The sequence below is a fragment of the Deinococcus seoulensis genome, assembly GCF_014648115.1.
Classification (GTDB): domain Bacteria; phylum Deinococcota; class Deinococci; order Deinococcales; family Deinococcaceae; genus Deinococcus; species Deinococcus seoulensis.
Genome location: NZ_BMQM01000027.1, coordinates 1 through 49,370 on the forward strand (window position 1 = coordinate 1; position 49,370 = coordinate 49,370).

A 49,370-nucleotide genomic window follows, 5' to 3' on the forward strand; every position below is an offset into this window, starting at 1 on the left:
AAGCGGATTTTAGCCGTCTGGGACAGCACTCGCCAGCATGCTGCTTAAAACTGAAAGATGTCAGTAGACCCAAGCTCATCGCCCCGGATGGTCAACCTAGTAGACCCAACGAGGCCGGGAAGGGTCAACGTAGTAGACCGACCGGGGACGGCGAAGGTCAACGTAGTAGACCGAGTGAGTCAACGTACTTGACCCAAACGGTCAACCTAGTTGACTCAGATGGTCAACCTAGTGGACTTTTGACCCCTGTTTTTCCTGCGCCCAGCGAGGAAGAAACGGCTGTCCAAAGACAGCTTACAGACAGGAAAGACATTGAAAGACAAACAGCAGCGGAGCGCCTTGCCCTGCAGGCGGCCCCGGCGGCGGCGGTCAGCGGCGGTCACCTGCAGGGCAAGGACCTGCCCTCCGGTGCTGACCGCACCGGCACCCCTGGCGGGGTGAAGGCGGCGAACGCCACGACCGGTCACGGGATCACTCCGGCCACCGCGAACGCCGGACAGACAGCCGCCACGACCACTGAACAGGTTCCGGCGGCGCGTGGCGCGACCCTCGCCGCCCTGCACTCCGCCCTGCGCCCCCTGCCCGCCCAGGACCTGATCGACGAACTGCCCAGCCGCCAGCACTGGCTGGACATTCCCGCCGACCGCGTCCGCGAGATGCACGACGAGTACCGCACCAAGTTCGGCAGCAAACGCTTCCGGGGCGACCTGATCGACGCGCTTGACCGCGAGGCCCGCAAACTGGCTGCCCCCACGGCCCCCGCCACGACGAACGTGGGTGACCTCGTGCGCGCCCGCCTGAAAGGAACCCGATGACCCACCACGATGCGCCCGCCCCGGTCACCGCTGCCCCCGTCACCGCTGGCGAGGTCACCCCGGAAGTCCTGAGCCTCGCCCGGTTGATCAGCGCCCACCCGAACGCCGCCCGCGCCCTGCAGGCCAGCATCGCCCGGCAGCAGGCCGCCCGCGCCGCCGCGCAGCGCCCCACCCCGACCCTGAGCTGCCCGCACTGCGGCGCGCCCGGCATCGTGTACCTCACCCTGCCTGGCCCTGACGGCCCGCGCGAGTTCCGCCGCAAGCCCAGCGACTGCTGCCAGGACGCCCTGCGCGACGCCGCCGAACTCGCCCTGCACTACGCGCTGAACCCCAACAACGACCCCACCGAACGCGTGGAGAACGCCGACCTGTACGCCGCGCTGAAAGCCAGCATCACGGACCCCGCGCTGCTGCGCGAACTGGACACGCACGAGGTCCTGCTGGCCGACATCGAGCGGCGCGTCACCGGCCTCACCCGCGCCCAGGGCGGAGTGGACCAGTGATGAAGACCGCGACCGCCGCCGACTGACCGCCCCCCCGGAGGCCGCCCGCACAGGTGGCCTCCCCCTTCCCGCAGGAGCACCGCATGAAGCAAACCCTGAAAGTCCAGCTGGACGCCATCAAGCACGAACGCGACAGGGACGGGGACCTGTTCACCACCCTGCACCTGGAACTGCCCGGCGAGGGCCTGAACCTCCAGCACCTGCGCCGCGCGCACCGCATCAGCACCAGGAAGGAATCCCGCGAGATCGCCACGTTCACCCTTCAGGTCTTCGGTGGTGGTGACCGCCGCACCTGGACCTGCCGGAGCAAGGGCAGCAAGACCACCGACTTCAAAGTCGTCGCCGTCGTGGAACTGCCCTTCAACGCCGCCGCCCGCTTCGAGGGGTACCTGAACGCCGTGCCCGGCACGATCGACATCGAATTCACCGTCGAGATTGAAGGCGGCAGCGCGGCCCCCCTGTTCCCGAAGGACGACGACCGGGACGAAGGAATCAACGCATGACGCACCTCACCCCCACTGCCGCCGACGTGATTGACCGCTTCCTTGACTGGGCGACCGACCCGAGCCTCGTGATTCTCGACACGGAAACCACCGGCCTGGACGGCGAGGTGATTGAACTGGGCCTCGTGGACGGGGGCGGCCGCACGCTGTTCGAGGAGCGCTTCCGGCCTACCTGCCCCATCGACCCGCGCGCGCAGGCCGTGCACGGCATCACGGACGCCGACCTCGCCGCCTGCCCGAGGTTCGGGGAGCGCTGGCCGGACATCCGCGACCTGCTGACCGGCCGCCGGGTCGTCATCTACAACAAGCGTTTCGATCTGCCCCGCATCTGCGCGACGCTGGACGCCACCCGGCCCGGCTGGTTCGAGGCGCCGGGCGGTGCGGCGGGCGGCAGCGCGGACCTCAGGGCCTTCAACGCGATCAGCCGGAGTGCGGAGTGCGTGATGGACGCGTACTCGCCGCTGGCCGGTTCCTGGAACGACGCTTACGGCAGTTACCGCTGGGCGAAGCTGGCCGACGCCTCCGCACAGCGCGGCGTGCACGTCAGCGACCTGACCAAGCACGCGGCCGTCAGTGACTGCGTGCAGGTCCTGCGGCTCATCCAGGCCTGCGCGGAACTGGACCCCGCCGACTTCCCCTGGATCGGGCACGAGGACCGCCTGTGAATGCCCGCACGGCCAGGACGCTCAACGTGCGCCGGTCACACCCAACCGAACTGCCGCAGGGTCACGAACGCCTGCACGGCCACCAGTCCGGCCGTGGCGACCGCCACGCCCCGCTGCTCCCACCGCCAGAACATGACTGCGACCGCGCCCAGCAGCAGGCACGCCAGCGCCGCGATCACCCCGACGCCCAGCAACCGGACGTCCAGCATGAACAGGTGCGCGCCCAGCGCCCCCAGCAACGCGGCGCCTCCCGCCGAAAGTCCCACCCGCGACCAGATCATGACCGCCAGAGTACGCACGCCCGCTGGCACGCAGCGCAGCGCTCCTTGAGCGAACCTCAACGTGACGCGAAGTCAGCCCCTCACCACCAGCGCAGCGTCCGGTCGTACCAACCGGCAATCGGGACGTTCAGCAGCACGGTTCCCGCAAACACTCAGATGACATCCGGGTCACTCCTGCCCAGCCAGAACGCCCCGGCCAGCAGCGCCGTCCAGGCAGCCGCCGCCACCGGATGGAGGTTCATGCGCTCACCGTACCCACCGGAACTGACCCGGCGTTTAAGCGTCTCTTGCGGTTGGACTTACCTCCGCGCGGGCAGGGCCGCGTGAGCGCCCAGGTCACCCTGCCCGTCCTCACGCCCGGCGAACGCCTGCGCCTGCATGAACTCGAGGAGCAGGTGATCGTCGGCACGCACGCCGGCATCCTGGCGGGACGCGCCCTGAAAGCCATTCAGGCAGAACGCCTCTACCGCGCGCAGCACGACACCTTCGAAGCGTACGGGCAGGCCCGCTTCAACCTCAGCCGCGCCCGCCTGTACCAATTGATCGACTTCGCCACCATTCACGACGAAGCGCGCGCGCTCGACATTCACGTCAGCAGCGAACGTATGGCCCGCGCCCTCGGCCTCGTCCCCCCCGACGACTACCAACTGGTGCTGGACGTGACCCGCAGCGTGACCGGCAAGGACCGGCCCAGCAGCGCGGACGTGCAGGCCGTCGCGGACACCGTCCGGGACCTCGCGGCCGGAGCGCACGTCGAGCACCCCGACACGGGCGAGAGCGTTCCCCTGACGCAGGTGCCGCCCGAGCGGCGCGTGGAGGCCGTCGCCCGGGCCGCCCGGCGGGGCGCGCAGGACCGCACCCGTTACCAGGGCGCCACGCCGCAAGGCCAGGCGGACGACGTGCGCCCCCTCGACTGGGCGGACGGCCTGCGCGCCGTCGCGGACGTCGAGTTGCGCGGCACGGGCGGCGGGTGGCAGTTGACCGTCACGGACCGCAGCAGCGGCGAACGCCGCGAAGGCCCCGAGCGGCCCACCGTCTGGGACGCCATCCGCCACGCCAGAAGCGCGTGGGAAGGAGAGCAGCCGTGAACCGCCCGTTACGTCCCCGGTCCACGAACGACGTTCCAGGCGGACAGCGTCAGGACCGTCACGGCCGCCATCGCCACGAACCGCTGCCAGGGCCTCAGTTTCCACCTGTCCAGCAGGACGCTCGCCAGCATGAGAGACCCGAACAGCACCAAGCCACGCAACCAGAACTCCGACACGCCTCAGTCTCCCCGGTCTCCCCGTCCTGCGCCGCTCAACGTGCCCGCAGCGCCCTGCACGCCACCTGCGCGGGCGGCGTGACGGACCTCCAGGCCTTCGAGGACGCTGAGCAGCGCGCCCAGCTGGCCGCCGTCACGCTGCCGTACGACCCGCGGAGCGGGCGGGTCCTGACCGGACAGCACCGGGGGCACCCGGTCTGGGACGCCATTCAGGCCGAAGTCCTGACCCTGCTGAGGTCGTTCCCGCACGTCACGGTCACGCACGTCACCGTCCGCCCATGGCAACGCTGGTGGCAGCGCACGCCCGCCAAGCGCCTCACCCCCAGCCCCGAGGTGACACCCTGAACCGCTTCGATGACACGTTCCTGCAACGCTACCGCCGCCGGCACCCGCACCTGTTCCCCGGCACGCCCACTCATGAGCGCCCGGCCCGCGGGAACGGGTACGTCAGCGAAGCGGCGTTCCAGGCGGACGCGGCCGAGCACCTCACCCTGCTCGGCTGGGAAGTGCAGGAAGGCCCCAAAGGCAGCCTGGGCGGCGGGCCGGTCTGGTACACCGCCGGATGGCCGGACCTGACCGTGTACCGCACGGACGGCGCGCGGCGCCTGTGGTTCGCGGAACTCAAGCAGCCCGGCAACCACCCCAGCGACACGCAACTCGCCTGCCACGCCCGGTTGCGTGCCGCCGGGTTCCGCGTGACCGTCGCGTACACCCTCGCGGACCTGCTGGCCGCCGCCAAGGAGGAACTGTGACACCTGCCCGGCGTGGCCGTTCAGGCGACCGTCGACGCGTACTGAGCCACCTGCACCGGACGGCCGGGCAGCAACGTCCCCGCATCAGGGACCGGCATGACCTGCACCGCCTCAATCAACGCTGCGAGACAGGCCTGCCGCTCGGAGGCGCCCGAACCGCTGATCAGGGGTACGCCGTTGCGGTAGATGGTCGCCACGAACACCACGGCGTCCCACCTGGGATGCAGGTGACGTTCCACCTCCAACCGGCACCCCGCGCACTCCAATGCGTGCCATACCTCCCGCGCCTGACTGCTCAATTCCATCATGCCGACACCGTAGCGAGTGCCGCCCGTCAGGACCAGCAGGCGGCCGTTCAACTGACCTTGCCAGTCTCTTGAGTAAGTCACGCCCCCCCTCACGGCCCTTGCCGCCCTTACCCACCGACTGGAGTGACCTCGCATGACCAACCACGCTTCCCGTACCCCCACCCCCCTGCCGTACCCGTACCGACTGCTCGCCGTGTTCAGCGGCGTGCCCCTGCGCCCCCAGGCCGCCCTGGAAGCCGCCGGGCTGCGCGTGCCCGTCACGGACCCCGGCGACCCGGACGACCCTGGCCGGGCGGAGATCAGCGGTGAGCACCGCGCCCTGCTGAAACTCCTCGCGGATCAGGGCCGCGTGCGGTGGGTGACGTGGGGGCCGGACGGGGCCGGGTACGTCCTGACCGGGTACGGGGAAACGGCACTCGATGCTTACCACCAGCGGTACGGTCCGGCGCACGCGCCCCGGCGCGGCCCGAGCCTCGCGCAAGTCCTGCGGGACCGGCAGGCGGCCGCGCAGGAAGTCGCCGAGGAGAGCGCGTGAAGGCCCCCGCGTCCCTGCTGACCCTCACGGCCGGGCAGAGCGTGTGGTACCTGCCCGCCCGCATGAACCGCCCGCACGCCGGGGAGCGCGCCACCGTCACCCGCGCGCCCCGACCGGACGTGCAGACCCCCACCGTCCGCCTGACCTTCGCCAGCGGGGACGCGCTCACCGTGCCGCTCAGGCACGTCAGCGCCTACCAGCCGAGCGCGGACGCCGCGCCGCTGGTGGACGAGGCCCGCCGCCTGCCCAGCTGGCGCCGACTCGTGACGCAACTGCAGGACCCCGCCTCCCACCCGGCGGCTGAGCAGCGCGCCCGGCAACTGGCGGGCATGGTCACGCCCCGCACGGGCAGCGCCGCGAAGACCGACGTGGCCCGCATGATCCTCGAAGCCGCGCAGGCGGAAGCGGTCTCAGCGCAGGCCCGCACGCCCGGACGCGCCGGACGCGGGCAGCCCGCCCCCACGCACCTGCCCGTCCCGACCGATGACCTCTGCACCTTCCGACTCGACCAGGAAGGCCGGGCCATGGTGAACAACATCGCCCGGTGCATCCACCGCCGGTACTTCCTCTCGGACGCGGAACTCCGCGACCTGAGCGACGCGGAACGCGAGCAGGCGCAGATTCACGGAACGCTGCGGACCTTCATCCGCCGCGCGCAGGGCGAAGCGGGCCTGCTGCCCATCAAGGACACGGGCGGGAAAGGCAGCGCCCTGCACGGCCAGTTGCACGACAGCCTCACGCACGCGTACCCGCTCGCGCTCGAGGCGTGCCAGATGCTGCTGGCCGGGAAGGACGATCACGCGCTCACGCTGGCCCTGCGGGTCCGGGAGCACCTGCTCACGCACGTCGCCGCGAACAGCGAACTCGACCGCGCCCGGCGCAAGCATCACACCGGACGGTACTTCCACGGGGACGTGCTGAGCGTCCGCGAGATTCACGAGGACGGCCGCATGACGCAGTACTACACGCGCCTGACCATCATCTACGCCGAGGACGGCCACAGCCTGGTGGTCGCCAACGCCGCCGAACTCGAAGCGCTGACCGGCACCCGCGCGGGCGTGCAGGCCTGGAACAGCCTGTGCCGCTGGACCGAGGACCTCAGCGAACGTGCCGGTGGCCGCAAGCAGGGACGCCGCCAGGACGACGACAGGCACCTGATCTACCGTGACGATGACGGCCACCTGCGCCTGCGCGCCGCACTGGACCGCTACCCGAACCTGCTACGGGCATTCGAGTGCCTGCGGCGGGCGCTGATATAACTTAATAAAGAATAAACTTTACCATTGATTATTTCAAATCATCAGCAAAAATTCGCACACCAAGATCAACTAAAGCCTATATTTACCATTAACAATTGATTTATTTAAAGATGCAGCAAATGATCTTATAACTAAGACTGATTCATGGTATATTTCATCTGTAATAATTAATTTATTTTCATCAATTTCAAATAATTCTCCCGACAGGCTACCTAAATCTGCGCCGTCAGAATGTACTATCGAATTTCTCATGATCCTCAGGTCATCCAAATATGATCTTTTTACTTCTCTTTTAACTCCTCGACAAATATATTGTGCCCTGTACGGATCATCAGTAAATTTTACAATACTTTTAAGGGTGTCAATGATTGATGCAATGGATCTACTTTGACTTCTAGCATCCGAAAGAATTCTATCCACCAAATACTCTCTCAATTTATCTATAGAGCTTAAACCATTGGTAGCCACTAAGAGAGCCTGAAAATTAATAGTTAAATCCCTGAATCTTCTGTCGCTCATCATCTTTTCAGGGTGTCTTTTAAAAATCTCATCTACGTATCCACCAAGAAATATCTCAAATTGGGTCCAAATCATCACAAAGCAAGACTTATTCAATTCTTCTACCGCCGATCTATAAACGTTCTCGGGCGGTCCAAGCTTCTTTAGGAGCGCTACAAGTGATAATTTTGCTTCAGCGGCTGAATCTTTATCAGAAAAGCTAATCGTTATTGATTTTTGAATTTGTAATTCTTGGCGAACTACGTATACCCCCATACCTAGTGGAGGATGGTCTTCCGGCTCAGGCCTCTTCTCTTCTCTGTGCCATAAAATATATTCGACGCCCGAGTCATCGATCTTTGTCTCTCCTAACTTTCCCGAAGCGGCCATTATTTTTACTTCAGGCAAGCTTAGCGATTTTCTATTAGAGAATTCATCTAAGGTGACCCATCTCATTACCTCTTCGACACTTGGTGTTGTCGCTTCATCTTTTACATAAGATGAAAGAGATCTATCGCTTGCATCAGAAAAACTATAATCCCCTTCCATAAACACTTCAGTGCCAGATATTCCATAGCATGTCATGCTGTAATTTCGAAAAAGATCGATTTCATCCAGCCGAACTCTCATATCCCGATATATAGGAAGCGCATCTGCATCTGATGTCATAATAAGATTATTTATCATATTTAGACCCACACCGGCAACAAGTTCAACGGCGAAAGATTTCAATCACCAGCGGATCAACAAGGTTAGTGTGCTTATCGTTGTCAGCATACCTGCGAGTCAAAGAGGCAGATGGTCATCAACCTGGAGCAGAAAGCCGCCTGGACGGTCCTTCAGGCCCCGACCTTCGACAGTTTCATCAAGGACGCGGCGACAGCCATCAGTGCCCGGTTCTGCCAGAAACGCCCAGGGGCTTGACGGATCGTCGGCACAATTCGCCTAATTAAGGGCAAGCTGCACAACTCGCGCCCTGAACCCAACCGTCTACCGAATCTGGACGGGGTGAGCATGTGGTAAGTGAGGCAACGCAGCGGCCCGCCGCTGGGTAGCGTATCCCCCATGAAACGGATCCTCCCACTGCTCCTTGCCGTCCTTCTCCCGACTGCCGCCGCTGAAATACAGCGGGTTGGCAGCACGAACGTCTACTACTCGTACGAAACCGACGCGATGACCGACGCGAACGATAGCTACATAGCTGTCGGGGAGATTAACGACACCTCTGCCTCAACGGTGTTCCTCATCTACTGCCGTGAAGGGCAGGCCGAGTTCTACCTGAAAACCAAGAACACCCTTCTCAGCGCTGATGACTACGACATGGAGCGCACCCCGAACCTGATGTACCGCGTCGATGCCCAGCAGGCCAAAACGATTCCCACGGATACGGTCAGCAAAGGTGGTGAGCCTGATTACACGGCCCTTGCCTTCGACACGGCGCGCACGCAGATCCTGCTGACGGCTTTCAACAACGCGCAGCAGAAGATCGTGTTCCGCATCCTGCGTAACGACGCCAGCGCCCTGGATTACACCTTCTCCACGAAGGGATTCAAGGAAGCGTGGCGCGCCGTCAAGAACTGCAAGTAACCCGCTGAACTCCTCCACCTGCCCCGCCGCCCGGCGGGGTTTTTTCATGCCGTCAGTCGCGCCGGAACGGGCGTCGGCTGGCGTTCCTCTGGGCCGCCGGAATCACCGGCCCCGTGATCACCTCAAGACGCCGCTGCCCACGGGCAAATCCTTGTGCGTCGCCCCGATGGGAGTCTGCCGTGTCCACCACGGTAGACAGTCGGGTTGGAGTCCCATGTCCAAGAAACCCCAGGCTCCCGCCGCCGCGTCCACCCTGCGGATCGAGTACCTGCCCCTCGCCGACCTCACCCGCTGGCCCGGCAACCCCAAGGAGCACGCCGACGGCGCCATCGCCGCCAGCATCAGCCGCTTCGGGTTCCGCGATCCCCTGGCGATCGACGAAACGACCGGGCGCCTTATCGCCGGTCACGGCCGCCTCAGCGTCCTCGAACGCGCGCACGCCGCCGGGCAGCCCGCCCCGCAGTTCGTTCAGGTGCGTGACGACGGCATGTGGCTCATTCCCGTCACGCGCGGCGGTTCCTTCGCGGACGAGAGCGAGGCCAGCGCGTACCTGATCGCCCACAACCGCACTTCCGAGCTGGGCGGCTGGAACGAGGACCTGCTCGCCGGGATGCTCGGCAGCCTGGACGACAGCCTGCGCGCCGTCGCCGGGTTCGACCTCGACGCCTTCGTGCAGGAAACGACTGCCGCCGCGGCCGCCGTGACGCTGCCCCCGGCCCCGCCCAGCGAGTTCCTGAACGACCTGATCACCCCGCCCATGACGGCCGCGCCTGCTGGACTGCCCCAGGTGCAGACGCCGGGTCCCCAGGCTGCTGACCCCGGCGCGACCGCTGCCACCCCGTCAGCGCCCGTGCCAGCGACCGCCGCGCCCACCATCACGACCCCACCCCCGCCCGGCGGCGAGGAATACGTGCAACTGGTCGTGGTCCTGCCGGTCAGCGAGCGGAACGAGGCGCTGGCCGTCCTGAAAGACGTGCGCGCGAAGACCGGCCTGGAGACCACCCCCGCCGCGTTCATGACCCTGATCCGCCAGTACGCCCAGGCGAACGGGGTGAGCGCATGACGCTGGACCCGATGAAGCAGCACGCGGACGACGAGAACGAAATCCACGACGTCGCCGCGTTCGTCGATCCCGCCCGGAACGTCGTCACGCCCGTACTGCAGCTCAGCGCCGAGCTGGCGGGCCAGGTCGTGTGGGCGTTCGCGCGCGTCGTGCGGGCCGCCCACGCCAGCCGCGAGGCGCGCAGCCCGGACCCCGACGGCATCATCCGCGCGCAGGAGTTCGAGGAAGGCGACGTGTACATGCTGGAGAAACCCTTCGACGGGTACGAGTCCAGCCGGTACCTGATGGACTTCTACGACGTGACGGAGCGCGGGATCTGCTCACGGATGCACCTGCACACCGGCACGCGCTTCGTGCGGATGATGACCGGGCCGGGCACCACCATCCGGGTCGGCAGCCTCTCCCCGTTCGTGGTGACCGACGTGCAGGGCGTGACCCCGTTCGTACCCGAACAGTTCGAGGACGATCTGCCCGACCTGCCTGAGGGCACGCAGCGCACCCGCTACAACCTCGTGGTCCCGGAGAACAGCTTCGTGGACATGCAGATCCCGCGCGGCGTCAGCCACCAGTTCAACGCGATCGGGCCGAACGCCGTGATCGACTCCGTTCACCCGGAGGAGTCCATCGAGGTGTTCCGCGAGCGCATGAGCGGGTTCCGGATGATGGCGCAGACAATCTTCCTCACCGAGGACCGACCCGATGTGAGCAGCTGCACCGGGAGCGACGCGTGACGGCCGCCATTCCCCGCAAGCAGATCAGCGGCCAGGACGCCTGGGTGAGTGCCTGGGTGAACGTGGAGACGCTGTACCCCGCCGCGCAGCTCGACGCCCTGGTGGCCACCACGCTCGCGGAGATGGGACAGCGCCTCGCTGGCAAGCGGGTCGCCTTCGCCTGGAGCGGTGGCAAGGACTCCCTGGTGATCGAGTGGCTGTGCGCGCAGCTGAACGTGCAGGCCTGCGTGTTCGCCATGACCAATCTGGAGTACCCGGAGTTCCTGGCCTGGACCACCGACCACATGCCGCCACTCGTGCAGGTGATCAACACCGGCCAGGACCTCGCGTGGCTCGCCCGACACCCCCGCATGCTGTTCCCGCAGACCCCGCAGGACAACGCCCGCTGGTTCAGGCTCGTGCAGCACGCCGCGCAGAAACGCTACTTCGCGCAGCACAGGCTCGACGTCCTGGTCCTCGGTCGCCGGCACGCCGAAGGGAACCACTGCGGCGAGGACGGCCTGTACACCAACCGCGAGGGGGTGACGCGCTACAGCCCGATCCGCCACTGGCCGCACGAAGCGGTCCTCGCACTCCTGAAGCGCGAGGGCTACAGCCTCCCACCCATCTACGGCTACCCGCGCGGCTGGCAGGTCGGCACGGGTAACTGGGCGCAGCGCCTGTACACCAGCAGCCCCGAGCAGGGCTGGATTGAAACGTGGCAGATTGACCCGGACATCGTCCGCGAGGCCGCCACGGTCCTGCCCCAAGCGCAGGCGTTCATGGCCGCCCGAGGTCTGAGCTGATGTGCGGCCTGTACGGCTTCATGCGCCGCAGCGGCCCGCCACAGGCGGAACTGCTCACCCTTATCGCCGGGCTGGCTGGAACACGCGGCCCGCACGCCCACGGGCACGCTGCGGCAGGCGTGCGGCACGTCGCGCTCGGCCCGGTCAACCCGGCCAGCCTGTCTACCGTGGTGGACAGCGTGATCGGGCACGCCCGTATGACCACCGCCGGGCACTACCAGGACCTCAGCTGCGCGCAGCCCCTCCAGGCAGGCGGGATGTTCATCGCCCACAACGGCACGGTCCCCGCGCACCGCTTCCACGCGACCACGCACGGGCTGACGCTCCAGACGGACAGTGACAGCGAGGTCCTGGGCCAGCTGCTCGCCCGCACCGTCACCCTGGCGGGCGTGGCCAGCCTGCTCGACCTGCTCACGCCCGGCCTGCCCCTGGCGCTGCTGGTGCTGGACGCGGACGGATCCGTGACCGCTGCCCGCCGCGCGCACCCACTGCACGTCCTCCGCGCACCGGAAGGGACGTATCTGTGCAGCCTGCCCTTCCCCGGCAGTGAGCCCCTGCCCGACCAGACCGTGACCCGGTTCAGCGCAACCGGCGAGACATCCCACCCCCTCTCGACGACGGCCAGCCTCCGCGCAGCCCAGGGAGGCCCGGCATGGACCCCGTAACGCAGCAGGACCTGCGCGACCAGCTCGGCATCAGCGCGCCCGCCGAGGGCCTCAAGCCCTTCCGGTACAACCCGGCCAACAGCCGCCTGAAGTCCGCGCCGACCGAGGAGGACGTCCTCATCCTCGCCCGCGCCCGGATCCGGCATGTGTTCGAACTGTTCGACCATGTGTCGGTCAGCTTCAGCGGCGGGAAAGACAGCACCATCGTCCTGAACCTGGCGCTGGAGGCCGCCCGCGAACTCGGCCGCACACCTCTGGAAGTCGTGTTCTGGGACGAGGAGTGCATCTACGCCGAGAACATCGACTACGTGCGCCGCGTCGCGCAGGACCCGGACGTGACGCTCAAGTGGATCTGCGTGCCGGTCAAACACCGCAACGCCTGCAGCAGTGAATCCCCGGTCTGGTACCCCTGGGCACCCGAGGACCGCCACCTGTGGGTGCGGGACCTGCCCCCAGAGGCGATCACGGGCCTGCCCGGCTACGACCCCAGCGACCCCGCCGCGCGCCTCAGCATCCCGGAACTCAGCGGCCTGCTGTTCCCGCCGTCCATGGGGAACTGCGTGCAACTGCTCGGCATCCGCGCCGACGAAAGCCTCATCCGCCGCGCGGCCGTCTCCCGCCGTGTGGAGGACAACTACATCGTCAAGGACGCAGGCGGGTACGGCGGCGCGAACGACCTCCAGCACGCCGGGAACGTCTGGAAGGCCTACCCCATCTACGACTGGACCACCGCCGACGTGTGGCTGGCCCCCAAGCTGCTGGGGTGGGATTACTGCCGGGTGTACGACCTGCTCGACCAGATCGGCTTCACGCCCGGCAAGCAACGCCTCGCCCCACCCTTCGGGGAGGAACCCATGCAGCGCCTCGACCAGTACCACCAGTGCGAACCCGCCCTGTGGGACCGCATGCTCGCCCGCGTGCCCGGCGCGCAGACCGCCAAGCGGTACAGCCGCACCGAGCTGTACGCCTTCGGGGACATCCCCGACAAGCCGCCCGGCATCACGTACGAAGCGTGGCTGATCGACCTCGTTCGCACAAACTTCCCGGAGAAGGAACGCGCTGACGTCAGCAAAGGCATCCGCTCGCACCTGCGCATGCACTACCGCAAGACCGCCGACCCACTCGCGCCGACCGTCGCCCACCCGCTGACCGGGTACGACTGGGCGTTCTTCGTGAAGATGGCCATGCGCGGGAACTTCAAGCAGCGCCGCCAACCGAAGATCGGCCGCAAGACGCCGGACGAGCTGGCCGCCGCCCACGCCAAATACCTCGCGAACCTCCAGCCGTACCTCACCGAGCTGGCAGAGATCCGCGCCCTGACAGGAGCCACCGAATGAAACACGGACGCGACCAGCAACCTCTCGCCCGCATCGAATGGGTGCCCCGCGAAGACCTGCACGCCAACGGGTATAACCCCAACCACGTCGCCAAGCCCGAACTCGAACTGCTGAAGGTCAGCATCCTCGAAGACGGGTGGACGCAACCCATCGTCGCCCGGCCCGACGGCGAGGTGGTAGACGGCTTCCACCGCTGGACCGTCAGCGCCGACCCACGCATCTACGCCATGACCGGCGGCCTCGTGCCCGTCGTTCGGCTCCAGCCCCCCGCGCACGGCGATCAGATGCTCAGCACCATCCGCCACAACCGAGCGCGCGGCGAGCACGGCGTCCTCCCCATGGCCGCCATCGTCCGCCGTCTCCGCGACGAGGAAGGCCTCACCGTCGAGCAGGTAATGCAGCGCTGCGGCATGGAACGCGAGGAGGTGGTGCGCCTCTACGAACGGGGCGGCATGACGGAGCGGGGCACGCAAGGCAAGGAAGGATTCAGCAAGGGGTGGATGCCGACTCGATAGACTCCACTAAACTCACGTAATCATACTCACTCTTCATCATCCATTCGGCATCTTCCTTTAGCAATCCGAAGGCTACACAGAGGTTTGATAGGTGGTTTTTGGTTGGATGAGAATTAACTAAAACTAAACCGAGTTCTTCTGTGCTCTGGCGACTTGAATACATGATCATTCTTATCTCGTATCCCTTTGATTCCAGTCTATCTAAGGCCGAGTTTCCATCGTTTCCAAGGTACATTCTCAGAATGTCTCTCTCAACCAGTTCTTTTTTCATACAAAAAGCTTAGATCAACCACCGCAGTTCACCGATGGGCACAATTAGTGCACTTGGCTAACGATTAAGGATTCATGGAGGTGATTGCCTATGCCCAGCCCCAAAGCAAAGCCCCCCAAGAAAGACAGCCGCAGCCGCGGGGCGAAGCCCCAGGGACGCCCCCCCGCCTACGACTGGACGGCCATCCGCCGCGAGTACATCCGGGGGGACGACCGCGTCACCCTGGAATCCCTCAGCGCGGACGCAGCAACCCCGCACGGTAGCCAAACGCAGCGCCCGAGCCTGAGCCAACTGAAACGCCGCTCCAGCGCAGAAGACTGGCTGGACCTCCGCACCCAGTTCCGCGCCCAGGTGGCGGCCAGGGCGCAGGCCCTCGACCTCGAAACCGTGGAGCAGGTGCGGATGCGGCAGGCGACCCTCGGGAAGGCGCTGCAGACCCTGGCCGTGCGGGGCATGGGGAACGTCGATCCGAAGGATGTCGGGCCGCAGGAAATCGCGCGCCTGGCGCTGGTCGGCACGCAGATCGAACGGCAGGCGCGCGGCATGGAGGAGTACACCGTCCGGATCGAGGACCTGAGCAGCCCGGCGGACCTGAAGAAGCTGACGCGCGAGCAGCTGTCCGAGTTGCTGGAGCGGAGACGGAAAGCGCGTGGCCCGGCGCAGGCGTGAGGCGTGGCCGGGCTGGCTGGACGAAGAGTTGATCATCGCGCAGCTGGCCGAGCTGGAACTGGAGGAACGCGGCGAGTTGCCCGAGCCTGAGCCGGTGCGATCGCTGACGCTGCGGGAGTTCGTGCACGAGTTCTGGGATGTGCTGGAACCCGGCACGCCACTGGCGTGGGGCTGGGCGCTGGACGCCATGTGCCTGCATCTGGAGGCGGCCGCCCGGCGGGAGATCCGAAGGCTGATCATCAACGTCCCCCCAGGCACCATGAAGTCCAGCCTCTGCAACGTGTTCTTCCCCGCGTGGGTGTGGGCGGAACTGGATGCGGGCGAGCGGTTCCTCGCCACGGCCTTCAACGAAAGCCTCTCCATCCGCGACAGCATGAGCTGCCGCCGCCTCGTCGAAAGCCCCGAGTACCAGGAACGGTACGGGGAGCGCGTGCGGCTCATGCGGGACCAGAACAGCAAGGGGCAGTTCGACACCACGGCGCGCGGGCGGCGCCAGGTCAAACCCATCACCAGCGCGACCGGCGCGCGCGGCAACATCCTCCTGATCGACGACCCGAACAACGCCGCCGAGATGGACAGCCGCGCCCACCGCCGATCCATCATCAACGCGTACGACCAGAGCCTCAGCCGACGCGGCGCGGACCCGAAACGGTACGTACAGATCGTGATCATGCAGCGCCTGCACGAGGAGGACCTTACCGGGCACCTGGAACGCAAGGGCGGCTGGGAAGTGCTGCGCCTCCCGGAGCGGTACGAACCGGAGCACCACACGCAGACGAGCATCTGGGACGATCCGCGCACGGAGCCCGGCGAGCTGCTGTTCCCGGAGTTCCGGGACGAGGAGGACTACCGGCAGGCGGAACTGGACCTCGGGTCGTTCGGTACGGCCGGGCAAATGCAGCAGCGGCCCGTGCCGGCCGGCGGGGGCGTCGTGAAGGGCTGGTGGTGGCGATACCACGCCCCCGCCCACCTGATCCCCTCACTGCCGCCGCTGCGCCTGAAAGTGGTCAGCGAGGACGGGGACGTGACCGAGATCGACGCCGTGGTGATCCCCACCCCGGAATCGTTCGACTTCACGCTCACCAGTTGGGACTTCGCCTTCAAGGACAAGAAGGACAGCGACTTCGTGGTCGGGCAGGCCTGGGGCAGCCGCGGCCCGGACGCCTTCCTGCTCGACCAGACGCGCGGCCGCTGGGATTACGTGAAGTCCAAACAGGCCGTCATCGCCTTCGCGGACCGCTGGCCGGACATCCCCGAACACCTGATCGAGGACAAGGCCAACGGCCCGGCCATCATCAGCGACGTCCGCACCGTCCTGCCCGGGCTGATCGCCTACGAACCAGACGGCAGCAAGCAATCCCGCGTGTCCGCCGAGAGCAGCACCATCGAATCCGGACACGTCTACCTGCCGCACCCCAGCCTCGCGCCGTGGGTGGCCAGCGAGTACCTGCCGGAGTGGGCGCAGTTCCCGAACGGCGCGAACGACGACCAGATCGACCCGACCACCCAGGCCCTCCAGCGGTTCAAGCAGAAGCGCCGCGCCTGGGCCAAGCAGCACACGCATGGAGACAAGCTGTCGACCTTGACGCTCCGCGCAATTGGAGGCAGAAGAGTGAGCGCTTGGCGCAAATGATCCAGTTCATCCGCTCAGCGTCAAGCAGAGTTGACGCAGCGCTTTCCTATCAGGCCCCTTACTATGCGAGCATGAGAATGCATGCTTTGCTTGCTTTGGCTTTAAGTACGTGCGCACATGCGGTTGACGCAGTTGATATTCAGCCATTCGGGATAAAGCCAGGGATTTCCATTGATCAGCTAATCAAAATGGGCGCTACCCCTTCTACTAATCCGGGATTTTATCGCCTCAACACTGTTCCCACTCCAAACAGCGCTTTTGAATTTTACACTGTTAAAGCCTCTTCCAAACAGGGAGTATGCATGGTTAGAGGCACCGGCCTTACCATAAAGAATGACCCCTCAGGCTCTTTAACAAAAGCTAATTTTAATTCATTAAAGGCAGCTTTGAGTAGTAAATATGGGACCTCTGAAGATTTCGATTTCATCAAGGGCAGCAGCATCTGGAAAGATTCAAATGACTGGATGATGTCCATTAAACAAGAGGATCGCAATCTAGTCTCTTTTTGGCAACCCACAGCCTCCAATAAGCTGCCTAAAGGTTACGCGATCATGCTAAAAGTTTCCGCATTGAGCAGCACCGACGGCTGGATCAGCGTTGTGTATGAATTCCCGAATACAGAGGCCTGTACAGATGAAATAAATCTCAACAAGGGCGACGGTCTTTAACCACATTCACTCGCGTTAAATCACGAATGCCAAAACATTCTAGGCAGCCTGCACAGGCTGCTTTTTTCATGCCCTGAGGAGGTGAACGCCCATGACGCAACCCGCACCCAAGACCGGCCTGATGGACCTGCGCATTCTCGGCAGCAACGGCCAGCGCAGCTGGTACCGCCAGTTCCTTCCCGACGAAGGCATCTACGCCGCGCAGCTCTACCAAGACATGCGCGACACGGACCCCATCGTCGGCGCGGTGTTCCTCGCGCTCGAAAGCCTGTTCCGGCAGGTGGACTGGCAGGAAGTCCCCGCCGACGACAGTCCCGAAGCGGTCGCTTGGGCGCTGTTCCTGCGGGAGTGCCGGGAGGACATGAGTCACACCTGGCCCGCGTTCCTCGCGGACGTCCTGACCATGCTCACGCACGGCTGGTCGTACTTCGAGGTGGTGTACAAGATCCGGCGCGGCCCTGACCAGACGGACGCCCGGTACCGCAGCGCCCACAGCGACGGCCGCGTCGGCTGGCGGAAGTTCGCCCTCCGGCCCCAGCGCACCCTGAGCCGCTGGGAGTACGACGGTGACGGCGGCATTCAGGGCCTGTGGCAGAGCACGCCCGGCGGCGTCGTGTTCATCCCCGTCCAGCGCGCCCTGCACTTCCGCACCACCGAAGCCAGCGGGAACCCCGAGGGGCGCAGCATGCTCGTGAACGCCCGCCGCGCCTACCGCTTCCAGAGTCGCCTGGAGGAGTTCGAAGCGGTCGGCATTGAACGGGACCTCGCGGGCCTCCCCATCGTGGAAGTCCCCATCGAGTTACTCAGCCCGGACGCGACCGAGCAGCAGCAGGCGGTCCTGCAGGGCATCCTCCGGCAGGCAGAAGGCGTCCGGAACGACGAACGGGCCTACGTGGCCATGCCCGCCAGCGAGTACGTCGTGAGGGAATACGACGAGAAGACCGGCACGGAGAAGCACGTGCGGCTGCCCACGGGGTACAAGTTCAGTCTCCTGCAGGGCGGGAGTGCCCGGGCGCACGACACGGACAAGATCATCAAACGGTACGGCCAGCGGATCGCCGCGAGCCTGCTGAGCACCTTCCTGCTGCTGGGCGGCAGCGAAGGCAAGGGCGCGCAGGCACTCAGCGGGGACCTGACGGACCTGTTCGAAACGGCCGGCACTGGCATCCTCGACGGCATCACCGCCGTCGTGAACCGCTTCGCCGTGCACACCCTCATGCGCGTCAACGGCGTGCCCCCGCAGTACTGGCCGCACCTGGAGCACGGCGGGCTCACGGACGCCGCCCTGCAGAACCTGCTGGCGCAGCTGAACGGCGTCATGAACGCGGGCGGCATCACACACGACGAGAACCTCGAAACCACCCTCCGGCAGAAACTCGGCCTGCCGGAACGGGCCGACTCAGTCACTCAGAACTAAAGCTCGTCATCCAGCCCGTAAGCCTCAAACGAAGGTTCATCCGGGAACGAGAAAGGTTCGGCCTTAATCCCGAGTCGCTCATCCAAGAGGCCAAGTTTGTACAGGTGCTTATCAGTAGGTTTACCGGCAGCAATCCAAGCTTCACTCCTCTTCGCGTGAAGTCGTTCACCGTAGAACACTACTTGTTCCGGCGTCTGCTTCAAGCGGTAAGCGACCTCCTGCCGGAATTCCCGCAAATCCCAATTGGGATTTCCTGGGATGCCCTGTCCTTCCTTCAACAAATTGCACCGCCTGCACGCCCCGACCAAGTTCTCAGAGGCGTTAGTACCACCACGTGCCTGCGGCGTGAGGTGCTCGATATGCTCCGCCGGATGATCGCCGCAGAACCAGCACACCCCCCCACTCTTCCGGTACGCGTCCGTTCGCCTGTTCTCCTTCGAGTTTTTTCCCATTAGTCGGCTGATTATAGGAGGTCCCCAAGTGTCCAAGAACCTCAGTTTCCTCACCCGCGAGATGGCTGGCACGGTCTGGTCGATCACGTCTCAGGCGCTCGATCACGTGCAGCAGCTCGTCGCCAGCGGCCAGATCCCCCCAGTTGCCGAAGCGCAAGCCACGCCCGAGGCGTCCGTGAGGCGCGTGCCGCTCACGCGCGGCAACGGCAAGACAGTCGGCGTGGTGTCCTTCCACGGCGTCGTGATCAACCGCTGTCCCAGTTGGGCGTTCTCGTACGGGTATATGAGCCCGCAGGCCTTCGCTGCCGAGATCCGCGAGCTGGCCGATGATCCGATGGTCGCCAGCATCGTAATCAGCGTGGACAGCCCAGGCGGCACCGTCGCTGGGACAGTCGAAGCCGCTGAAGCGGTCGCGTACGCCAAAAGCAAGAAGCGCGTCACCGCCGTCGTGGCCGACATGGCGTGCAGCGCCGCGTACTGGGTGGCCGCGCAGGCCAGCGAGATCGTCGTGAGCCCCACGGCACTGACAGGCAGCATCGGCTGCATCATCAGCCACGCCGACTACACGAAGGTGATGGACACATGGGGCATCCTCGTCACGTACATCCGCAGCGCCGCGAAGAAAGCCCTCGGGCAGCCTTACGAGCCGCTGAGCGCCGAGGGCCGCGCCGAGATGCAGCGCATGGTGGACGACGTGCACGCCCAGTTCGTGCAGGCTGTGGCGAAAGGTCGACGCAAGGCGCGTGGCGTGGTCGCTGAGCAGTGGGCGACCGGTGAAGTCTGGACCGGCGTGGCCGCTGTCACCGCTGGTCTCGCCGACCGCGTAGGCAGCCTGCACACCGTCATCGGGGAAGGCACGGGCGCCATCGCCCCGCCCGACCCACAGCCGCCCACGCCGAACCCTGGGGATGAGGAAAACCCCGAGGCACGCACCACCCCTTCTCTCACTGCCAACGGCGACCCGGACACCCCGGACGCTGAGCAGCCCACCAGCCCCACAGACGACCCGCCTGCCACCACGGAGGCGGGTTCGCCTATCACCCCCCAGCCCGCGCCGAACGCGCAGGAGGCACCTATGAAGATGACCATCGCCGCCATTTCCGCGAAACTCGCCGCTGGCGAGACCCTCAGCGCCGAGGAGCGCACGTTCCTCGACGATCACCTCGCCGCCCAGTCCGCAGCCGCAGCCGCCCCGGCCACGCCGGGAGCGGGTCAGGCACCCCAGCCAAACGCAAAAGTGGACCTCAGCGCCCTGACGCCTGAAGCCCGAGAGGCCGTCGAGAAAGCCCAGGCGGACGCCGCGGCGGCCAACGCCCGCGCCGAGCGGGCCGAGAACACCGCAAACACCGAACGTGACCAGCGGCTCGACCGTGAGTTCCGCGAGCGGGCCGTGCAGCTGGGCCAGCCCGCCACGTTCGGCGCGACCCTCCGCGCGGCCAGCGAGAAGATGACCAAGGAAGAGTACGCCTCCCTCGAACAGAGCCTGAACGCCACCGGCGCGCAACTGGAGCTGATCGGCGAACGCGGCAGCCACCAGGACCGCAAGGTCAGCAGTGACGCCAAGGCCGAGTACCGCACCCGCGTGGACACCGCTATGAACGCCGACCCGAACCTCACCCGCGCCCAGGCCGGGCAGAAGGTCATGCGGGACGACCCGGCCTTCGCCGCCCGCTACCGCAACAGCTGACGCCCTGCCCTCCCCGCCCTCTCGCCCCCCAAGGAGCACCTGAACCATGGCCACCACCAAACCCATCGAAGGCGGCAAGCACGCCGCGCCCAGCGCCCGCGACCTCACCGCCTACCAGTGGCACGCCGCGAAGATCCTCCCCGGCACGAACGACGGCAAGGCCCGCAACGCCGCGCTGCGAAACAAGATCGACGTCGCCGGTGCCGGTGACGACGTGTTCGGCGTGATCGAGAACCCCGGCGCGGTCGCCGGGAAGACCACCACCCTGCAGACCCTCGGCCGCACCAAGCTCAAGGTCAGCCAGGACGTGCAGCCCACCGACAAGCTCCGCGCCGGTCCGGACGGCGTGGGCGTGAAGGCCGTCGCCGGCGAAGCGTACTTCTTCACCGTGATGGAGAGCGGCAAGGCGGGGAGCATCGTGCCCGTCGAGTTCGACCGTGGCACCCTGCCTGACGCTTAACCCACGCCGCGCTGATTCCCCTGCCCCGCCCTGGCTGACGCTGCGGCGGGGCTTCGCCTTCACTCCCCCCCTGGAGAACCACATGAAGCACAACATCCTGCTCACGGGCGCCCTGATGGCCGCCTACGACGACACCACCGGCCCCCTCCCCGGCATGATCGCCGGAGGTCAAAGCGACGAGTATCTGACCGACGTCGCCGTCGACGCCATGCAGAACGACGACGAGTTCATCACGCCCACCGCGTTCCCGATCGTGCAGGTGGAGAACGAAGCCGGGAAGATCAAGGTATGGGACCGGGGCAGCCTGATCCGCCCCGAGATGCGCCTGCACAGCTACGGCGACCGCCCCGTCGTCGGCGGGTACAAGACCAAGAAGGCCAGTTACGACACCGAGCACTACAGCCTCCAGAAGAACATCGCGCCCAGCGACGTCGCCGCCAGCCGCCGCGACCCCATGCGGCCCATGGCGGACGCAGCGACGTACCTCGCCGGGCAGGCCCGCCTGAACCTCGACCTGCGGTACGCCAGCACCGCGTTCCATGAGGACGCCGGGTGGGCGTGGCGCTACCAGGGCGTCACCGGCAACCCGAACCGGGCGGCGGACACCCCGGAGTTCCTGCAGCTCGACCAGCCCGGCGCGAATCCCGCCGAACTGATCCGGGGCCGCATCGAACGCTTCCGCCGCTTCACCGGCAAGAAACCCAACCTGCTGCAGGTGGGCGTGGACGTGTACGCCAGCCTGGTCTTCAACGAGGACATCACGGACCGCGTGAAGTACGTGCAGCGCGGCGTGGCGGACATCGACCTGCTGGCGTCCTTCTTCGACGTGCCCCGCGTGCAGATCGTCAGCGGGGTCGTGAACGACGCCGAGGAAGGGCAGGACGACAACATCGATTACATCTGCGATCCCAAGGGCATGCTGCTGATGTATGTCGCGCCGAATCCCAGCCGCGAGACGCCCAGCGCCGGGTACACGTTCAACTGGGAGAACCTGTACCGCGCGTTCGAAGGTGACCAGGAGCGAATCCTGAACGAACTGGCGCTGATCCGCCGTGGGTACAACGCCGAGACTGGCAACCGCTGGGTGCAGGTGCACACGGCGGCCAGCTCGAACATCGTCGCGCCGGACCTGGGCATGTGGTTCAGCGACGTCGTCAGCACCAGCCAGAGCGACTGGTAACACCATTGCGAGATTACCCTCCGCTATTGATCATCTTGGCAGCCGAATTGCTTTTATGCGCAAGTTTGTAGAAGCATTCAATGATGTACCTACCTGATTGCACCAGATGGTCAATTTCTTGTGGACTCAGAAATAGGTCTTTCGATTTCTTGGGATGAGTCAGACGGTCTCTAATCTTGATTGCGATTTGGAAGGACTCCCATTCCTTTTTCGACGTGTCAAGAGGATTTTCCACCCCAAACGCCCGCGAAGCGGCACTGAAGGCGAGCAGCATACTCGCCTTCATGGCCACCCTCGCCTCTTTTTCTTCAATAACTCCTCTGCTGTTCACCGAATATGAGCGATCGCGCAAAATCATCCGCTCATGCTCCTGGAAGCACGGCTGATAGCTATCCACCAAGAGAGCAACTTGCTTTAGGAGGTAGATTGTTACCTCAAACGAGGCAAACATGGTTCTAGCAAAGCTCCGCATGTCCGACCAGCTCCGACTAGATATAACCAGATTAGTTGCCAAATCAACGTCGCCTATCATAATTTGCAGTGCTTCGAAGCAGTCGTTGAGCTCTGATTCAAAATCCTGACGCCCTGATTCCTTATCGGTCATAACTCATCATAGTTTTTCTCCAACAAGCAGGTGTGCCAATGCAGAGTCCGAATAGTAGTTTCATCGCGCGTAAGCCGCTGCGCTTCGGCGACCGCATTCTCCAGCCCGGAGAGTCGGTGCCGGTGGAGCTGGGCCGCGACTACCGCCTCATGCTGCGCCTGGGGCAGATCACCGAGATCCCCCAGGGCGCAGCGCTCGCCCAGGCCACGCAGGCCGCCCCGTTCCCCGAAGGCAGCGCCGTGTTCTTCGTCGGGGAGGACGGCGCGTACTCGCTGGCCACCTTCCACCTCCTGCAGGACGCCCCGGAGGACGTGCGCCTGGATCTCGAACTCCCGCCCGGCGCGCAGGTGGCGCTCGTGACCTTCGCGGACGATCCGGAAAGCACGTTCGTGCTGCCTTCCAGCCTGCTGCCCGGGCAGCCCACGCAGCGGCTGATCGACGAGCTCAGCGGCAGGCAGGAGGACGCGCACCTGCAGGCCCGCGTGGCGTTCCTGGAACGGCTGCTTCAGGCCGTCCGGGCGGACGGTGAACTGATACCGGACGACTTCCCGGCCGCCGATCAGCTCGCGCAGAACGGCGTCACGACCCTGGCAGGCCTGCGCCTCCTGGCGGACGGCGAGAACGGCCGGGCGAACCTCATGGCGCTCGACGCCATCGGTGGGGGCCGCGCGGACAAGATTCTTGCGGCGCTGGGCAGTCCGCCCGCTCCGGAAGGCTGACCGTGACGGCGCCCGCACCGGCCACCCTGACCCCGGAGCAGCTAGCCTCCGTCAGGACGTACGCGACCGCCGCCGCGCTGAACTATCACGACACCCAGGTGCCGGAAGGGGACCGCGTGGACCTGCACGCCGCGTGGCTTGTTCACCAGGACCTGCGGCTCGTGGCGGCGGACGTGCTGGAGGCCGCGTGCCTGCGGGCCTCCCAGGCAGCCGCAGGCGTCAGCGCGGGCAACGTGAAGCGCGTGAAAGTGGACGGCGAGGTGGAAACGGAGTTCTTCGCCGCAACGCCAGTGGATGACGTGACGGCCTCCTCGTGGTGCGCGCGCGCCGAACGACTCCGGAAGCAGGCATCCTCCGGCGCGGGCGGCTCCCGCATCGTCCCGTCGCCCCTGGCGGGCATGGTGGTCGGCGGCCGCCTGGAACCGGTGTTCCGGGTGACGCGGCCCTGCCTGGAGGATGCGTGAGCATCCGCGACGCCATCCAGGCAGGTGTAGCCGCCGCGACCACGCCTGAGATGCTGGCGATGCGCTTCCGGCATGAGCTGACCTTCGCACTCGGCCCGCACATCTGGAACGTGCGGTGCAGCGTCCGCGACCCGCAGCGCATCGACCCGAAGTCCCTGGCCCGCATGGGCCAGCTCACCAGCGCGCAGGGCGTCGCCACGTCCGACCTGCGCCTGCTGACCGTCCACCCGGACGACACGGTGCCTGTGCCGGGCGCGACAGTCGCCTGGGACGACGGAACCCTTGAAGTGCTGGAGTGGAGTCAGCCCAGCGATTTCACGTGCCAGCGCCTCGGCACCTGCGCCCTCCGGAGGCCGTGATGCACGTCATCACCCTCGACCTGCACACCAGACTCCAGGCCGCGCTGCCCGGCGTGACCATCCTCCTGCCCGACGAGCAGCAACTCCCCCTGCAAGCCGCGCCGGTCGACGCGCAGGGACGCCCCGCTGTCGGAGCCGGAGAACGCGGCGTCGGCACGTACCTCGCCACCCGACCCGAAGGGTACGTGCAGATCGAAACGCCGGAACCCATCACCACGACCGGCAATCAGGACACGTACTGGACGGCCGTGGCCGCCATCGCAGGCACCGCCGAGCAGGCCGCCGCGCTGGCCACGCAGATCCGCACGGCACTCACCGGCACCCCACCCGCCGACCCCGGCTGGTACAAGTCCGTCATCCCCGCCCGCCACGCGCCCATCGCGCCGGGCGCGCACCTTGCCCGCGCCACGTACGCCCGCACGCTCCTGCTCGGCCAGCTGCCGAACTGACCCCTGGAGGTCCCCCATGTCCTTTGCCATGCCCGTCAACGATCAGAGCGCCTACGCCGCCGCCAACATGGTCCCGGAAGGCCGCATCGTCCTGTTCGACCCCCTCGCGGCGTTTGAGGGCATCACCGGCGCCGTGAACCTCGGCCTGTTCCCCGAGGACGCCGTCGTCGCCCCCAGTTCCGAAGTGACGCGCGAAGTCATCCGCGCCGTCAACCCGGAAGGCGGTCCCAGCATCGTCGTCGATGAGCGCGTCACCGAGACGACCATCACCTACGAGATTCCGGTCCTGACACCCAGCGAGCAGGTCCGCAGCCTGCACAACGGCGCGCCCGCCGTCGCCCTGACCGACCCGACCCTGGCGGGCGTGAGCGTCACCCCGTTCAGCCCCGGCGCGAGCATCCTGGGCCGCATGGTCGTGATCGCCAAACGGCCCGGCACGGACGCCAACCGTCTGTTCCGCGTGTTCTGGCACCCGCGCGTCGCACTCCAGAGCAACGGCCAGGGCGAAAGCCAGGGGGAGCAGACCCTGCTGTTCACCGCCACGGTCCGCGCGCACACCTACGAGCCCGGCCCGGCGTTCGACGACGTGGCCACGCAGATCACCCAGTACGGCGCGATCTTCACCGTGCCGGCCAGCCAGCTGCCCGACCTGCTCGCCGCGCTGGACGCCGAAGCCGCCGCCTGATCCACCCGGCCCCGCCCGCCGCCCCAATTTCGCGTGCGGGGCTGCCATCCAACAGGAGAATCATGTTTCCAGTCCGTCAGACCGTCACCCTCACGGGCGGCAGCGTCACCCTGCACGCCTGGGGGGCCGACGTGGCCGACGCGCACCTGTTCGACCTGCTCACGTTCACATCGACGTTCGCGCTGATCCGCGAGCACTGGGAGGACATCGCCCGCCAGGACGTGCAGCCTGAGATGTGGGCGGCGTTCTGGCGGTTGACCCGTGCCAGCCTGCGCGGCCAGGAACTGCCCCAGCCGCTCACCTGGGCGGACCGCCTGGCCCTGCTCACGGCCATGTGGGACCTGAACGACCCGCCGGAGCTGGAGGGAAAACTGGACGCCCTGAGCCGGCGCGCGGGCAGTCGCCTGGCGCAGTTGACTCGGGGCCACCCGACACCACCCTCGACGAGTACGTGATCCGCGTGTTCGGCGTGCAGGCGTACCCGCACGTCATGACCATGCCGCCGCGCCTGATCGGCCGGGCCGCCGAGATCCACACCGAGCGGGACGCGCAGGCCCGCCTCGATGCGCTGGACGACGCCAGCACCGCCGCCGGACTGAAACTCGGGCAGCGGTACGTGGACCCGAAAAACCCCAGCGGGCAGGCGAAGCGCGGGGAGGCGTACTACAGCCTCGAGCCGTTCAACGCGCACCTCCGCGCCATCGAGAAACGCGCCCGCCCCTGGCTGTACACGCCCGCCGCCATCCGCGCCCGCCGCGAACTGGAGGAGGAACGCCGCTGGCAGCAGGCCGAGAAAACCCTGGGAGGCATGACTGCATGATCAACCTCGATGACCGCGCGCTGAGCGCCGCCCTGGCCCGCATCGAACAGGCCGCCAATGACCTGCCCGCCATCGCCGAGCGGACCCGCGCGGAAACGCTCGGGCACCTGATCATCGGCGCGAACGCCAACATCTACGCCACGCAGCCCGGCGCGTACCGCCGCACGGGCGAGTACCTGCGCAGCCTGCACGCCACGGCGCGCGTCACTCCCCTGACCGCGACCGTGACCGCCAGCAACGATGCCGAGTACGCCCGAGACATCGAGACCGGCGAGACCGGCAACCTCATGCAGCTCCAGGCCCAGGCTGCCGCCAGAGGCAACCCCAGAGCCGCGTTCACGCTCGGGCGCAGCGGCATCAACTGGGCACTGCCCGGTCCCGTCATCACCGGCGCGCAGGCGTTCGCGGCGTACCGACTGCGGGAACTGTTCGTGCTGCGGGTGCGCGCGGTCCGCTGATCTCACCCCGATCCGCCAGGAGGCACCAACATGACCGGACCCACCCTGCCGCCCCTGACCGGGACTGCCAGCCTCGACGTGACCCAGTTCCGCAAGGGGACGCGCGACGCGCTGAACGCGCTGCGCGAAGTCGTGGACTACGCCAAAAAACAGGGCACCCTGACCCTGACCGCGAAACTCAGCGGCGCCAGCACGGCCGCCATCCGGAAAACCATCACGGACGCCATGGGGACCGACACTCTCAGCGTGAAACTCACGTTCAACCCCGCCAGTGTCGCTGCCGCGATCCGCGACCTGCGGACAGCCCTGAGTGCCGTGGCAGGCATCAACGTCAGCGCCCTGACGGCCCTGCAGATCAAAATCAACGACCAGATCAGGCAGCTCACTGCCCTGATTGCGCAGCTGCGCGCACTGGGCGGGGGTGGCGGGAGCGGGAACCGGGGCAGCTCGTTCAGCGCGGGCACGCAGACCCTCCTCGCGGACCTGGAGCGACTCAACAACGAGTACCGGCGCGGCGACGTGAACGCTGCCACCTACGTCGCGCGCCTCACCAGCCTCCAGGCCAGCCTGCGGACCGCCGCCGCCGCCGCGACAGCTGGCACCGCAGAATTCCGCGCGCTGGACACCGCTCTGACCCGCACCGTGCAGGGCATGCGCAACGTCAACAGCGACGGCATCACCAAACTCCGCACCGAACTGGCCGGGGCGCGCGCGCAGTTCGACGCGGCTGCTGCCGCTGCGACCAACCTCGCGGAGCGGCGCGCGGCCATCGCCGCGTACGAGGCGGACCTCAACCGCATCCGCGTCAGCCTTCAGGGCATGGCAGCAGCTGGCAACCTCACGGCGCAGCAACTCGGCACGGTCAACCGCCTGCTCGCCCAGACGGCCCGCGAGCAGCAGACCCTCCGGGGCGGCATCAACATCGCCGGACTCAGCGGCAACATCAGCAACGCCCTGCAGCAGCTCTCCGGGTTCATTCCTGGCCTCTCGCAGGTGAGTGGCCTGTTCGGCACGCTGCCGCTCCCGATCCTGGCCGCCGCGACTGCCCTGGGTGCATTCACGGCCGCGATGGTCGCCTCGTTCAGGACCGCCGCCGATTTTCAGGCCGTCATGGTCGACATCAAGGCACTGACGAGTCCCACGGCTGACGGGCTGCGCGACCTCAACGCGGCCGCCCGTACGCTCGGACTGGACCTGGGCGTCGGCCCGCGCGACGCCGCGAAAGCCATCCTGGAACTCAACCGCGCGGGCCTGACCGCCGAGGAGGCCATCCGGGGCGGACTGGCCGGCGCGCTGACCCTCGCCGGCGCCGCCGGGATCGAGACGGCAACCGCCGCCAAACTCGCCGCCAGCGCCATGACCGCGTTCAAGCTCAGCGCGGCCGACCTGCCGCAGGTCGCGGACAACTTCGCGAACTTCGCCAACAGCACCTTCCTCGGCGCTGAGGACCTCGCGCTGGCCATCGCGGCCGTGGGTCCCGTCGCGGTCAACGCCGGGCTGAGCATCGAGCAGTTCAGCGGCATCATGGCCACCGCCGCGCAGGGCGGCTTCCGGTCCATGCAGGACGCCGGTACGTCCCTGAAAACCATGATCCTCAGCCTCCAGTCACCCAGCGAGACTGGCGCGGCCGCGCTGGAACGCATCGGCGTGAACGCCTACGAGGCGGACGGGTCGTTCCGTCCGTTCCTCTCGACCGTGGATGACCTGCGCGCCGCGCTGAAAGGCATGACCGAACAGGGGCGCAACAACGTCCTGCGCGACATTTTCGGTCAGGACGCCATCCGGATCGCCACGATCCTGTACGCCAGCAACACCGAGGAGATCGAGAAGAACATCGAGACGCAGGGCAAGGTGGGCGAGGCGGCCCGCGTGGCGAAGGAACGCCTGGAGTCCTATCAGGGCGAGGTGAAACTCCTCACGGCCGCATGGGAGGAATTCAAGACCCAGATTGGCGAGGGGGCGCTGCCCGCCATGACCGACCTCATCAAGGAACTGCGCTCGAACCTGACGTGGCTGCGGCAGAACACCGAGGCACTCCAGAAGTTCGGGGAGGCCATGGGCGCCGCGTCGAAACTCGGCCTGAACCCGTTCACGCAGGGCACCAGCGACGCGCGCCGGAACAGTCAGGCGTTCGCTGAGATCGCCCAGGTCTACGCGGACGCCGAGGCTGCCGCTGCCAAGAGCGGGGAGGCGCTGCTCGCCAGAGCCACCGAGCTGGAACGCGCCGGTGACCGGACCAGCATCGCGGCCGCGAAGATGCTGCGCGCGATGCAGGAACTCCGCGAGGCGCAGGAGGGTGAGATCACCGGCCGCAACTTCTTCACCGGCGAACCGACCCGCGCCATCGACCTCCAGTTGGTGGAGCAGAAAACGCAGGCGCTGGCGGAACTGCAGGCCGAGCTGGCGGCCGTGCGCGCCGAGGTGGCCCGCAACCCGCAGGCGAACGGACCGGCAGCGGGACCGGACCTCGAACCGGCCAGAGTGAAGGCCCAGAGCGCTGCTGTGCGAGATCTCCGCAAAGCTCTCGGGGACCGCGCGTTCCAGCTGAAGATCGGCGGACTGGACGGCGTGGAGAGGGAGGTCGCGCAGGTCGGCAAGGCGTTCGACGAGCTGCGCAAGAAACTCAAGACCTCGTTTGGCGGCAACCTCAACAGCAGCGAACTGAAGGGGGCGCTGGCTGAACTGGCCGAGGCTCAGGCGAAAGAGGAGTGGGCCGTCCGGGCGAAGTACGCCGCCGACAAGGCCAGGGAAAGAGCCGATGACCTCGCCGCCGCCCAGCAGAGTGCCCGTGACAGCGCATTCGCCGTGCAGCGGGCCGAGATCCAGGCGATGGAGCAGGGCCGCGCCCGTGTGCAGGCCGAGCGTGCACTGGAGTTGCGCGAGTTGCAGGCCAGCATCGCGGAGCAGGTGGCCGAGTACGAGAAGTTCCCGCAGCTCCGCGCGCAGGTGGAGAGCGACGGGCGCCGTCAGGTCGCCGCCCTGCGCCGCCAGTACCAGCAGGAGGACCTCGCCACGGCACGCAGCAACGCAGAAGCCGTCGCCGCCGCGGAGGGAGAGGCCCGCGCTGCCATCATCGCCGCGCTGCCCGAGGGAGCCGCGAAACGACAGGCCGAGCGGGAGGCTGAGCTGGCCAGCGTCCGCAGGGGCATCAGCGACCGCCTCGCTGCGCTGGCCGGGTACCCGGCCGAGCAGGCCCGCATCGAGCAGGCGGGGCAGCAGCAACTCGCCGCGCTCCGTCAGGGCTGGGCGCGGCAGGACGAGGCAGACGCCCGTGAGCGTGCCCGGCGCATCGTGACCGCATTCCAGGCAGCCCAGGACGCCCAGCTCGCCGCGCAGTCGGCCGCACGGGACGCGCAGGCGGCCCGGCTGGACCTCGACGTGGCCCGCCGGGTCGCGCAGGCCAGAGGAGGCGCGCAGGAGGTCGCCCGCATCGAACTCCAGGCAGCCCGTGACCGCGCCGCGCTGGCCGAGCAGTCCGCACGCGCGGAGGCGATGGCCCAGCGCGAGACCCTGGCCCGGACCACGAACGAGCGACTGACCGCCGAGGGGGTCACGGCCGAGGAGCAGGCCCAGATCCGCCGCGAGTATTACGCCCGGGTGGCCGAACTGGACAGCAAATACACCGCCGATCAGGCCAAACGCGTGCAGGATCGCGAACAGGCTGAGCGTGATGGGCTGGAACGCATCCGGGCCGCCCAGGTCGCTGCCGCGCAGCAACCCGTCACGGCCGCGCAGGCGGACCTGAAAGGCCTGGAGAACCAGAAGGCACTGGCCAGCACCGCAGCCGAGCGGCTCGGCATCGAACAGCGCATCGTCGCCGCGCAGGACCGCCTCCGGGCCGCGTACCAGGGCATCCTCGACCGCGCCGCCCAGCTGCGGCTCACGGACGAGGAACGCCGCACCCTGGCCGATGGAGTCACCGAGGCGACGCAGGGGCAGGCACAGGCGACACGGGAGGTGGTCAACGTGCAGCAGGAACTCGTGGACCAGTCCCGCGCGCTGCTGGACTCCCGCCTCGCGCTGGTCGATGCGGAGGGAGAGCTGGCCCTCCGCATGGCCCGCACGGACGCGCAGGCTGCCGCTGCCCAGCAACGCCTGCTCAGCAACGCCCAGGCCCGCCTGACTGGACTGGACACCCAGATCAGCGGGGAGGCCGACGAGACCAAACGCAACGCACTCCTCCAGCAGCGCCTCGCCCTGACCGGACAGATCGCGGACCTGCAGGACCGCATCACGGCCGCCCCGCTGGACGGGGAGCGCAGACGCCTGACGCTGTACCAGGCTCAGGCGGAACTGCTGCTCCAGGCGACAGGCCTCTCCGATGACCGGGTGGCGGGCGCGCAGCTCGCCGTGCGGGCCGCGCAACAGGAGGTCAACCTCGCCCAGCGGGCACTCGATCTCGCCCGGACCGAGGCGGGACAGGACGAGGCGCGCACCACCCTCACGCAGAAACAGACGGCGCTGCTCGGCGCGCAGGCTCAGGCCGTGCAGGTCCGTAACGAGCGGGACGCGCAGGCGCTGGACGTGGCAGAGGCGAGACTGCGGGCAGAGGCGCGCATCACCGGCATGGCCGAGGATGCCGTCGCGGCGGCGCAGCTGGATCTGGACCTGACCCGCAGGCGCCTCGCCGCCACCTGGCAGGCCCAGGCCGCTCCCGACCAGACCGGCAGCCGCCGCGCCGAACTGGCGAAACAGGAGCTGGACCTGACCGCCCAGCAGGCGGAACAGGAACGCCGACTCACGGCCGCCCAGCGGGACCGCCGCACCCTGCTCGACGGACTCGCTGTCAGTCAGGGAGCCCTGACCCGCGCACTGGCCGGCGGCACGGTGGAGGCACAGAAAACCGCGCAGATCCAGGCGGACCTGCTCACCACCCGCCGCGCACTCATCACCGCCGAGCGGGAGTACAACAGCGCCGTTGCCAGCGGCGACCCGACCCGCCAGAAAACCGCGACCGACGCACTCACGCAGGCGATCACCGCCCAGCGCGGCGCCGTGCGAGCCCTGGCCGACAGTTACAGCGGGATGCTCACCGGCATGGATAGCGTGCGGGACGCGGCGGCCCGCCTGAGCACCGTCGCCTACGGGGAGACCGGACGCGCCCCGAGCGCAGCCACCACCCAGCGCGAACTGGCGAGGCTTCAGGCGATCGAAACCCGCCGCAACGCCGCGCGCGCGCAGCTGACCGAGGCGCTCAGGGGCAGCGATGCCGACCTGATCGCCAAGGCGGCCAGCGAATTCGCCACGCAGGAGGACCGCTACCGCAAACAGGCCGACGCACTCGACAAGGCCGGGACCAAATTCACCCGAACGGGGGAAAAAGAAGCTCAGCGCCTCGCGGATCAGGTGGACGACCTGGGCATCCAGTACGACCGCGAGAGCGTCATCGTGCAGGACCGCATCCGGGCCGCCAACCGGGAGGCAGAGGCCGCCGCGCTGTTCAGTGCAGCCGTGGACCGCTACGTGGCCGCCACCCCGGACGCCGTGCCCGGCCAGCAGGACGACCGGCCCGTGTACGTGGTGGAAGGTCGCCGCTACAACTCCCTGGCGGACGCGCAGGCCAGCCTGAACCGCGCGCAACTCCCCGCCGCGCAGGCGGCCGTGATGCCGGACCTCACCCGCCTGATTGACCTGCTCCAGACCCAGCAGACCAGCAGGACGGCACCCGCCGCGCCTGCCACCGTCCCCGCCCCGAACCACACCACCAACTGGGACGTGGAGGTCACCGTCAACGGCGCCGGGCTGAACCCTGATCAGGTCGCCAATCAGGTCATCACGAAACTGGAGGACCGCGCCCGCCGGTCCGGGAGGAACTGCTGATGGCCCGGTACACCCTGATCATCGCCGGGGTCCAGATGAACCCCAGCGTCCCACCGGACGCCGTGAGCCGCACCGGGGGCGGCCGGACCGTCCGGGACCGCGTGAGCATCACTGGCGTGAACCTGCGCTCCCTGGGGCCAGTCACGCCCACCCGCGTCACCATCGCCAGCCCTGGCCCGGAGTGGGTGCTCAGTGAGGCACAGATCGCGCACCTGAGTGCCCTGGAGCGCTCCGGCGCACCGTTCGCGGTGACCCTGGGCGAGGGCTACGAGGTCACCGGGACGTTCAACAGTTGCCGCCTCGACGGGGACGCCACGTTCCGCCCGGCCCGCGCGCCCGGCTGGACCAACTACTCATTCACCCTGCACCTCGGCTAGGAGCCACGATGAAACAACTCACCCTGCAGGACAGCAGCGGCAACACCATCACCGCCTGGGATTTCGGGGAGGTGCCCACCGGGGAGCAGTCCGCCGCGCTCACCATCACCCTCCGCAACACCGGCGACGAGCCCCTGACCGGCATCACCGCCAGTATCAGCCAGGGCAGCAGCGCGGACGGGGAGCTGCGCGTCACGCTCGCCGGGATCGCCCTGACAGCCGTGCCCGCCTCCCTGCCCGACCTCGCGCCCGGAGCGGGGCACGCCGGGACTGCCACGTTCATCGGCCCCAGCGTGCCCGTCGATTCCGGCACGCTGCGCTGGACCGCCAGTTGAGGCGGTAACGCATGCCCTTCATCATCCAGCGCCGTGGCGGTGGCCACTCCGGCGAGGTGGTGTTCACGGCCCGCACCCCCCCGAGCGTGCGTGGCAGCGTCACCCTCACCGCCCGCCGCCCGGTCCCCATCAGCGGCGAGGCGACGTTCAGCGCGTCCATCCCCACCCCGGACGCTTCGAGCAGCCGCGACATCGAGTACCTCACCGACCTGACCGGGCTGCCTGCCCAGGTGCTGACTGCCGAGTACCGCCACACCGGGCAGCACGAGGAGTTGACCGTGACCGTGGACGGCCTGCACCCGCTCGCCACCCCGACCGCGCAGATCAGGCTCCAGGCGCGGAACGGGACGGGCGTGCGGCTCGGGGAGCTGCCCACCCGCGTATTCCGGGCCGCCACGCAGGAGCCCCAGCTGAACACCGGCGAGGAGCAGACGACGTTCGTGTTCCGCAATTCCTTCGACGGCCTGCTGCGAGGCGTGCGGCTGCCGGAACTCATTCCGTGGAAGCTCAACCCCAGCCCGGACCTCTGCGCGGGGCGGAGGCAGCAGCAGAACGTCAGCGAACTCGTGCGCGGCATCCTCCAGGCGCACGTGGACGGCGCGTTCCGCCTCGACGACGACCCGCTCCGCAGCAGCGTTTGGGTGGAAGGCCGCACTGACTACAGCACCCTGGGCAAAACCCCGCAGCAGGTCTGGGACGACACGTACGGTCTGCTCGGCATGGTCCTGTGGGTCGCGCCGCTCGACACGGGCATCCGGCTCGTCGGGACGTGGCCGCAACCTGTCGCAGACGGCTCCGGACCCGTCATCAGCGCGGACTGGCGCCTGACCGACCTGCCGCAGCGGCAGTGGTACCAGACGCCCAGACGCCTGACCCTACGCGGAGCGGAGCACGCCACCGACCTCACGCCGGACCTGCTGCTCGACCTCATTGGCCCGGACCCGGCGAGGGTGGAACTGGAGCGGGAGCTGTACCCGAACGCTGAGTGGTTTGAGGCACCCGAGAGCAGCGGCACCAGCACCGTGCAGCGTGGGTACCGGAAGCTCGGCGGCCAGCTGGTCGCTCAGGTCGAGGTCACGACGGGCGACGTGAGTGTGCAGGAAACCGTGGACGGGGAGCCGCGAATGCGCCTGCTGTACGGAGTGGCGACCGGCTACAAACGCACTGAGACCACCTACGACCCGAACTGCCAGGGTCGGCCGGTCTCGCAGCGCACCGAGACGCGCGGCTGGGGGTACGACCTCCAGACCGTGCTGGGCAGCTACAGCGTCCCAGGGCCAGGTCTGAACATCACCCTGCGGACCGGCGACCTCGTGGCAGAGGAAACCACGCTGACCACGTACACCTACAGCCCCCAGGGGCACCAGACGGGTGAGACGACCACCACGCGCCGACTGGCCAGCATGGAGCAGGCCGGAGCGGAGGGTGACCTCGCGGACCGGGGGCCACTGACCGGGCGGGAGTACGTCACCCAGACGATCACGCAGACCTGGGCACCGATGGGCGCGGGACGCTGGCGCTACAGCAGCGGCGTGAGCGGGCAGACGCTCGTGCCGGTGTATGACGCGGAGAGCCGGGAAGCGGTGCGGACCGTGGCCCTGGCCCGCAGCACCCCGGACGCGCCGCGCGTGACGGATCAGGCCCCACCCAGCTACGACTGCCGCCCGTACTGCGAGGTGATCCGCGAACTGCTGGACCCGACTGGGATGGTGCTCAACGCCGGGGACGCCGGGCTAGCAGAGGAGCGCGAGGTCAGCGTCCCGATGCTCAGACCGGCCGACCTGACCCAGGTGGCCGGGCGTGTGCTGGCCGCCGACTGGCACCGCGAGATCAGAACGTTTTCCGTCCCGTTCCCGCTCGGGTACCACCCCGGCAGCTGGCTGGCGGACGGGCGCGTGCAGAGCCTGACCATCCGGATCAATGCGCCGGATGACGTGGTGTCGGAGGTTACCTGCGCCCGGCTCGACTCCACCCTGATGGGACCGGGCAGCGCGGCTGTGGAACCGCTCCGGGCCGACCCGAACGCCGGGCGGGCGCTGATGCTCGCCGGGGCGCCCGGCGGGGCGCGCGTCAGGCTCGTGACCGGCTGGGACCCCGGTGTGAGCGAGGCGATCACCGAGGACGCCCTGGTCGTGTTCCGGAGCGGCTACCCACCCAGGTCGGGGGATGAGATCGACTGGCAGCTGATCCGGGGTCAGCGGGAGGCGACGAATGCCCGACGATGACCTCCTCACGCTGCTGCTGGGCTGCGGATGCCGGAAACGCTGCTGCTGCAGCGCACCCGACCCCACGCCCACCCAGCCCACCACGCCGCTGTTCGGGCAGGCGCCCCGAACCGTCCCGCCCCCGCGCCTGCCGGACGAGACGCCGTTCATCCCAACGGCACCCTCCCACGCCACCGGGCAGCGCCCCTCGGACTTCGGAGTGCCGCACGTCCCCAGCACCGACCCCGACGGCCGCCCCACCCCCCGCACCGCCACCCCCAACCGCAGCGCGGCCGTCACCCTCGACACCGGCGAGACCCGCCCGCTCAACGAGGCCTTCCAGGTCGACCATCAGGCCCGCGAGATCCGCCTCGCCCCCATCGCCACCGACCGCACCCTGCGCCGCGTCCGCGCCGACGGCGAACTCCTCACCATCAACGCCCGCTTCTGGGAGTACGCCATCGGCACCCCCTCCTGGGAGTACGACCTCAGCCCCACCGTCGCCGCCAGCCGCGTCGAAGCCGTGCACGCCACCCTCGAACAGCGCGTCCTCACCTACGCCGGCACGGAAAGCCAGCAGTCCGGCCAGCTCGTCACCAGCACCCCCGCCCGCGTCGTCCGCTTCCAGTGGACCCGCCTCGCCACCCCGCAGGAACCCCAGGCGTTCCGCCTGCGCGCCCGCCGCGCCTCCTACCAGGACACGGACGGTAGCCCCCTCGAACGCATCGTGTGGTTCATCGACGCCCGCGTCACCCAGGCCGACGGCACCCCCAGCTGGGAAACCATCGGCGTCCGCCCCACCTGGGCCCCACCCGTCAACGTCGCCGCCGACACCGCCGAGGACGCCTGGCCCTTCCAGCCCGGCCAGATACTCGCCCTTCCCGTGGAGGACCTGTTCGAACCGGACTACACCAGCACCACCAGCGCCGTGTTCGACCGGTTCGTGTTCGCCACCGACCAGCCGCCCCTCCCGGAGTTGGTGGACCTGAGCGGCCCGCGCTGGATCTCCCCGGACGGCCGCGTCCGCATCGACGGTCCCGCCAGCCGCGACCCCGCCCTCCTCACCCACCTCGACACGCTGATCACGCCCGCCGGGACCTTCGCCGGTCCTGGCAGCTGGGCCGCGTACCGGGGCGCGCACGGCGGGCCCGTCCTCCTGATCGACGTGGGCGGAACGGTCACGCGCGTCGACCTGCCGCCCGAAGGTCCAGACAGAGTGCAGGCGGTGCCGCTCCAGACCTTCCTGAACGGCCTGGGGGTGAGTGAGCCCGGCTGGTCCGGCTTCGCCCGCACCGGACCGCTGTACAGCGCGTGGCCGCCGCACGAGGCACTCACGCGCGACGCCGAAGCCATCGAAACCTGAGACCCCTCACCTGAAGGAGATTCCCATGGGACTGGCCCTGCGCGACTGGGACCCGTGGCGGGACGCCCGCGCCGAGGACTGGCGCGCCGCCCGCCTCGCCCGCCCCCGCACCCCACCGACCACCCCCCTCCCCCCGGACCGCGCGCCGCCATCCCCTCCGCTGGGCGTGGCGGTGGTGGACGCCGTTCCCGGCGCGTCACGGGACGAACCCCTCCCCAGGGCGCGTGCGCCCTGGCTGCGCCCCACCCTCGTCGAACGCTGGAACGCCCAGGCGCAGACGTGGGAGGCGTCCCCCGCCGCCCTGGCCATCCTGGCGCGGCGCAGCGCGTTCAGCCCGGCCGGGTGGCCCGACGAGATCGACGACCGCCGGAAGGTGCCGGGCCGGTTGCGCGTGACCTACCCGGCTGGACCGCCGCTGCTCGACCAGCCCATGACTCGCGTGCTGACCGCGCGCGGAACCCTGCCGACCCAGCCTTGGTTGATCGACGACCAACCCGCCGATCTCTGGCCCCTCGGCCCGTACGCCCGGCCGAACACAGTGGGCCGGTACCCGCGCGGCGTGTACCCGCTGGCCGTGATCACCCCGCTGGTCACCGCGCCGAACCAGCCGCTGACCTTCACCCTCGACCTGCGCGGCGGACAGCTCATGCAATTGCTGCTCGCGCTGACTGGAGTGCCTTCATGACCCAACCCGGCTCCCCGCCCGACCCTGCCCAGTGGACCTGGGTGGACCTCTTCGACCGGACCTTCCTCGGCCCGGACTACGCCGTCACCAGCAACGCCAACGCCGGCGCGACCGTCACCGCCGGGGAACTCGTGATCGGCCCCATGTCCCTCCAGAGCAACCCCGGCACCCTGCGCACCAGCGTCACGCTCAGCGCGGACCGCTGGCAGGCCCCGGACCTGCAACTGCAACTCGATCACCGCTGGGCACCCACCGCCGGCAACCCCGCCCAGAGTCCGATCCTCGAACTGACCGTCGTTGGCGAAACAAAGAACCTGACCTGGGACGGAGAGCGCCTCACCTGGGGCACCGTCACCCTCGGAACGGCCAGTGGCGTCCCGACCGCGAACGGCACCACGTACCGCACCCGCCTGACCGCCGACCGCACCCAGGGCCGCCTGCAGGTGTCCCGCAACGGGGACGGTCTGCTGGACGTGCCGCTGCCCGCCGACTGGGACGCCGGGATCGGCGCGGGCGGCACCGTGCAGGTCTCGCAGGCGTCCCGGAACGGGGGTAGTGACTTTACGCCGGTCCGGACGTTCATCGACAGCCTCGCCGTGCGGCGCGGGGACGGCACGGCCGACCTGAGCAGCGGCACCCTGAACTCCAGCGGCGGCATGCGACTCGGCGGGGAGTGGCGCTTCGCGCCCGGCCCTCCCGACGACGGCGTCGGCAGCGACGGGGACGTCTGGGCGGACACGGGCGGCAGCGGCCTGATCTACCAGCGTCAGGCCGGCACGTACCAGCCCGTCACGCACCTCCTCGGTGCGCCCGGCCCTCAGGGAGAACAAGGCCCTCAGGGTCCAGCCGGCCCGCAGGGACCGGCGGGTCGTGACGGGGTGGACGGTCAGCCCGGCGAGCTGGTCGGCGCGGTGGCTGTGCCGCTGCTGCTCGGGGACGCCACGCCCGACGGCGGCCTGCTGATCCCGCTGAACCCAGGAGCCGGGAGCCTGATCGGGTACGAGCTGCTGGGGGTGGATGGCCCTGCCGTGCAGATAGAGCACATCAGCGACGGGAACGAGTACCAGCCCGTGACGTTCCCCTTCACCCTGACCGCTGGAGCGCTGCGCCTCACCCGCACGGACGACAGCGGCGCGGTGACCATGCTGCGCGCCCGGAGCCGGCCCGGTCAGGGCGGCGGGGGCGGGAGTGCCGGTTTCACCTTCCAGGCGGACGGCGACGGCTTCCTGATCATCAACGAAGCGCAGATCTCCACCGAGGGTGACGGCTTCGTGACCGTCACCAACGCCACCGCCACCGCGGACAGCGAGGGCTTCATCACGCTCGAAAGGACCCCCTGACATGACCGAACCCCTGACTCCCAAGGCCAAGCACCAGGCGCTCGAGCAGCGCGTCGCCCTTCTCGAACAGACCGGCGGCGGCGGCGCGCCCGGAGGCGGCCTGGGCGGCAGTGTCCTGCCCGGGTACACGCCGCTGGGCACGCTGAGCGAGAGCCTGATGGCGCGCAGCATGACGATCGGCGCGAGCGAGCCTCTGGCGGTGCGGACGCTGACGTTCACGCCGAACGGGAGGCTGCGCCGCCCTGGCGCGTACCGGCAGCTGTTCCTGCCGGGCGTGACGAACCTCACGCAGGCGGACGTGGAGGAACTGGCGGTGCTGGCCCCCACCGGGAACTTCCCGCTGTTCACACTGACTTTCGAGCCGTACGTGGGCGGCACGCTGATCACGGCCCTGCCGTTCAGTTTCGGGCATACCGGGGACCGGCTGTTCCTGCGGTTCCGGGAGGACCGGAACGTGCCGGTGACGGCCGGGTTCGGGTATGACCACAGCCTGGACGTGGAGGCGCTGGACGGCAGCGGCGCGGTGGTGCCGGGTGTGGTGGGCCTGGAGCTGATTCCGACGCTGGTGATCGCGACGCCGGGCATGATCGCGCCGACGGCGATGCCGCAGGCACTCGCGCCGTCACCCAGTGGTGAACGGAACGGGCACACGGAACTGCTGCTGATGGCGGGGAGTCCGCCGGTGCTGCGGGTGTGGCACGAGGGGCAGTGGTACGCGCTGCCCCTGCCGCCCGAGCCGAGCGGGGACGGTGGTGGCGTCGCGAACTGACCGAATGCCTGTTCCTGGCCTTCACCGTCGACCGGCGCGGTGGGGGCCTTCCCTTTCAGCCGGTCTGGAGCACACATGAATCTGAAACGACAGCTGAGCAGCTTCCTGCGCGTCCCAGAGCGCGTGACGCTGCTGTTCACGGGCCGCGCGGACGGCACGGCCGCGCCCGTCACGCCTGCCGACCCGCTGCCTGTCACGGTGATGGGCGGGAGTGGCGGGGACGCGCCGCTGCAGGTGACGGACGTGTACGCGCCGCAGGTCCTCATGGCTGGCGCGGAGCAGGCCCTGAGCGTCCCGCCCGGCGCGAACCGCGCGCTGCTGCGCGTCGTGACCGGGCGGGCGCAGTTCGGCCTGCTGGGCACCACGGACACACCCCTGGTGGGCGAGGGCAGCGGCCTTGATGACCTGCGGGACCTGCACCTCCACGCGCTGCGCGTGACCGTCGAGGAGGGCGGCGCGGTCCGCGTGGATTACTGGCGGGAAGGGACGCCCGCGCTGGAGGTCATGTGAAAGTGATTCCCGGGTCGGCCCCGGCATCCGGCCTGGTCGGCATGACGGCCGCGCGCGTTCACACGGCGCAGCCGCAGCCGCTGCCCAGTGGCCTGTGGCAGGTCCTCACCTTCGAAGGGCAGGCGTTCGACTCGCGCGCCTTCCACGACCCGCACGAGGCGCCCGGGCAGCTCACCGTCCCGGCCGGCGCGGGCGGCCTGTACCAGATCGGCGGGTTCGCGTCGTTCGTCGGTGATCCAGCCGGGCGGCGCCTGCTGGCCGTGCTGGTGAACGACGGGCCGGTCGTGGTCGCAAGCGCGGCTGGCATGCCGAACGGCGCGACGGCGCACGTGAACGCCTCGACCGTGACCCTGCTGGGTGACGGGGACCGGGTGGCACTGGGGGCGCTGCAGGACAGCGGCTTCCCGCTGACGCTGAACGCGCCGGGCGACAGTCCGGGCGCCGCGTTGTGGCTGGCCCGCCTGCCCGGATGACCGCAGCCCCCTACCGGACAACTCAGGCGAAATCCGCTCTCGCGCGCCCCAGCCCGACCGGCCCTGGGGCGCGCTTCAATCCTGGCCGGCACTGGAGTTTCATGCCTGAGAAACACGTTCCGCCCCTGTGGCTCCTCGCCCTTCTCTCCGCCGTGCTGGGCCTGATCGCTCAGCTTGGTACCAGCCTCGCCATGGACATGGCCAGGGACAAAGGCAAGCTGTACGGCTTCCTGCTGCTGTCCCTGGTGTTCAGCGCCAGCACTACCGTCCTGCTCGTGCGACTCACGGCGCTGGACGATTACGTGTGCGCGACGGTCGGCACGCTCGCCGGGGCCATCCCGCCGCTGTGGACCCTGCGGGCCGCCGTGAAACTCATCGGGCAGAAGTACGGCGTGGAACTCAGCGAACTTACTGCCACCAACGGTCCGAAGAAGGAAGGTGACGCGACGTGATCATCGACGGCTACTGGCTGAAACTCATGTGGGCGGTCCTGGCGGGCGGGTGGTTCATCAGCGCCCTGATCCGGTTGATTCTCACGGCGCTCAGCTGGCCGGACCAGCGGGGGCGGCGGTTGTTCGCGGTGATCGTGCACGCGGTCGCCGGGGTGTTCTTCGTGTGGCGGCACGCGACCGCCAGTGCCATCCCGGCCTTCATTCCCATCGAGGAGACGTACCGCAACCTCGCGGCCCTGCTGCTGGTCACTTGGGCGATCCTGGACGGCATCTGGGCCGTGCTCGGCATGACCGAGCGCCGCGCCCGACTCATTCAGAAAGGAAGGAACGCATGATCACCCCTGACCTCATCCGCGCCCTGAACGCCCGTCACCCGGATCCCGTGACGGCCGCCACGAAACTCGGCTGGGCCTTCGGGCAGCAGGGCCTCACACACCCGCTGGTGGTCGCGCACCTGACCTCGCAACTGGCGCACGAATCGGGCCTGGTGCCGAAAGAGGAGAACCTGCATTACCGCGCGGAGCGGCTGATGCAGGTGTGGCCCGCGCGCTTCCGGACCATGGCGGCCGCGCAGGCGTGCGCGGGAAACCCGGAGCGGCTGGCCAACACCGTATACGGCGGCCGGATGGGCAACACGCAGCCCGGGGACGGCTGGCGCTTCCGGGGACGCGGGCTGATCCAGCTGACAGGCCGCAGCAACTACGAGACGTACGGGCGACTGGTGGGCTTTGACCTGATCGCCAACCCGGACCTGCTGCTGCAGTACGGAGTGGGGGCACTGGTGGCCGGGGCGTACTGGAACGCGCGGGGCCTGAGCCGCCATGCACTGCGGGACGACGTGACCCGCGTGACCGAAGGCATTAACGGGGGGCGCAACGGCCTGGAGGACCGCCGGCGCCTGCTCGCCATTGCCAAGCAGCACATGGGCCTCCGGTAGGTTGTCCTGTCGTCCGCACATTCGGCAGCGCGGGGAAGGCCGGGGTGTCATGCTGCGTCGCATGAACCGGCATGATCTGGCGAACCTGGAACAGCTGGCCCTGCTGCGCGAGGCGCTGGAGGCCGAACCGGCCCAAGCGGAAGAAGTCTCAGAGCTGGTTCAGTCCGTGGCCGAACCAGTCAGGCCGGGCAGCCCGGATGCTGATCCTGAGCCGCTCGCCTGAGGGCAGCGTGGTCTGACGTTCAACTGCCGCTGCGCACGAGCAGCAACTGCATGACGTGCCGGTCCAGTCCAGGCGCGTAATAGTCCGGCTCGACTGCCTGCGTCTCGAACCCCATGTGAGCAAAGAAGGGCGCGCTGTGCTGACTCGTGTCTATCGTGATGGCCTCGACCTCAGGCGCGTGCATTCTCAACCAGTCCAGTCTGATCTGGAGCAGGACCCTGCCATAGCCGCGCCGGTGCTTGGAGCGCTCCACCATGCCCCATGAGAGGCCTGCCGTGCGCCCGTCGCTGCGGAGGAACACGCCTCCGCACGCAACAAGTTGCTCGCCGTCCTCAACGACAAAGTACGGATCATTCATCGTCTTCAGGAATTCGGCGAACTCCAGGCGTTCCTCCGGCGCGAAGAGGTCAGGCATATTGCTCGCAAAGAGGGCGAGGCAGGCCGCCTCGTCTTCAGGAAGGTATGGTCGGTGCATGCTTCACCCTACGCGTCGACCGGACACGCGTCCTTACGTCAAATGGCGCAGGGACGCATCAAGACCGTCCATCCGCACGGACAACTTGCGCCGTTTGCCCCCCTGCCCGCGCTCCTGGCGTGAAGCAGGGGGGCCTTTTCCCGTTACGGCAGGCTTTTATCTTGACTCGGGTCCAACAAAACGGGCTGATTGGGAGTTGTGAGACCACCCATCAGCCCGCTCCCATTTCTAACTCAAATTCCCGACTGGCGTGACCCTACCCGCATCCACTATCCGTGGGATGCCCTCTGGACCGTCATTCTCACTGGCCTCCTCGCCGGACCACCCAACATTCTCGCCCTCACCCAGTGGATCGCCGGACACCGCGAGGTGCTGGTACAGCACCTCGGCCTCGACCGCCTCCCCCAGCAGGCCATGATCTACCGCTTCTTCTGGTCGCTGGACCAGCATCTTCCTGAACTGCAACGCGCCCTGCTGGATTGGGTGAAGGCTCAACACCCCACGGCGCATGACCGCCTGGTCATCCTTGCCGGTGACGGCAAAGTCCTGAAAGGAAGCGCTCGAGAGGGCCGTTCGGCCCTCTCGTTCCTGTCGGTCTTCTTCCATGAGCTGGCCCTGACCGTCGCGCAGGTCGATCAAGCAGGGCGTCATGAAGCCAAAGGGATGCAGGATCTGCTCCCCACCCTCACGACCCTCTTCGGGAACGGGTGGCTCGTGACGTTGGACGCCGCCTACACCGAGCGGGAACTCACCACCCGAATCGACGAGGCAGGCGGAGCCTACCTCGTCCCACTCAAGAACAACACCCGCTCGCTCAAGGAATGGGCGATGTTCGCGTTCACGTACCCGGCGCACGATCACGTCGTGGACGTCGAGCGGCGCAGTGGGGAAGTCTGGGAGCGGCGTACGTCGGTGATCACCGGTGCGCAGGTTCCGGAAGACATCAAGGACGGGTTGTGTGGCGTGCAGACGTTGATCCGTCGAGAACATCAGGTCACGCGCCGCGATGGCACGCAACGGGTTGAGGTGCGGTATGCCGTCAGCAGCAGGCTGCTGACGGCTCAGGAAGCGGAGCGCATCTGGCGTGGTCACTGGGGTATAGAGAATCGAAGCCATCATTGCCGGGATGTCGTGCTGCACGAGGATGCGTGTCGGTTGCGCCGGGGAGCACAGGGACGGGCGATGCTCAATGGCGTGGTTGTGGCGCTGCTCAGCGGACAGACCCGTCAGATCACGGCGCTGGTGCGCCGCCTGACCATTGATCCGTTGCTCGCTCTTGAACTCCTGATTCCTGAACTCGCGTCAAGATAAAAGCCTGCCGTTACGGGAGTTCGGTTGGGGGATCTGCCGGAACGTGATACGCGAGTGGGAATTTCTCCGCCCGCCACGTTTCGGGGTCGCGGGTCCAGGTGAGCGGTTGGCCTGCTTGCTCACCAGCGGCGGTTCGTGCGGCAGCGGCGGTGTCGTAGGGGCCGAGGTGACGGACGACCTCTCCGGTTTCGACATGCGTGACGGTGACGTACACGCCGGGCGAGGTGGGTTCGTTCATGCGGTCTCCCCTGCTGCGGGCCGGAGCAGGCGCGGGAGGGAGATCAGCATCCCGGTGCCCCAGACCACCCCGAAGGTCAGGAGGATCCACTCCGGGCCGCGCATATCCTGCCGTGTGACCATCTGCTACAGCAGGTAAGCACAGGCAGTCATGGTCGCCAGGCAGATCAGCAGCAGGTACAGGAGTACTCCAACGTACGTGGGCGACCTTCGCATGGCCCGTAGAGTATCTGGTCGCTGTCATCACTCAACGTCACTCCCAATACGTGCGGGACAACTGCTGAGCTATCCCATCTCACTAGAACAGTGGGCCACCCTTATGGAGCGCTTGCAGCTCAGCGAGCGATTCGGGTTGCAAGCTCTTGAATTGCTTCTGTGGGACTTTGAGGTAACGCCAGGGTGTTCCCGTCAGCGCTGTGGCGTGCTCGCACCACTGGGTAGCAGCGCGGTCTTTAAACTGCACTTCCTCGGTTTCCGCTCCCTTGGTTTCGATAATCCAGTGGACGCCCGTGGTGTCGATGGCAACGAAGTCCGGGTGGTAGTAGCGAAGGCTGGTATGGCCATCCACGTACGCGATGCTGAAGGGGAACTGCTCATGCAGCTTGCCGAAAGCGCGCACGTCGTCCGCCATGTCGAGGAACTTCGCGAACTCACGCTCGAACCCGTTTCCGCAGGGGGCAAGGTTCCAGGGCGTCTTGTCCGCTTCATAGACCGGTCGCGTCCATGGGAAGGGATTGATGTCGGACAGGCGCACCGGATCGGCAATGACTTCGGGTTCCTGTCCCTCGATGCTGAAAGCCCGCAGCGCCTTGGTGAACAGGTCACGGCACACGTAGGCAGCCACGTTGGAACTCATGGCCTGGATGACGGCTCCGTCGTCGAGGCTAACGGTTTCGCCGAACGCACGGTGTTCGAACCATTCGCGGATCTTGGGGGCGACAACGTTGAACTGACTGGGAAGTTTGACGTCCTGAGCGATCAGTTTGGCGTAGAAGCTGATGACCTCGCCGGCGGTCTGTGGCGTCTGAATTTCGTAGTCCTTGCTGACCAGTGTCTCGAGCGTGAGAATGTCCTTGCCCTCGTATCGAAAGGTCTGGGCTTCCTTACTGCCTTTTTTAAGGGGCAGGGGCTGGTGCTGGAAAGCCATAACGTCGAGGGCGGCCACTTCATCGGCAATGCTGCGCTTGCGGATCAGGGAGGCGCTCAGCATCGGCAGGGCAATGTCATACTCGGCCTTTTCGGGTACGAAATGAATCTGCGGAATGAGGATGGGCTTGCCGCCATCCAGGTCCTCAGCGTCCAGTTTGATCTGCTCGAGCTTCTCCAGGTCCTCTACGAAGCTCATGAAGTTCTTGTTTCCGATGATGTCCACGCGCTCGGTGTAGCCGTTGCCCTGGCCTCGGAACATCAGGCGCAGACCACGTCCGATGGCCTGTTCAGGCAGGATGTTGGCCTTGGCGGTATAGGGGCGGAGGCCCACCACGACGGTCACGTTCTGCACGTCCCACCCCTCGCGCAGCATCATCACGGATACCACTGCGTTGGTGGGACTGTCGTCCTCATCGATGGTGCTGGCAGCGCGGCGAGCAGTCTCCAGATCTTTCTTGCTGACCTCGCCCGTCTTATCGGTGTGGATGACCAGCGTCCCGTCACCGCCGAAGTCCTCGGGGTACTTGGTGCGCAGCCAGTCGGCCACGTCGTCGGCCTCGGCCGTCGTGTTCATCATGACGAAGAGCGCGGGTTTCTTCCCGAAGGGCTGCAGGGCTTCCCGGTACTCACGCCAGCGGTTCACTCCAGCGGTCAGGAAGGCCTGGTAGCGCACGCTGGCAATGTCGGATTGAATCTCAGCGGCCTTGGTGATGCCCTTGACGGGGCGTTTCACGATGGCGTCCAGGATGGCCTGCTTCAGGGGGTAGTCGTATACCACCCAGGGGAACAGACCGCCCTTCTGGAAGCGGGGCGTGGCCGTCACGTCCAGTTGCAGGCTCAGGGGGACCTTCTGGGCCAGATCGCGGATGACGCCGTTCCATGCGCTGTTCTCGTCGTGGGTGTGGTGAGCTTCGTCGTTCAGGACCATGACCGGCTGGCCGCGCTTGACGATGCGGTCCGTGAACGGCACTGTGGGGGTCAGGGTGGTCGGCGGTCGGCTGCCCAGCATCGCGGCAAGGGGATTGGTCGCCTCCGGCTCTGCGACCGGGTAGAGCTGCTGGATGTTCGTGAGGTACAGGACTCCTTCGGCGCTGCTGACTGTGCTGCCGCCCTCGCCGCGGGCGACGACTTCCACGTCCCAGAAGGCCTTCAGGGCGGGCGGGATGACCGGGTCAGTCTGGAAGATTCGCCCGCCCGTGAAGTCCTGCGCGAGGCGTTCCAGCACGATGATGTTTGGTGCGATGACCAGGAAGGATTTGGCGTAAGCGGACGCCACCGCCGGGTCACGTTCGCGGATGGCGTTGAAATACTGCCATGCGACCGCCAGGCTCATCACCTTGGTCTTGCCGCTGCCAGTCGCCATCTTCAGCGCCAGTCGGGACAGACCGTCATTTCCGGGGAGCTGCTGACCCTGCAGGAGTTCTTTGATGGCGAACGCCTCCAGCAGGTCCAGACGGGTACGGACACCCGCTACTTCCCAGGTGTAGATCAACGTTTCGAGCGCGCCCCGCTGCGCGGCGTGGTAGGTGAACATCCGCCCGTTGGGCAGGCGGTGTTCCGTGTGGAACCAGTGACGTAGCAGCAACTGTGTCGTGCCCGTCACTCCCTTATAGCCGCCCTCTCGCCATGCCTGCACCGCTTCACGCAGCTTGGGTACACAGACGGCGGTCGCCATGTACTCCGAAATGTCGAAGAGGGTTCCGTCAGCAGACTGAGCCTTCTTGCGGGGCGCCATTATTGCTGCCCGTGAAACTGGCGGGAATGGTCGAGATGCATTGATCCAGTGTAGGGATCAACCGTCCAGTTCGTTGCCCAATGTGCCTCAGGCCTGCGGACGCGGGATCAGGTCATGAGAACGGAGATCATGTGCGATCTTGCTGGCCTCAGTCAGAGCGTCACGTACATCAAGGACTTCAATGGATTCTTCTTGGAGTAGCCCGAGCAGATCATCGCGCAACTCGTTGTCACCACGGTTGTTCGTAAACACGGTGAAACGCCCCTGCGCGAGTAACGGATCGTCAGCACGGCGCGCGTCCGTTACGGTCTGCCGGAAAGCATTGACCTGACTGGACGCCTTGCGTCGATCGACGTCGAACGCGACGGCCTGATAGCAGTGCCACACACCGTTCTGGTAGGCCAGATCCACCACCGGCTCGGAGCGAACGGGCAGGATGTAGTCCTCTTTGAGACCCAGTCTGAACAGGCCACTCTGGTTGAAGACGGACCTCACTTCGTCACGGATGACGGTGCGGCCACGCTGAGGCGCTGTCCGTTCAGCCCTGACGTCCTCCACCAACTGCGTGAAGAGCATCTGGAGGAGCCCGGCAGCATCCGACACGGCTGCAGGCCTGGGCGCCGTCAACTGCAGGTTATTGGCGGCGTAGGCAACGGTGAAGTCCCGGAAGCGCTCTTCTGTCCACTCGTACTCGCTGTAGCGCGTGAGCGCTCCGCTCAGTGCCTTCACGGCATGCCGCACGAATGCGCCGTCCCCTCCGGGCAGCAGTTTGACGCGTGAGCCCTCACCAAAGGAGGACAGCGCCCGGAGGCCGTGCCAGTTCTGACCAGGGCTGACCACGAGGACACCCACGTTCACGAACTCTTCACGCAGGATGTTGGGCACATACCGGATGACTGAGTACAGCGTCCGCCCCTGCGTCACTGTCTTGCAATCATTGTCAGTCTGCCTATTCATTCCCACCACTCCTGTCCTGGACGCTGAAACCGTGCCTCAAAGTAATCGGGGAGGGCCTGGGCACGGGTGAGCAAGTAGTTTACCAATGCAGTGTGTTCCGCAACCGTAACCCCCCACTCCCGGGGTAGGCCATCTATTACAGACTGAACGATTGCCTCTGTCATACCACTGACAGCGTCGAGATACGGCGCAAAGTCGGCCGGACGCACCGCCCTGAATAGATCGGCCGGTGACATGCTGTACGGCAGAGGCGCTGCGGCGTCCGGCAACCTGGGATCAAGGAGATCACCCAGGCCCCAGATGGCGCTGCGAAAGGCCATTCCCATGTCCATCAGGTACAAGCTGGACCGCCCACTGCGCCGGACCAGCAGAATATTCGGGTTCAGGGGCTTGCGGTCACGCTGATCCAGCCAGGCATCCAGCACAGCCACTCCGGCCAGCATGCCGATGTCGGCCATCATGCTTCCCAGTGTCAGATCCTCAGGTTTCAGATCGTCGGCGGGCTCTAACCACTGGGAATAGAAGTGCAGGCCGGGCAGCAACCTGACCTCGTCACCGTCATCGTCCGTGATGCGGATGCAGCCATCATGGGGCAGCGCGTCAGCCGGGACATCGACCAGGCCATAAGCAGCATGCCGGATGCCCAACTGCGCGGCCAGCCCATGCCCGATCCACTCGTTGACGAGCATGCGGGGGCCCTGGGGGTTCTGCTGAAACTTCACCGCGCACAGGCCCAGCTGATCGCTCAGCAGGAACTTCTGAGGCTGGGAGTTCCCACGCCCGACCGGCCCGAAATACAGTTCCGCCTGCGGGATACGCTGCCCAGGGCCGGTCAAGCGCTAAATCACCTCCACCGTGAGGGTCTTGGTGGTGTCGTTCCCCAGAATGTCGATCAAGAGTTTCCACTTCACTGCCGATGACGTGTCACGCGGCCTCAAACAGGGGTCCATCCTGCTC

Annotated in this window: 59 protein-coding genes; 47 read left to right on the forward strand and 12 right to left on the reverse strand. The window is 67.2% G+C overall.

Annotation, left to right across the window (positions count from 1 at the left end):
- The first annotated feature begins 239 nt into the window (after window positions 1-239).
- The 4 genes from IEY70_RS16055 to IEY70_RS16070 all read left to right on the forward strand — a co-directional run bounded on the left by IEY70_RS16055 (window position 240) and on the right by IEY70_RS16070 (window position 2,486).
- Complete coding sequence (locus tag IEY70_RS16055; RefSeq protein WP_189066041.1) at window positions 240-815, forward strand: hypothetical protein; 576 nt, start codon at window positions 240-242, stop codon at window positions 813-815.
- Window positions 812-1,318, forward strand: a complete 507-nt coding sequence (locus IEY70_RS16060) for a hypothetical protein (protein ID WP_189066042.1) — start codon at window positions 812-814, stop codon at window positions 1,316-1,318. Before IEY70_RS16055 ends, IEY70_RS16060 begins: the two co-directional genes overlap by 4 nt.
- Window positions 1,319-1,401: 83 nt before the next feature.
- Complete coding sequence (locus IEY70_RS16065) at window positions 1,402-1,821, forward strand: hypothetical protein (protein WP_189066043.1); 420 nt, start codon at window positions 1,402-1,404, stop codon at window positions 1,819-1,821.
- Window positions 1,818-2,486, forward strand: a complete 669-nt coding sequence (locus IEY70_RS16070) for a 3'-5' exonuclease (protein ID WP_189066044.1) — start codon at window positions 1,818-1,820, stop codon at window positions 2,484-2,486. The genes IEY70_RS16065 and IEY70_RS16070 overlap by 4 nt, the downstream gene beginning before the upstream one ends.
- Window positions 2,487-2,521: 35 nt before the next feature.
- Here IEY70_RS16070 and IEY70_RS16075 read toward each other — a convergent pair whose 3' ends face one another.
- Entirely contained in the window at window positions 2,522-2,767 is a 246-nt protein-coding gene (locus tag IEY70_RS16075; RefSeq protein ID WP_189066045.1) for a hypothetical protein, read from the reverse strand.
- Window positions 2,768-3,090: 323 nt separating this feature from the next.
- Here IEY70_RS16075 and IEY70_RS16080 point away from each other — a divergent pair, with 323 nt between their 5' ends.
- Complete coding sequence (locus tag IEY70_RS16080; RefSeq protein ID WP_189066046.1) at window positions 3,091-3,855, forward strand: hypothetical protein; 765 nt, start codon at window positions 3,091-3,093, stop codon at window positions 3,853-3,855.
- A gap of 8 nt (window positions 3,856-3,863) precedes the next feature.
- On the opposite strand, the gene IEY70_RS16085 is transcribed toward IEY70_RS16080, so the two are convergent.
- Window positions 3,864-4,031: a hypothetical protein gene (locus tag IEY70_RS16085; protein ID WP_189066047.1), complete on the reverse strand. Its 168-nt coding sequence runs from the start codon at window positions 4,029-4,031 to the stop codon at window positions 3,864-3,866.
- A gap of 78 nt (window positions 4,032-4,109) precedes the next feature.
- Between IEY70_RS16085 and IEY70_RS16090 the strand changes: the two genes are divergently transcribed.
- Window positions 4,110-4,376 (forward strand): hypothetical protein, encoded by a 267-nt coding sequence (locus IEY70_RS16090; protein WP_189066048.1) that lies wholly within the window; start codon window positions 4,110-4,112, stop codon window positions 4,374-4,376.
- The gene (locus IEY70_RS16095) at window positions 4,310-4,783 is read left to right on the forward strand and encodes a VRR-NUC domain-containing protein (RefSeq protein WP_189066049.1); all 474 of its coding nucleotides are present in this window, start codon (window positions 4,310-4,312) and stop codon (window positions 4,781-4,783) included. Before IEY70_RS16090 ends, IEY70_RS16095 begins: the two co-directional genes overlap by 67 nt.
- 20 nt (window positions 4,784-4,803) lie before the next feature.
- Here IEY70_RS16095 and IEY70_RS16100 read toward each other — a convergent pair whose 3' ends face one another.
- A complete protein-coding gene (locus tag IEY70_RS16100; RefSeq protein WP_189066050.1) occupies window positions 4,804-5,172 on the reverse strand; it encodes a hypothetical protein in 369 nt (122 codons plus the stop codon).
- Window positions 5,173-5,224: 52 nt separating this feature from the next.
- On the opposite strand from IEY70_RS16100, the gene IEY70_RS16105 reads away from it, so the two are divergent.
- Window positions 5,225-5,626 (forward strand): hypothetical protein, encoded by a 402-nt coding sequence (locus IEY70_RS16105; RefSeq protein ID WP_189066051.1) that lies wholly within the window; start codon window positions 5,225-5,227, stop codon window positions 5,624-5,626.
- On the forward strand, window positions 5,623-6,885 hold the full coding sequence (locus IEY70_RS16110) for a hypothetical protein (protein ID WP_189066052.1): 1,263 nt from the start codon (window positions 5,623-5,625) through the stop codon (window positions 6,883-6,885). The genes IEY70_RS16105 and IEY70_RS16110 overlap by 4 nt, the downstream gene beginning before the upstream one ends.
- A 69-nt stretch (window positions 6,886-6,954) precedes the next feature.
- Here IEY70_RS16110 and IEY70_RS16115 read toward each other — a convergent pair whose 3' ends face one another.
- Window positions 6,955-8,115 (reverse strand): hypothetical protein, encoded by a 1,161-nt coding sequence (locus IEY70_RS16115; protein ID WP_189066053.1) that lies wholly within the window; start codon window positions 8,113-8,115, stop codon window positions 6,955-6,957.
- 66 nt (window positions 8,116-8,181) lie between these two features.
- On the opposite strand from IEY70_RS16115, the gene IEY70_RS21330 reads away from it, so the two are divergent.
- From IEY70_RS21330 to IEY70_RS16150, 8 genes are all read left to right on the forward strand, one after another.
- A complete protein-coding gene (locus tag IEY70_RS21330) occupies window positions 8,182-8,307 on the forward strand; it encodes a hypothetical protein (protein ID WP_268243923.1) in 126 nt (41 codons plus the stop codon).
- A gap of 141 nt (window positions 8,308-8,448) precedes the next feature.
- The gene (locus IEY70_RS16120; RefSeq protein WP_189066054.1) at window positions 8,449-8,970 is read left to right on the forward strand and encodes a hypothetical protein; all 522 of its coding nucleotides are present in this window, start codon (window positions 8,449-8,451) and stop codon (window positions 8,968-8,970) included.
- 214 nt (window positions 8,971-9,184) lie between these two features.
- Complete coding sequence (locus tag IEY70_RS16125; RefSeq protein ID WP_189066055.1) at window positions 9,185-10,033, forward strand: ParB N-terminal domain-containing protein; 849 nt, start codon at window positions 9,185-9,187, stop codon at window positions 10,031-10,033.
- The gene (locus tag IEY70_RS16130; protein WP_229777989.1) at window positions 10,030-10,764 is read left to right on the forward strand and encodes a hypothetical protein; all 735 of its coding nucleotides are present in this window, start codon (window positions 10,030-10,032) and stop codon (window positions 10,762-10,764) included. The genes IEY70_RS16125 and IEY70_RS16130 overlap by 4 nt, the downstream gene beginning before the upstream one ends.
- On the forward strand, window positions 10,761-11,549 hold the full coding sequence (locus IEY70_RS16135; protein ID WP_189066056.1) for a phosphoadenosine phosphosulfate reductase domain-containing protein: 789 nt from the start codon (window positions 10,761-10,763) through the stop codon (window positions 11,547-11,549). Before IEY70_RS16130 ends, IEY70_RS16135 begins: the two co-directional genes overlap by 4 nt.
- Complete coding sequence (locus IEY70_RS16140; RefSeq protein WP_189066057.1) at window positions 11,549-12,214, forward strand: class II glutamine amidotransferase; 666 nt, start codon at window positions 11,549-11,551, stop codon at window positions 12,212-12,214. Before IEY70_RS16135 ends, IEY70_RS16140 begins: the two co-directional genes overlap by 1 nt.
- Window positions 12,202-13,551 (forward strand): phosphoadenosine phosphosulfate reductase domain-containing protein, encoded by a 1,350-nt coding sequence (locus IEY70_RS16145; RefSeq protein WP_189066058.1) that lies wholly within the window; start codon window positions 12,202-12,204, stop codon window positions 13,549-13,551. The genes IEY70_RS16140 and IEY70_RS16145 overlap by 13 nt, the downstream gene beginning before the upstream one ends.
- Window positions 13,548-14,066, forward strand: a complete 519-nt coding sequence (locus IEY70_RS16150; protein ID WP_189066059.1) for an IbrB-like domain-containing protein — start codon at window positions 13,548-13,550, stop codon at window positions 14,064-14,066. Before IEY70_RS16145 ends, IEY70_RS16150 begins: the two co-directional genes overlap by 4 nt.
- On the opposite strand, the gene IEY70_RS16155 is transcribed toward IEY70_RS16150, so the two are convergent.
- Complete coding sequence (locus IEY70_RS16155) at window positions 14,038-14,337, reverse strand: hypothetical protein (RefSeq protein WP_189066060.1); 300 nt, start codon at window positions 14,335-14,337, stop codon at window positions 14,038-14,040. The genes IEY70_RS16150 and IEY70_RS16155 overlap by 29 nt on opposite strands.
- Before the next feature lie 90 nt (window positions 14,338-14,427).
- Here IEY70_RS16155 and IEY70_RS16160 point away from each other — a divergent pair, with 90 nt between their 5' ends.
- The 4 genes from IEY70_RS16160 (at window position 14,428) to IEY70_RS16175 (ending at window position 18,724) form a co-directional block, all read left to right on the forward strand.
- Window positions 14,428-15,006 (forward strand): hypothetical protein, encoded by a 579-nt coding sequence (locus IEY70_RS16160; protein ID WP_189066061.1) that lies wholly within the window; start codon window positions 14,428-14,430, stop codon window positions 15,004-15,006.
- On the forward strand, window positions 14,987-16,639 hold the full coding sequence (terL, locus tag IEY70_RS16165; RefSeq protein WP_189066062.1) for a phage terminase large subunit: 1,653 nt from the start codon (window positions 14,987-14,989) through the stop codon (window positions 16,637-16,639). Before IEY70_RS16160 ends, terL begins: the two co-directional genes overlap by 20 nt.
- Window positions 16,636-17,307: a hypothetical protein gene (locus IEY70_RS16170; RefSeq protein ID WP_189066063.1), complete on the forward strand. Its 672-nt coding sequence runs from the start codon at window positions 16,636-16,638 to the stop codon at window positions 17,305-17,307. Before terL ends, IEY70_RS16170 begins: the two co-directional genes overlap by 4 nt.
- A gap of 91 nt (window positions 17,308-17,398) precedes the next feature.
- A complete protein-coding gene (locus IEY70_RS16175) occupies window positions 17,399-18,724 on the forward strand; it encodes a phage portal protein family protein (RefSeq protein ID WP_189066064.1) in 1,326 nt (441 codons plus the stop codon).
- On the opposite strand, the gene IEY70_RS16180 is transcribed toward IEY70_RS16175, so the two are convergent.
- Window positions 18,721-19,176 (reverse strand): HNH endonuclease, encoded by a 456-nt coding sequence (locus IEY70_RS16180; protein ID WP_189066065.1) that lies wholly within the window; start codon window positions 19,174-19,176, stop codon window positions 18,721-18,723. The genes IEY70_RS16175 and IEY70_RS16180 overlap by 4 nt on opposite strands.
- Before the next feature lie 28 nt (window positions 19,177-19,204).
- Between IEY70_RS16180 and IEY70_RS16185 the strand changes: the two genes are divergently transcribed.
- The 3 genes from IEY70_RS16185 to IEY70_RS16195 all read left to right on the forward strand — a co-directional run bounded on the left by IEY70_RS16185 (window position 19,205) and on the right by IEY70_RS16195 (window position 22,503).
- Window positions 19,205-20,863 (forward strand): S49 family peptidase, encoded by a 1,659-nt coding sequence (locus IEY70_RS16185; RefSeq protein ID WP_189066066.1) that lies wholly within the window; start codon window positions 19,205-19,207, stop codon window positions 20,861-20,863.
- Between the two features lie 46 nt (window positions 20,864-20,909).
- Window positions 20,910-21,323 (forward strand): hypothetical protein, encoded by a 414-nt coding sequence (locus IEY70_RS16190; RefSeq protein WP_189066067.1) that lies wholly within the window; start codon window positions 20,910-20,912, stop codon window positions 21,321-21,323.
- An 82-nt stretch (window positions 21,324-21,405) separates the two neighbouring features.
- Complete coding sequence (locus IEY70_RS16195; RefSeq protein WP_189066068.1) at window positions 21,406-22,503, forward strand: hypothetical protein; 1,098 nt, start codon at window positions 21,406-21,408, stop codon at window positions 22,501-22,503.
- A gap of 13 nt (window positions 22,504-22,516) precedes the next feature.
- Here the strand turns inward: IEY70_RS16195 and IEY70_RS16200 are convergent, their stop codons facing one another.
- Window positions 22,517-23,107, reverse strand: a complete 591-nt coding sequence (locus IEY70_RS16200; protein WP_189066069.1) for a hypothetical protein — start codon at window positions 23,105-23,107, stop codon at window positions 22,517-22,519.
- Between the two features lie 38 nt (window positions 23,108-23,145).
- Between IEY70_RS16200 and IEY70_RS16205 the strand changes: the two genes are divergently transcribed.
- The 22 genes from IEY70_RS16205 to IEY70_RS16310 all read left to right on the forward strand — a co-directional run bounded on the left by IEY70_RS16205 (window position 23,146) and on the right by IEY70_RS16310 (window position 42,549).
- Window positions 23,146-23,826 carry a hypothetical protein gene (locus tag IEY70_RS16205; RefSeq protein ID WP_189066070.1) on the forward strand — a complete coding sequence of 227 codons (681 nt, stop codon included), beginning with the start codon at window positions 23,146-23,148 and terminating at the stop codon, window positions 23,824-23,826.
- A 2-nt stretch (window positions 23,827-23,828) separates the two neighbouring features.
- A complete protein-coding gene (locus IEY70_RS16210) occupies window positions 23,829-24,290 on the forward strand; it encodes a hypothetical protein (RefSeq protein WP_189066071.1) in 462 nt (153 codons plus the stop codon).
- On the forward strand, window positions 24,287-24,649 hold the full coding sequence (locus IEY70_RS16215) for a hypothetical protein (RefSeq protein ID WP_189066072.1): 363 nt from the start codon (window positions 24,287-24,289) through the stop codon (window positions 24,647-24,649). The genes IEY70_RS16210 and IEY70_RS16215 overlap by 4 nt, the downstream gene beginning before the upstream one ends.
- Window positions 24,649-25,098, forward strand: a complete 450-nt coding sequence (locus tag IEY70_RS16220) for a hypothetical protein (RefSeq protein WP_189066073.1) — start codon at window positions 24,649-24,651, stop codon at window positions 25,096-25,098. Before IEY70_RS16215 ends, IEY70_RS16220 begins: the two co-directional genes overlap by 1 nt.
- Window positions 25,099-25,114: 16 nt before the next feature.
- Window positions 25,115-25,783 (forward strand): hypothetical protein, encoded by a 669-nt coding sequence (locus IEY70_RS16225; protein ID WP_189066074.1) that lies wholly within the window; start codon window positions 25,115-25,117, stop codon window positions 25,781-25,783.
- Between the two features lie 62 nt (window positions 25,784-25,845).
- Window positions 25,846-26,238, forward strand: a complete 393-nt coding sequence (locus IEY70_RS16230; RefSeq protein WP_189066075.1) for a hypothetical protein — start codon at window positions 25,846-25,848, stop codon at window positions 26,236-26,238.
- Window positions 26,235-26,603, forward strand: coding sequence for a hypothetical protein (locus IEY70_RS16235; RefSeq protein ID WP_229777990.1), 369 nt, complete (start codon window positions 26,235-26,237; stop codon window positions 26,601-26,603). The genes IEY70_RS16230 and IEY70_RS16235 overlap by 4 nt, the downstream gene beginning before the upstream one ends.
- The gene (locus IEY70_RS16240) at window positions 26,600-27,061 is read left to right on the forward strand and encodes a hypothetical protein (RefSeq protein WP_189066076.1); all 462 of its coding nucleotides are present in this window, start codon (window positions 26,600-26,602) and stop codon (window positions 27,059-27,061) included. Before IEY70_RS16235 ends, IEY70_RS16240 begins: the two co-directional genes overlap by 4 nt.
- 30 nt (window positions 27,062-27,091) lie before the next feature.
- Window positions 27,092-32,881 carry a phage tail tape measure protein gene (locus IEY70_RS16245; protein ID WP_189066077.1) on the forward strand — a complete coding sequence of 1,930 codons (5,790 nt, stop codon included), beginning with the start codon at window positions 27,092-27,094 and terminating at the stop codon, window positions 32,879-32,881.
- Complete coding sequence (locus IEY70_RS16250; protein WP_189066078.1) at window positions 32,881-33,258, forward strand: hypothetical protein; 378 nt, start codon at window positions 32,881-32,883, stop codon at window positions 33,256-33,258. Before IEY70_RS16245 ends, IEY70_RS16250 begins: the two co-directional genes overlap by 1 nt.
- Before the next feature lie 8 nt (window positions 33,259-33,266).
- On the forward strand, window positions 33,267-33,593 hold the full coding sequence (locus IEY70_RS16255) for a hypothetical protein (protein WP_189066079.1): 327 nt from the start codon (window positions 33,267-33,269) through the stop codon (window positions 33,591-33,593).
- Between the two features lie 11 nt (window positions 33,594-33,604).
- Window positions 33,605-35,818, forward strand: a complete 2,214-nt coding sequence (locus IEY70_RS16260) for a hypothetical protein (RefSeq protein WP_189066080.1) — start codon at window positions 33,605-33,607, stop codon at window positions 35,816-35,818.
- Complete coding sequence (locus IEY70_RS16265; RefSeq protein ID WP_189066081.1) at window positions 35,805-37,160, forward strand: hypothetical protein; 1,356 nt, start codon at window positions 35,805-35,807, stop codon at window positions 37,158-37,160. The genes IEY70_RS16260 and IEY70_RS16265 overlap by 14 nt, the downstream gene beginning before the upstream one ends.
- 25 nt (window positions 37,161-37,185) lie before the next feature.
- Window positions 37,186-37,845: a hypothetical protein gene (locus tag IEY70_RS16270; RefSeq protein WP_189066082.1), complete on the forward strand. Its 660-nt coding sequence runs from the start codon at window positions 37,186-37,188 to the stop codon at window positions 37,843-37,845.
- A complete protein-coding gene (locus IEY70_RS16275) occupies window positions 37,842-39,185 on the forward strand; it encodes a collagen-like protein (protein WP_189066083.1) in 1,344 nt (447 codons plus the stop codon). Before IEY70_RS16270 ends, IEY70_RS16275 begins: the two co-directional genes overlap by 4 nt.
- Before the next feature lies 1 nt (window position 39,186).
- Window positions 39,187-39,954 carry a hypothetical protein gene (locus IEY70_RS16280; protein WP_189066084.1) on the forward strand — a complete coding sequence of 256 codons (768 nt, stop codon included), beginning with the start codon at window positions 39,187-39,189 and terminating at the stop codon, window positions 39,952-39,954.
- 75 nt (window positions 39,955-40,029) lie between these two features.
- Window positions 40,030-40,464 carry a hypothetical protein gene (locus IEY70_RS16285; RefSeq protein ID WP_189066085.1) on the forward strand — a complete coding sequence of 145 codons (435 nt, stop codon included), beginning with the start codon at window positions 40,030-40,032 and terminating at the stop codon, window positions 40,462-40,464.
- The gene (locus tag IEY70_RS16290; RefSeq protein ID WP_189066086.1) at window positions 40,461-40,937 is read left to right on the forward strand and encodes a hypothetical protein; all 477 of its coding nucleotides are present in this window, start codon (window positions 40,461-40,463) and stop codon (window positions 40,935-40,937) included. Before IEY70_RS16285 ends, IEY70_RS16290 begins: the two co-directional genes overlap by 4 nt.
- A 101-nt stretch (window positions 40,938-41,038) precedes the next feature.
- Window positions 41,039-41,389 carry a hypothetical protein gene (locus IEY70_RS16295; protein WP_189066087.1) on the forward strand — a complete coding sequence of 117 codons (351 nt, stop codon included), beginning with the start codon at window positions 41,039-41,041 and terminating at the stop codon, window positions 41,387-41,389.
- Window positions 41,386-41,724, forward strand: coding sequence for a hypothetical protein (locus IEY70_RS16300; protein ID WP_189066088.1), 339 nt, complete (start codon window positions 41,386-41,388; stop codon window positions 41,722-41,724). Before IEY70_RS16295 ends, IEY70_RS16300 begins: the two co-directional genes overlap by 4 nt.
- Window positions 41,721-42,326 carry a glycoside hydrolase family 19 protein gene (locus IEY70_RS16305; protein WP_189066089.1) on the forward strand — a complete coding sequence of 202 codons (606 nt, stop codon included), beginning with the start codon at window positions 41,721-41,723 and terminating at the stop codon, window positions 42,324-42,326. The genes IEY70_RS16300 and IEY70_RS16305 overlap by 4 nt, the downstream gene beginning before the upstream one ends.
- A gap of 61 nt (window positions 42,327-42,387) precedes the next feature.
- Entirely contained in the window at window positions 42,388-42,549 is a 162-nt protein-coding gene (locus tag IEY70_RS16310; protein ID WP_189066090.1) for a hypothetical protein, read from the forward strand.
- 19 nt (window positions 42,550-42,568) lie between these two features.
- On the opposite strand, the gene IEY70_RS16315 is transcribed toward IEY70_RS16310, so the two are convergent.
- Window positions 42,569-43,024, reverse strand: a complete 456-nt coding sequence (locus tag IEY70_RS16315; protein ID WP_189066091.1) for a GNAT family N-acetyltransferase — start codon at window positions 43,022-43,024, stop codon at window positions 42,569-42,571.
- 198 nt (window positions 43,025-43,222) lie between these two features.
- On the opposite strand from IEY70_RS16315, the gene IEY70_RS16320 reads away from it, so the two are divergent.
- The gene (locus IEY70_RS16320) at window positions 43,223-44,335 is read left to right on the forward strand and encodes an ISAs1 family transposase (RefSeq protein WP_189066092.1); all 1,113 of its coding nucleotides are present in this window, start codon (window positions 43,223-43,225) and stop codon (window positions 44,333-44,335) included.
- Window positions 44,336-44,345: 10 nt separating this feature from the next.
- Here the strand turns inward: IEY70_RS16320 and IEY70_RS16325 are convergent, their stop codons facing one another.
- The 4 genes from IEY70_RS16325 to IEY70_RS16340 all read right to left on the reverse strand — a co-directional run bounded on the left by IEY70_RS16325 (window position 44,346) and on the right by IEY70_RS16340 (window position 49,249).
- Complete coding sequence (locus tag IEY70_RS16325; protein WP_189066093.1) at window positions 44,346-44,573, reverse strand: hypothetical protein; 228 nt, start codon at window positions 44,571-44,573, stop codon at window positions 44,346-44,348.
- A gap of 297 nt (window positions 44,574-44,870) precedes the next feature.
- Window positions 44,871-47,396, reverse strand: coding sequence for a DEAD/DEAH box helicase family protein (locus tag IEY70_RS16330; RefSeq protein WP_189066094.1), 2,526 nt, complete (start codon window positions 47,394-47,396; stop codon window positions 44,871-44,873).
- A gap of 147 nt (window positions 47,397-47,543) precedes the next feature.
- Window positions 47,544-48,413, reverse strand: coding sequence for a DUF3037 domain-containing protein (locus IEY70_RS16335; RefSeq protein ID WP_268243924.1), 870 nt, complete (start codon window positions 48,411-48,413; stop codon window positions 47,544-47,546).
- Entirely contained in the window at window positions 48,410-49,249 is an 840-nt protein-coding gene (locus IEY70_RS16340; RefSeq protein ID WP_189066096.1) for a HipA family kinase, read from the reverse strand. Before IEY70_RS16340 ends, IEY70_RS16335 begins: the two co-directional genes overlap by 4 nt.
- Window positions 49,250-49,370: the final 121 nt, after the last annotated feature.

Coding starts and splice junctions, on each gene's coding strand:
- IEY70_RS16060 (WP_189066042.1), top strand. CDS start 812: ATGACCCACCACGATGCGCCCGCCCCGGTCACCGCTGCCCCCGTCACC.
- IEY70_RS16065 (WP_189066043.1), top strand. CDS start 1,402: ATGAAGCAAACCCTGAAAGTCCAGCTGGACGCCATCAAGCACGAACGC.
- IEY70_RS16070 (WP_189066044.1), top strand. CDS start 1,818: ATGACGCACCTCACCCCCACTGCCGCCGACGTGATTGACCGCTTCCTT.
- IEY70_RS16075 (WP_189066045.1), bottom strand. CDS start 2,767: ATGATCTGGTCGCGGGTGGGACTTTCGGCGGGAGGCGCCGCGTTGCTG.
- IEY70_RS16095 (WP_189066049.1), top strand. CDS start 4,310: ATGGCAACGCTGGTGGCAGCGCACGCCCGCCAAGCGCCTCACCCCCAG.
- IEY70_RS16105 (WP_189066051.1), top strand. CDS start 5,225: ATGACCAACCACGCTTCCCGTACCCCCACCCCCCTGCCGTACCCGTAC.
- IEY70_RS21330 (WP_268243923.1), top strand. CDS start 8,182: ATGGTCATCAACCTGGAGCAGAAAGCCGCCTGGACGGTCCTTCAGGCC.
- IEY70_RS16120 (WP_189066054.1), top strand. CDS start 8,449: ATGAAACGGATCCTCCCACTGCTCCTTGCCGTCCTTCTCCCGACTGCC.
- IEY70_RS16125 (WP_189066055.1), top strand. CDS start 9,185: ATGTCCAAGAAACCCCAGGCTCCCGCCGCCGCGTCCACCCTGCGGATC.
- IEY70_RS16130 (WP_229777989.1), top strand. CDS start 10,030: ATGACGCTGGACCCGATGAAGCAGCACGCGGACGACGAGAACGAAATC.
- IEY70_RS16140 (WP_189066057.1), top strand. CDS start 11,549: ATGTGCGGCCTGTACGGCTTCATGCGCCGCAGCGGCCCGCCACAGGCG.
- IEY70_RS16145 (WP_189066058.1), top strand. CDS start 12,202: ATGGACCCCGTAACGCAGCAGGACCTGCGCGACCAGCTCGGCATCAGC.
- IEY70_RS16150 (WP_189066059.1), top strand. CDS start 13,548: ATGAAACACGGACGCGACCAGCAACCTCTCGCCCGCATCGAATGGGTG.
- IEY70_RS16155 (WP_189066060.1), bottom strand. CDS start 14,337: ATGAAAAAAGAACTGGTTGAGAGAGACATTCTGAGAATGTACCTTGGA.
- IEY70_RS16160 (WP_189066061.1), top strand. CDS start 14,428: ATGCCCAGCCCCAAAGCAAAGCCCCCCAAGAAAGACAGCCGCAGCCGC.
- IEY70_RS16170 (WP_189066063.1), top strand. CDS start 16,636: ATGATCCAGTTCATCCGCTCAGCGTCAAGCAGAGTTGACGCAGCGCTT.
- IEY70_RS16175 (WP_189066064.1), top strand. CDS start 17,399: ATGACGCAACCCGCACCCAAGACCGGCCTGATGGACCTGCGCATTCTC.
- IEY70_RS16180 (WP_189066065.1), bottom strand. CDS start 19,176: ATGGGAAAAAACTCGAAGGAGAACAGGCGAACGGACGCGTACCGGAAG.
- IEY70_RS16190 (WP_189066067.1), top strand. CDS start 20,910: ATGGCCACCACCAAACCCATCGAAGGCGGCAAGCACGCCGCGCCCAGC.
- IEY70_RS16195 (WP_189066068.1), top strand. CDS start 21,406: ATGAAGCACAACATCCTGCTCACGGGCGCCCTGATGGCCGCCTACGAC.
- IEY70_RS16200 (WP_189066069.1), bottom strand. CDS start 23,107: ATGACCGATAAGGAATCAGGGCGTCAGGATTTTGAATCAGAGCTCAAC.
- IEY70_RS16205 (WP_189066070.1), top strand. CDS start 23,146: ATGCAGAGTCCGAATAGTAGTTTCATCGCGCGTAAGCCGCTGCGCTTC.
- IEY70_RS16220 (WP_189066073.1), top strand. CDS start 24,649: ATGCACGTCATCACCCTCGACCTGCACACCAGACTCCAGGCCGCGCTG.
- IEY70_RS16225 (WP_189066074.1), top strand. CDS start 25,115: ATGTCCTTTGCCATGCCCGTCAACGATCAGAGCGCCTACGCCGCCGCC.
- IEY70_RS16230 (WP_189066075.1), top strand. CDS start 25,846: ATGTTTCCAGTCCGTCAGACCGTCACCCTCACGGGCGGCAGCGTCACC.
- IEY70_RS16240 (WP_189066076.1), top strand. CDS start 26,600: ATGATCAACCTCGATGACCGCGCGCTGAGCGCCGCCCTGGCCCGCATC.
- IEY70_RS16245 (WP_189066077.1), top strand. CDS start 27,092: ATGACCGGACCCACCCTGCCGCCCCTGACCGGGACTGCCAGCCTCGAC.
- IEY70_RS16250 (WP_189066078.1), top strand. CDS start 32,881: ATGGCCCGGTACACCCTGATCATCGCCGGGGTCCAGATGAACCCCAGC.
- IEY70_RS16255 (WP_189066079.1), top strand. CDS start 33,267: ATGAAACAACTCACCCTGCAGGACAGCAGCGGCAACACCATCACCGCC.
- IEY70_RS16260 (WP_189066080.1), top strand. CDS start 33,605: ATGCCCTTCATCATCCAGCGCCGTGGCGGTGGCCACTCCGGCGAGGTG.
- IEY70_RS16265 (WP_189066081.1), top strand. CDS start 35,805: ATGCCCGACGATGACCTCCTCACGCTGCTGCTGGGCTGCGGATGCCGG.
- IEY70_RS16270 (WP_189066082.1), top strand. CDS start 37,186: ATGGGACTGGCCCTGCGCGACTGGGACCCGTGGCGGGACGCCCGCGCC.
- IEY70_RS16275 (WP_189066083.1), top strand. CDS start 37,842: ATGACCCAACCCGGCTCCCCGCCCGACCCTGCCCAGTGGACCTGGGTG.
- IEY70_RS16280 (WP_189066084.1), top strand. CDS start 39,187: ATGACCGAACCCCTGACTCCCAAGGCCAAGCACCAGGCGCTCGAGCAG.
- IEY70_RS16285 (WP_189066085.1), top strand. CDS start 40,030: ATGAATCTGAAACGACAGCTGAGCAGCTTCCTGCGCGTCCCAGAGCGC.
- IEY70_RS16295 (WP_189066087.1), top strand. CDS start 41,039: ATGCCTGAGAAACACGTTCCGCCCCTGTGGCTCCTCGCCCTTCTCTCC.
- IEY70_RS16305 (WP_189066089.1), top strand. CDS start 41,721: ATGATCACCCCTGACCTCATCCGCGCCCTGAACGCCCGTCACCCGGAT.
- IEY70_RS16310 (WP_189066090.1), top strand. CDS start 42,388: ATGAACCGGCATGATCTGGCGAACCTGGAACAGCTGGCCCTGCTGCGC.
- IEY70_RS16315 (WP_189066091.1), bottom strand. CDS start 43,024: ATGCACCGACCATACCTTCCTGAAGACGAGGCGGCCTGCCTCGCCCTC.
- IEY70_RS16325 (WP_189066093.1), bottom strand. CDS start 44,573: ATGAACGAACCCACCTCGCCCGGCGTGTACGTCACCGTCACGCATGTC.
- IEY70_RS16330 (WP_189066094.1), bottom strand. CDS start 47,396: ATGGCGACCGCCGTCTGTGTACCCAAGCTGCGTGAAGCGGTGCAGGCA.
- IEY70_RS16335 (WP_268243924.1), bottom strand. CDS start 48,413: ATGAATAGGCAGACTGACAATGATTGCAAGACAGTGACGCAGGGGCGG.